Below are 56594 nucleotides of genomic sequence, written 5' to 3' on the forward strand. Positions count from 1 at the left end.
CTCCATCCAGGTGGTGCTGAACGTGGCGAGGTTGAGGCGGGCGTTGCCGTCCATCATCAGCTCGTCGCGGATGATCGCCAGGGCGGCGTCGGGGTGCATGGGGCCGTCCGGGAGACGGTAGCGCGGCACCCCGCCCTCGGAGATCAGCCCGCTGTAGAGCGGGTTCACGCTCAGGGCGGCGGCGGAACGATCGGCGCCAGCCCTCTTGTGCAGGTTCGACATGGTCGGTCTCCCGTCCTGGGTACGGTTCGAGCCGCGGCCTGTCGTGCAGAGATCACCACCGGCAATTTCCCACCATTCGCGCCGATGGGAGGCAAGGCAATCAGGACGGCGCGACTTCGTGAGGTCCGGCCGACGGGACGAGCTGCGGCCTGGGGGCCGGTCTCGCGCGGGCGGAGGTCACAGTCGGCCGGACTGATCACAGAGGCAGGCAGCCACCCGAGGTACTGCCAGGAATGGCGGCGGGGCAGAACAACATCACCCGCTGACCGTGGGGACGACGTCGTTCGGGGTCGCATCGCCCCTCGGGAAAGTACCGGCGAGCTCTCTTGTAGGGTCCCTTCATGACCATCATCGACCTGGCCGATCTGCGGTCGGCCACCGCGAACGCGGCGGCGCTGTGGAAGGCACTGGGCGACGTGCGCGGCTGCGACGTGGTGCAGCGGCCGGGGTTCGTCGGTGTCGGGGGTGACGAGCGGGCGGGGCTGCGGATCATCCTCCAGTCGCCCTCGCCGGGCGCGGACGACGTCGCCGAGCTGACCGAGCTGGCCAAGGGCTGGACGCGCGGCCCCGTGCTCGTCGAGGACTCCTACGGCGTCGTCGACATGAGCGCGATCGGGCTGGAGCCCCGCCGGCTGCCCGTCATGATCCGCAGACCGGGCGAGGCCCTGCCGCCCGCGGCTCTCGAGGTCGTCAGGGTCGAGCGGGAAGAGCAGCTCGAGACCGCCGAGCGGATCGTGGTCGAGGGCTTCCCGCTGTCCCGCTTCCAGCCGCACCGGCCACGGCAGGCCTTCCCCACGGCGCTGCTGGGCTACGACGGCGTCGAGCTGTTCGTCGTGGAGAAGGACGGCGAGCCCGCCGGCGCGTGCCTGACGGTCGCCGACGGCACGGTGGGCGGGCTCTACTGGGTGACCACCCTGCCCGAGTTCCGTTCGACGGGAATCGGGAGGGCGCTCATGCACGCGGTGCTCGGCGGCCTGCTGAAGGACCTGCCGGTCACCCTGACGTCGGCGAAGGCCGGCAAGCCGCTCTACGACTCGCTCGGCTTCACCACCATCACGCAGTCCACGTGGTGGTCGTCGCCGTGATCCCTGGCGGGGCCGCCTAGCGGGCGGCCCAGTCCGCCAGGATCGCCGCCTCCTTGCCGGGGGCGATGCCGTGGACGTTCTTCCTGCCGAACACCCGCTCGCCGACGGGGATATCTCTCAGCCACTCCCAGGTGTCCCTGACGGTCTCGGCCACGGTACGGCAGCGCAGCCCGGCCGCCTCGGCCTTCGCCGTGGAGATCGTCCAGAAGTTGGCCATCTCGGGTGCCGCCGGCGCCCACAGGGGCAGCTCCATCCAGACCCCGACCTCGTGGTCGAGCAGGAACCGGTCGTCCACCCACACGAACTCCGCGTCCGAGCCCGTGGCCTGCCTGCACAGCTCCAGCCACTCGCCGAAGGTGGTGTTGCCCGCCGGCCCCGTGACCATGAAGCGGTCGCTGACGCCCTTCTCCGCCTGGTCGAGGGTGAAGATCGCGATGTCGCGCGCGTCGATCAGCTGCATCGCCACCGAGGGGTCGCCGGGAGCCAGGACCTTGCCGCCGCGCTCGATCCTGGTCAGCCACCACGGCAGCCTGGCCACGTTCTCGTAGGGGCCGAGGATGAGCCCTGGCTGGATGATCAGTGTGTTGCCCTCGAACCCCTGCTCGACCGCGCGCTCGCAGCCCGCCTTGAGCACGCCGTACTCGCCGTCCTCGGGTCCCGCGTCGGGAGCGCAGTCCCACAGGCCGGACTCGTCCGTCGCCCGCTCGGCGGGGAAGCCGCGCACCGCCGAGACCGTCGAGATGAAGGCGTAGGTGTCCGCGAGCCCCGACAGCCGCCGCGCGGACCGGCCCGCCACGCGCGGCACGTAGGCAGAGGTGTCCACGACGATGTCCCAGCGCCGCCCCTCCACCAGGCGGTCCAGGTCCGCCTCCGACTCCCTGTCGCCGTGCACGGCCTCCACGCCGGGCACGTCAGGGTAGCTCTGCCCCCTGTTGAACGTCGTGACCTCGTGCCCGCGGGCGAGTGCCTCCGACACGATCGCGCGGCCGAGGAACGCTGACCCTCCGATGACCAGAACTCTCATGAAGGCATTCTTCGGGTATGACACGCGATCCACGCCATCACTTCACCGAGAGCGTAGGCGCCGTCACGGCCCCTCCTCCGCCCGGACCAGGGCGCCCGTGGGAACCGCCGCGGCGGCCAAGGGGTTGGGCAGGATGTGCACCCGCGCGGAGGGGATGTCGAAGTAGAGCCCCACCAGCTCCAGCGACCCCGCCGCCACCTGCTCGGCGACCTTCCTGTGCGTGCGCAGGTTCTCCAGCTGCTGCATCACGTTCACTCTGCACAGCCGGTCGAGCGGGCCCGTGTCGCTGCCGTCGCTGTCCGACTGGATGAACCTGGCCAGGCTGTGGTTGCCGTGCCGCAACCACCGGCGCAGCCCCGGCAGGCTGCCCGCCTTCTCCCCGCCTGACAGCAGCCCAGCCATGGCCCCGCACCCCGAATGCCCGCACACCGTGATCGTCCGTACGCCCAGCACCTGCGTGGCGTACTCGATCGCCGCCGACACCGAGTCGTCATGCGGACGCGAGCCGTACCGGGGGACGAGGTTGCCGATGTTGCGCACCACGAACAGGTCGCCAGGACCGCTGGCGGTGATGAGCGTGGGCACGATGCGGGAGTCCGCGCACGTGATGAACAGGTGCGTCGGCTGCTGCTTGTGCGCCAGCTCGGTGAAGATGGGCCGCATCCGGGGAGCCGCACGCCGGTGGAACTCGCGTGCGCCCACGGTCAGCTCGCACTCGGCGGGACCGCCCTGTTCGGGCACCGCGGAACCCCTGCGCCTGCGGCGGTGCGCCCACGGTAGCCACCAGCGCTCGTGCGCCTTGGGCGGCGTCTTGGCGGGGAACATCCGGTTGCCGCCGGCGGCCAGGCTGTACCACTCGTCGTGCAGTTCGTCGATGTCGACACTGCCGCCCGAGCGCTCGTGCTTGAGCCGCCACGAGTGCAGCGCCTCGAAGGCGGCGTTGTCCATGAAGTCGATGTTGAGGTCGAGGTCGACGGGCACGCCAGGCGGGATCGCCCGCAGCTCGTCGGTGAGCCTGGGCACGCCGAGGAAGGTGAGCGACCCCGAGATCGTCACGTGCCGCCTGTCGCCCGGCTCCTGCCGTACGTGCACGGAGACCCACGTCAGGCGCCGCAGCGCCAGCAGGACGGCCAGCGCGAGCCCGAACAGCACCCCCTCCGCCAGGCCGAGCACGACCACGCCCGCCAGCGTGATCATGTAGACGGGCACCTCGCCGTGGCCGTGGACCTTCCGCACGTGACCCAGGTTGATCATCTGCAGGCCGATGAAGGCCAGCAGCGCGGCCAGCGCCTCCAGCGGGATCAGCCGGATCGCCCAGCCGAAGGACAGGACGAAGACCAGCACCCACACGCCGTGCAGGACGGCCGACCAGCGGCTGCGGGCGCCGGCCTGGACGTTCGTGGTGCTGCGCACGATCACGCCGGCGATGGGCAGCCCGCCGAGCAGGCCCGACACGATGTTGCCCAGGCCCTGCCCGCGCAGTTCCCTGTCCAGGTCGGTGCGGGGCCCGTCGTGCTGGCCGTCGATGGCCACCGAGCACAGCAGCGACTCCACGCCCGCCAGCAGCGCCACCAGCATGACCGCGGCGAGGATGCCGTGCCAGTCGCCCGCGGGCAGCACGGGCGGCGTCCACCGCAGCAGATCGTCCGGCAGGTCCACCCTGGTGACGTCCCAGCCGAACACCGCGGCCGCGGTCGAGGCCAGCAGCAGCGCGGCCAGCGGCCCTGGGACCAGGCGGATCCCTCGCGGCAGCCACTTCCACACCAGCAGCACGCCGATCGTGATCAGCCCGACGGCGGCCGCGTGATTGTGCAGGTTCACGACCTGCGCGGGCAGTTCGAGCAGGTTGTCGATGGCCGCGCTCTGCGGGCTGCCGCCCAGCACCACGTGCAGCTGCGACAGCGCGATCACCACGCCCACACCCGCGAGCATGCCGTGGATGACGGCAGGGGAGACGGCCAGCGCCACGCGGGCGGCCCTGAAGGCGCCGAGCATGAGCTGCACCACACCGGCCAGCAGCGTGATCACGCAGGTGGCCCGCCACCCGTAGGTGTGCACGAGGTCCGCCACCACCAGTGACAGGCCCGCGGCAGGCCCGCTCACCTGTACGGCGGAGCCGCCGAACAGCCCCGCCACCACGCCGCCGACGATCGCGGCGATCAGCCCCGCGGCCAGTGGCGCGCCTGAGGCGACGGCGATTCCGAGTGACAGAGGGACCGCGACGAGGAAGACCACCAGCGACGCGGGCACATCATGTCGAAGGGCAGTCAGTACGTTACTCTGAGTGTCCACTGCCAGACTGTATCGGCTGACAGCCTGGCAAATGGGCCGTTATGAGAGGCCTTTACGATCAACGGTAATAGTCGGGGTATTCCTGCTCAGGGGAGCGGTGGTGGCTGCCCCGGCGCCCCTGACTGGCGGGCTCGCTCGCCTCGGGCTGGCCGTACATCTCGCCGTAGGAGGGCCAGCTGGCGTTCGCGGCGGGCGTCTCGGGCCAGGCGGCGGGGGTGGCGGGCGCCCCGTAGGGGGCGGCCTGCGGCCGCTCCTGCTCGTAGGCGGACGACGGGTACTGCCCACCGCCGCCCAGCACGTCGTCGTACGGCGTGACCGTCCTGCCCGGCGCGGTGGGCGTGGTCGACGCGGGCGTCGGCCCGGTCGTGAGCGCGTCGTCGTCGGGCGCGGCCCAGCCCGAGCGCACCTCGTAGGAACCGGGATAGGCGGCCGCGGGAGCGGCGGGCTGCGTGTAGGTCTCGAACGCGGGCCAGGACGAGGCCGGAGCCGGTCCGTCGAGCACGTCAGGGGCGGGGGCGGCCGACCACGAGCCGGAGGTGGTCGACGCGGCGGGCGGCGGCGACTGCCATGTCGTCTCGGTGTCGGCGGAGCCGTAGGCGGGGAACGGGTCGCTCGTCGGGGCGCCGTGGATCGGCGAGGGCTGTACCGCGGGGAAGGAGCCGCTGCCGGTGACGGCGGGGAACGATCCGCTGCCGAACGCGGAGAAGGAGCCGCTGTTCGGCTGGGGCTCCGGCTGTAGCGGCGGCACCGGCTTGGCACCCGCGCCCAGGATGCTCATCACGTCGGGCGTCGGGGCGGCGAACGTCACGGTGCGCTGGTCGGCCAGGTCGGAGGCGGAGGGCGCGGGACGGGGCTCGGGCATCGGCGCGGGCTCGACCAGCGGGCGCTTGTCGGCCGCGGCGGCTCGGGCCGCGGCCCTGCTCGACCGGCTGGGCCTGCCCGACCTGGCGGCCGGGGCCTGAGCGGCGGCGGGCGCGGCAGGGACGGCTTCGGCGGCCGCGGGCCTGGGCGGCAGCGGGAGCTGGACCGTGCGCTCGGTGGAGGGGTCGGCCGCGGGACGCTCGGGCTCGACCGGCCTGCTGGCCGCCATGCGGGCCTTGACCGTGCCGCCGGCGCCGAAGCCGCCCTCGGTGGCCTCGTTGCGGATGTTGGCCCAGAACTCCTCGTCGTCGTCATCGGCCGCGCCGTTGCCCCACTCGTCGACACCGCGCTTGCCGCGCTGTCCCGTGCGGACGGGCTTGGGCTGCTTCTGCTGGTCGATGGGGCTGAAGTCGGGGCTGAAGTTGACCATGCGAGGTTCGTGCGCGGCGAACTCGTCCGTCGAGCGGATCTGGGTCATCTCCTCCTTCTCCGCCATCGCTTTGAGACGCTCCGGCGGGAGCGAGCTCTCGCGCTTGTTCATCGAACGCATGCCCAGTGCCACGACTACGAGCACGAGGAGCACGACGGCGACGAGAACCAGTACGACCGCAGTCATTGCACCACCCTCAAGGCCATGGCCTGCCAGCGGCGCCGGTGAGATCGCGCGGCCATCGACGCGATCTGCCCCCTTTGATCACCAACGCACAGCGAACGGATCTGATTGTGTCGGACCACTATGAGCGTTGTCACACCCAAAGTGAAGAATCGGTAACCATTACTACCCGCAGCGTTTGGACCATCACTCGATGTGCACCGCCGTCAGGCGTCCACGCGCGATGGTCTGGTCGGCGATCATCTTCAGGATGTCGGGGAGGGAGGCGCTCCTCGTGTCCTCAAGCCGCCCGCTCAACGCGTAGACGCTGAACCGATAGCTTCCGGTCTTCTCGCAGGGCGGCTCGTAGCCGACCTTCGTGCTGGTCACCGCCGCCTGGCCGGCCTCCTTCGGCGGGTCGGACGAGGCGTCCTCGCCGAGTTCGGTCGTGCGCGGGTCGATGTTGTAGACCACCCAGTGCACGGCCGGGTTCGCGGAGCCGGTGTCGTCGACCACGACCGCGATCGACTTGGCACGCGAGAGCACGTCGCTCGACCAGCGCAGCGGCGGGCTCTTCTTGGTGCCGTGACAGGAATATTCCGACGGCAGGGGAGTGTTGTCGCGCAGCCTCGAGCTGCTGACGTTGATCTCCCTGATCTCCCTGGCGGGGCCGTTCAGGATGCCGCAGCCGGACACGCCGAGCGTCAGCGCGGCCACCATCCCGATGACGGTGGCGCGCCCCACGCGCGTGTACGTGTTCGGCTGCCCCATGCCGGAAGATGCTACGCGCCTGTCGGTGGTGCGCCGACCGGTTCGGGAGGTTCGGTCGAGAGGAAAGCCGTTGAAATCCGTAAAATCAGGGCATCGAAGGGTGACCTTGGACACAGCTGTGACCGTCGGCATCCTTTCCGCGCCGCCATGACCGGCCACTCCGTCCCTCCCGGACGATCTGATCAATCGGTACGGCGCAGAAGGCGGGAAATCCGGCGCTCCCTTCTAAGCTGGGCAGTGTGAGTGAGCCGCCCGACCCCGCTGCGGGTCCCCTGCGCGATCCAGAGCATCGCGTCTCGCCCAAGGCGGTACGCCTGTGGCTGCTCGAGGCGCTGTCCGCCTTGGTGATCTTCACGGGCGGCTCGCTGGGACTCGCCGCGTGGATCCCGAGCTGGTCGTGGCTGCCCGCGTGGCTGTCGGGCAACTCGTGGCTGGTGCCCGTGGTGGTGCTCGTGCCCGGCACGCCGCTGCTGCTTCTCGAGCCCTTCGTGCGCTATGCCGTACACCGCTGGGAGCTTTCAGGAGACGTCGTCTACGCCAGGTCGGGCTTCCTGACGCGGGAGTGGGTGTTCGTGCCCGTCAGCCGCATCCAGACCGTCGACAAGGCCCAAGGGTGGTTCGAGCGGATGCTCGGACTGGCCACGCTGGAGATCCGCACCGCCTCGCACGCGGGGTCGTCCACCATCAAGGGGCTCGACCTCGTGATCGCCGCGGGGCTCGCCGAACGGCTGGCGCACAGGGCCGAGGAACTCAGGGACGACGCCACATGAGCGAGGAGCCGCCAGGACTGAAGCTCAGTCCCAAGGTCCTGCTCATCGACCCCGTGCGCATGCTGCCCTCGCTGCTGGTGCCGCTGGCGGGCGTGCTGTTCGTGGGCGGCTTCTCCGCGCGCTCGTTCGGCTGGGCGGCCGTGGGCGTGGTCGGCGCCGTCGTCTTCGCCGTCGTGCGCTGGGCGACGTTCAGCTACTGCGTCGCCTACGACCGGCTGGAGATCAGGCGGTCGCTCGTCAGCAGGTCGGTGCGGACCATCCCGCTGGAGCGCATCAGAGGCGTCGACATCAGCACGCCGCCCATGCACCGGCTGCTCGGGCTCGCCGTACTCAAGATCGACACGGGTGCGAGCGGAGGAGGGGAGCAGGAGGGCGAGCTCGACGGGGTGACCGTGCAGGAGGCCGAGAGGCTCAAGGGCGTCCTGCTGCGCAGAGCCAGGGCCGCCAGGGCGGAGGCCGCCGAGGGCGCCCCTGACGCGCCGCCGACCGCTCCTCCCGCCCCGCCCGAGGAACGGGTGATCGTCAAGGTGCCGCGCGCGTGGCTCCTGTACGGCCCGCTGTCCGGCTCCTACCTGCTGACGCCCTTCGCCCTCGCGGGCGGTGCCATCGGCTTGGCCTTCCAGTGGGGCGATGACCTGGGCTTCCGTGATCTGGCATGGGACGCGGGCCAGTGGCTGTGGCAGCATCCCCTGCTCATCGTGGGCGCGATCCTGCTCCTGGTCCTGGCCATGCCGTTCGTCGCCGCGGTCATGTACGCCGTCTTCAACTGGGACTTCACGCTCAAGGAGCGCGAGGGCTACCTGGTGGCTGAGCGCGGCCTGATCACCAGGCGCAGCGTCTCCCTCGAGGCACGCCGCGTCAGGGGCTACGAGATCGTCGACGCCATCGCCGAGCGGAAGGCCGGCATCGTCAGGATGTGGGCCATCGTCACCGGCCTCGGCGACTCCGAGACCAGGGGGCAGCTGCTCCCCGACGTTCCCCGTCCCGTGGCGCTGGACGTCGCCGCGCAGGCCGTGGGCGCGTTCACCGCGCCGTTGCGCCCCCACCCGCCCGTCGCCCGCGAACGCAGGCTGTTCAGGGCGATCGCTCCATGGGTCGCCGTGGCGGTCGTCGCGGCCGTCCTCGCCTTCGTCACGTCCATGGGGCTGTGGTGGACGGTGGTCGTCGTGGCGCTGGTCCTCGCCGGGCTCGGTGTCCCCCTCGGCAACGACCGCTACCGCTCGCTCGGGCACGGCTACGACGGCGCCCTGCTGTCGGTGCGGTCGGGCTCGCTACGGCGCGCCCAGGCGGTCTTCGAGCGGAGGGCCGTCGTCGGGTGGCGGTTGCGGCAGACCTGGTTCCAGCGGCGCGCGGGCGTGCTGACGCTCATTGCGGGGGTGGGTGCGGGCAAGGGCGGTTACGAGGCGGTCGACGTCTCTCCCGAGCAGGCGGTCGGCCTGCCCGCCGAGGTCACCCCCGAGTGGATGGCCCCGTTCCTCCGCACCTCCGGCTGACCGTCTGGGGCGCCCCGGACGTCCGCGGAAGGCGAGGCCGGGCCCCGCATCACGACGGGCCGAGGCCTGCGCGAACCGCGAGCGGACAGGTCCTCCGGAAGCGCGAACGAGGGGCGGTCCCGTGAGACCGCCCCTCGTGATGTCGGTTCGCGTCAGTCCTGGCGGCGGGCGCCGAACATGATCTCGTCCCAGGTCGGCACCGAGGCCCTGCGACCCCTGGCACCCTTCTTCGGCTGACGCGCGGCGGGCGCGGGCGGCGGCGACGGCACGGGACCCGGCGCCGCGTCCCCCGGCTTCTTGGGTACGGGCGGCTTGGGCACCGGCGCCTTCTCCTGCGCGGGCTTGGCCTCCTTGGACTCCGCGTCGGCGCTCGGACGCGCGGCCGGCACTGCGGCCTTCTCCTCGCGCTCCTCGGGTACGGCCTGCCCGGTTCCCTTCGCCTCCCGAACGGCCTCGGCGACCCGCTCAGGCTCGGCGACCCGCTCAGGCTGGGCGGGGCGCTCTGGCTGGGCGGCCTTCGGAGGCTCCACGGTCTGCGTGGGCCCCGCGGCCTTCGGAGTCCCGCCGGCCTGGTCCGCCTGATCCGCCTGGTCCGCCCGGGCGGCCTCCTCGGCCTTCGGCTCGGCGACATCCGCGGCCTGCGGCCCTCCGGCGTGCGGCGTCACGGCGACCTTGGCCTCCTCACCCTGCGGGGTGGCGGCGACCTGCGGACGCTGCGGCTCCTGGGCCTGCGCCGTGTCGGAGGCCTTCGGCTCCCCGGCCTGCGCGGTCGAGGAGGCCTGCGGGCTCTGCGAGTCCTGGGCCTGCGCCGTATCGGAGGTCTTCGGCTCCCCGGCCTGCGGGGAGGCGCCGACCTGCGAGTCACGGATCTGCGGGCTGTCGGAGGTCTTCGGCTCTTCGGCCTGCGGGGCTCCGGTGACCTGGGGCTCCGCGACCTGCGGGGTGGCGATGGCCTGTGGCTCCCCGGTCTGCGGGGTTCCGGTGGTCTTCTGCTCCTCGGCCCGCGGGACTGCGACGGCCTTCGGCTCCTGACCGGGTCCGGCGACGGTGCCCGGCGTCTTGACCGGCTCCGCGGACCCCGCGGACGGCGTCGGGAGGGCCGTGGCGACCTTCTCGGCGTCGGCTGTCACCCCTGCGGGAGCTGTGGCCTGCGGCTCGCTCGCGGGCGTGGTGGAGGCGGCCGCTTCCGCCGTCTCCGGCGCGGCGGCGACTGCTGCCCCGGCCACCTCGGACCCGCCGACCGGCGCGGAGACCTTGGCCGACTCCTCGGCGGACTCCTTGGCGGCTTGTTCGGCTGCTGAGGGCGTTCCGGGCGCGACCACCGTGGGTTCCGCGGAGGAGGCCAAGGTCGGAGCGGAGTCCCCGGCGGCCTCCGGCGACGCGCTCACCTTGGCGGCTTCGACAGGAGTGCCGACAGGAGTGCCGGCGGTGGCGGAAGAAGTCGCTTCGGCAGGAGCGGTCGCGTCGGCATGAGCCGTCGGCCGGGCAGCAGCTGCCGCTTCGGCAGGATCGGTCGCTTCGAGGGGAGCGGGCTTCTCCACGAGGACCGAGGCCTGGGCGGGCTGCACCGGCTCCTCGACCCTGCCGGGGGCCGTCGACGTCTCGACGGGCGTGACGGCGTCAGCGGGTGCCGCAACGGCAGGCTCGACGACGGCAGGCCCGGTGCCGGCAGATCCAGCGTCGCCAGATCCAGCGTCGCCAGATCCGGTGACGGCAGATCCGGCGGCGGGTGGAGAGGCGACGGATGGAGAGGCGGCCGACGGAGGCGCGGTCGCCGCAGGAGCGGCGGGTTGAGGTGCGGCGGGTTGAGGTACGGCGGGCGGCGTGAAGGCCGCCGGTGCCGCGGGCTCGTGGGCCACCACCGGCTCGGCGTCCCTGGCCGCGGGCGGCGGCGCGGGGAAGCGCGGCGCGACAGGCTCCGCGTGCGGCTCGGGCAGCCGCGGCGCGACAGGCGCGGGCACCTGCTCGTCGGCCGTCGGCCACTCGGCGCCGGGTCGCTCGATACCAGGTCGCTCGGTACCGGGTCGCTCGGTACCGGGTCGCTCGGCCGCGGGCGCGTGGTCGAACGTCGTGGGTCCCGCGGTCGTGGGCGCGTGGTTGAACGCCTGGCGCTCCGGCGCCGCGGGACGCTCCGCCGGCTGCTCTGGTTCGCGGACCGCAGGAGCGTAGATCGACTCCGGCTCGCGCGTGGCCCGCGCCGGAGGCTCCGCCGTCCGCGGAAGATTCGGCGCCCACGCGGCGGGCGGCTCGGGGACGGCGGGACGCGCGGACGGCTGGGTGTAGGGCGCCGGATCCTGGCGGGACACCGAAGGGAACGGCACGGGCGGCTGCATCAGCGGCTCGGCGGCCAGCGGCGGCACCGGCTGCAGCTTGGCCACCCGCGGCGTGAACGGCGTGACGGTGGTGTCCTCGACCGGCGGGTTCGGGTCGAAGTCGGCCGAGGACAGCCGCATCGACTCCTCGTCGTGCGGGGTCACGTGGCGGCGGCGCGGATCGAACAGCCACTCGGCGTGGCGCGTGTGACCGTTCCACACGTAGCCGAGCTTGACCCGCCACAGCCCGTCGTCGCGCTTGGCGGAGTCCCAGTCGATCTCATCGGACGGCACGCCGCGCCTGGTGAGCCGCTCGGCGACCAGGTCGCCGAGCGTGGGGCCTGGGGCCGACTCTCCAGGCATGCGCACGGACACGCGCTGCGCCTGCTGGGCGACGTACTCCCTTTCCTGGAGCACGGGGCCCTCGAACCAGCGGACCCGCTCGACGGGGATTCCCGCGGTCGCGGCGATCTCCTCCGCGGTCTCCCCGGCGCGTATGCGGGCCTGGATCTCCTTGGGGCGCAACGGACTCTCCACTTCGATCTCGTACTGGCCGAGACGGGAGAAGTTTCCGCGGACGGCAGCACGGAGCCGGTCGTCCACGGGAAGCGTGAAACGGGTCCCTCTCCCGGCCGTAGCCAGCACGAGATAGGTGCCGTCCTCGCTTACCGCGACGAGTCGGAGCTCCTGCATGCGAGTCCCTTCGTCAGCGTCGTGCTCAATCTTCCCCCGGACCCTTGAGTCTCTCGCGTGTGCCGGTTGCCTGCCAGCACCGTACCCGGCATGTCCGAACATCGCCTTCATGGGAAGGGGCCTGGCCGATGTGACGCCGGTCACATTTGACGATTTCATTCGAAATTACAGCTCGTCACCGTGCAGCAGGAGGCTAAGCGTCCTCGACGGATTCTGGCGAATCACGTCACGCGCCGCCGTGGACTTCGGCCAAGTGGCCTCATCCGATGGGCCGGCGGGCGGGTGGGACTCCAGGTGGCCTGCCATCGTGCCCGCCGTACGCGGAGAGGTCGTGACGGCCACGTCCGACTTCCCGAGCCTGCGCACGGCGGTCGTCAGGGCGGGGGAGTCGCCCGCGGCGACGGGCAGGTTCGCCACGGCGGGGCGGCGCGCGTGCCTGTGCACCCAGTCGAGCCCGGCGAGCACGTCGGACAGGTCGCCCGAGCCGTCGCAGCGGAGCACCTTGACCGAGCCGACGCGGGCGCCCGGCGCCACGCCGTCCTTCCCGCCCGCCGCGAGAGAGGCGGCGCGGGTGCCGTGGTCGCCGCAGAAGCGCCCGCGGACTCCCGTGGCGTCGAAGGCGTGCCACGCCCTGTCGCCGAACTCGTCGCGGGCCACGTCGACGCCGGTGCCGAGCACGTAGACGGTGACCCCCTCGCCGGTGGCGGAGGAGCGGGACGGTGCGGCACCGCCGGAGAGGTCGAGACCGCGAACCCTGCCGTCGGGCTCCAGCGCACGTACCCTCGGGTCGGCGCGCAGCTCGGCGGCCTCCGTGGAGGTGAGCAGCGTCGCGAAGCCGGGAAGCGCGGCGGTGTAGTAGCGGCGCACCCGCCATCGCGCGTCGCCGACCAGTGCGCGGGCCTCGGCCCTGCCGGTGGCGGTGACGATGTAGGGGTGGGGCGGCTCGGCGGAGGCGGGCGCGGGGGCGTCGGCGGGGGCCACGACAGAGGCGACCACGGGAGCCGCTGTGGTGACGGCCGTCGCCAGGGCCGCGGCGGCGTACACGGAGGGTAGTCCGAATCGGCGGGGCACGAGTGTCCAATCTGCTGTCACGCAGGTCACAGGAACAACAGGACACGCGACCGCGTCTAGTTACGAAGAAGCTCTTTACCGAACGAGTGACAAGAGGGGACTGATCCGGGGGATGAGCGGCGAGCAGCGGAAGTTCGAGCTGAGCGTGCCGCAGATCGCAGGAGGGGCACTGGCCGCGGTGACGGCGGCCGTGGCGGCGTCGTACCTCGGAGTGGCGGGGACCTTTGTGGGAGCGGCGGTGGCGAGCATCGCCAGCACCGTCGGCGGCGCCGTCTACACGCACTACCTGAAGCGCGCCAACGACCAGATCAAGCAGCACACCGTCGTCGCGTGGCGCGACAGATCCGAGCCGCCCGTCCGCGTCGAGGGGGAGGGCGAGCTGGCGACGGCCGTCCACGCCACCGTCAGGGAGGAGGGCGACTCCTCGCCCACGCTGGTGATGGCGCCGGTGGCGCAGGCGGCGCCGAGGTGGCGGATGCCGTGGCCGACGCTGCTGGCGGCCGCCGCGCTGGTGTTCGCGATCAGCACCGGCGTCATCCTCACCTACCAGGCCTTCGCCCACGAGACCGTGCACGAGACGGTCACCGGCAAGACCGGCGCGGTCGAGCGGGAGAAGAGAGAGCCGCAGCGCAAGCAGGAGGAGAGCGCTCCGGTCGCCCCGCCGGTCTCGGACCGGCCCGGCTCTCCTGAATCGGCCGACGCGCCGACGCCCACCCCGACCCCCACCCCCACGCCCACGCCCAGCGAGACGCCGACCCCCACCCCCACCCCCACGGCGGCCACGCCGACGCCTACCGACGCCGCCTCCCCTGATCCCACGCCCACGGAGACGCAGAGCGACAGGGGCACCGACCCCGACCAGGGCCCGCCCGCCGAAGACCGGCTCGAGCAGGCGCCAGAGCAGGCGCCCGAGCAGCCCTAGCGGCGTGCCGGCGCTCGTAGGATGCCGGTCGTGACGTCCCACGCGGTCGAGGAGTTCGAGGCGCACAGGCCGCGGCTGCCCGTTCTCACCGGCGGCGCCCGGCTCGGCCCGCTGGACAGCGCCGAGCAGCGGGAGCTCTACCAGCGGGCCCGCCTGCGCGTCGCCGAGGGGCGGCCGCGCTTCTCCGCCGGCCGCGCTTCTCCACCGGCCGCGCCGAGGGCAAGGCCACCGCGGCCCGCAGTGTCGTCGCGGGCCTGCCAGGGTCGCCCGCTACCTCGGCTCGTGGATAGGCAGGGGCGTGGTCGAGGCGGCCGTCACGATCGGCGAGGTCAACGGCCGGGCCCGCCCTCTGGGGTACGGCAGGCGGCCGCCTGCTCGGCGTGATGGTTTTGGAGATCACCAACGGCCTGGTCGTCACGGTGCGGGGGTGGTCAATCCCGACAAACTCGGCTACATGGCGAGCCGGCTCAGCATGGCGTGAGACCGGTCATGGGCCCAGCACGGTGTCCAGGTAGGCGTTGGCGAACACCCGGCCGGGGTCGAGCCGGTCGCGCAGCGCGAGGAAGTCGGAGAAGCGCGGATAGACCCCGGCCAGGTAGGCGGCGTCGCGGGTGTGGAGCTTGCCCCAGTGCGGGCGCCCTTCGAGGCGCGTCATGATCTCCTCGACCCCCTCGAAGTAGGCGGGGTTGGGGGTCGGCCGGTAGATGTGGCAGGCCAGATAGGCCGACGGCCTGCCGTACGCGGTGGACAGCCAGGCGTCGCTGGGTGGCGTGACCCGCACCTCGATCGGGAAGGTGATCTTCCAGTCGTTCCGCTCGATCAGGTCCCTGGTCTCGCGCAGCGCCTGCCCGAGCCGTTCCCGGGGGACGGCGTACTCCATCTCCAGGAAGCGCACGTCGCGGACGGAAGTGAAGATCTTGTAACTGGTGTCCACCGACTCGGAGTCGCCGAGGAAGGCGGCCGAGAGCGCGTTGAGTCTGGGGATCGCGGAGGGGAAGCGCCCGCCGATCCCGCACAGCGCGCCGAAGAGTGTGTTCTCCAGGAACACGTTGTCCATCCAGTGCTTGATGGCGCTCGGCGGCCGGGCCGGGCCCGGATGCCGGTTGTTGGTCTTCACCAGGCAGGCGTCGGTGTGCGGCAGCCAGAAGAAGTCGAGATGCTCGTTGGCCGAGGTCATCGAGTCGAGCTCGTCCAGGATGCCGCTCAGCGGCATCGCCCTGCGGCTGTTGTGCAGCAGGAAGGAGGGGTCGACGCGGAAGGTGACCGCCGTCAGCACGCCGAGCGCGCCGAGGCCGACCCTGGCCGCGTCGAACAGGTCGTCACCGGGGGAGGCGGTCGCGACGGAGCCGTCGGCGAGCACCATCTCCAGCTTGACCACCTGGTCGGCCAGGCCGCCTGTGTCGCGTCCCGTGCCGTGGGTGCCGGTCTGGATGGCGCCGGCGACCGTCTGCGCCGTGATGTCGCCCATGTTGGCCAGGGCGAGGCCGCGCTTGCCGAGTTCCTCGTTCAGCACGCTGAGCGGCGTGCCTGCGAGCACGTTCACCCAGGTGGCGCCGTTGTCCTTGGTGACCGAGCGGATGCCGGTCAGCCCCTGGGGCCTGAGCATGATGCCGTCGGTGACGGCCACGCCGGTGAAGGAGTGGCCGGTGCCGACCATGCGGACGCGGCGGCCGCTCGCGGCGGCGTCCTTCACGGCCCGCGCCACGTCCTGCACGGACGAAGGGGTGCGCACCTCGGCGGGAGTGCCTGTCTGGTTTCCGGCCCAGTTCGTGAAGACCATGCGCACCCCTCCGGAGCAACATTCGGTTTTAAACGCGAACGATACTCACTTTTCCCAGCCTTCGGGAACGGGGAAGATGTCGCCTGGCTGCAGGTTCTGGCTCTTGATCACCTCGGAGACGGTCACGAGATGGTAGCCCTTGCCCTGCAGCGTCTTGATGAGCGCGGGCATCGAGTCGACCGTCTGCTTCACCCAGTCGTGCATCAGGATGATGCCGTCCTGCTTGGCGACCGCGAGCGTCTGCTTCTTGATGGACGTCTCGTTCCTGGACTCCCAGTCGCGGGACCCGCCGGTCCACAGGATCATCGGCATCCCGAACTCGGCCGCGATGTCGGAGACCTGCAGGTCCGCCATGCCGTACGGCGGGCGCAGCAGCTTGGGCTCCACGCCCGCCGTCTGCTTGATGATGTCCTGCGTCTTCTTGATCTCGTTCCGGATGGCCCCCGGCTCGAGCTGCGTGAAGTTGGGGTGCTTGTAGCTGTGGTTGCCGAGCTCGTGCCCCTCGGCCGCCATGCGCTTGGCGAAGGCGGGGCGGCTCTTCACGTACTGGCCCTCGAGGAAGAACGTCGCCTTGGCGTCGTACTTCTTCAGCGTGTCGAGCAGCTTGCCCGCGTACTGGCCGGGGCCGTCGTCGAAGGTCAGCGCGAGGCACTTGACCTGCGTGCAGTCGACCTCCTTGCGAGCGGGAGCGGCGTTCGCGGCTGATGGGGTCAGGGTGACCGCAACAGCCGCGATGGCAAGAAGTGAAACAAAATGTCGGGACATAACAGACTTTCCAGTGTTGAGGGTGTTGTCTGAGGGATCTCCCGACCGTAGCGGATCAACCTTTGGCCGGTGAAGGAGCCTCGGGAAGTCTCAGCAAACCCGAACCTCCGATGCCCACGAGGGCCGCGAGCAGCGCGCACGCCAGCGAGAAGCCGTAGGCGTTGGACGCGCCGAACGCCTCGGTGAGCCGCCCGCCCGCCCACGCGCCGATCGCCACGCCGAACCCGATCGAGGTGGAGATCCACGCCATGCCCTCGGTGAGCAGGGACGGCGGCACCAGCCGCTCGGTGAGCGAGAAGCCCGTGATGAGCGTCGGAGAGATCGCCAGTCCCGCGATGAACAGCGCCCCCGCCATGAAGGGCGCGCTGCCGATGAAGGCGATCGGCAGCAGGCCGACGGCGAAGATCGCGATGGCCCTGACGAACCTGGCCCGCAGCGAGACCTTCCATGCCCGCGAGCCGAACCACAGACCCGACACCATCGAACCGCCCGCGAAGGCCGCCAGCAGGAACCCGGCGGCGCCCTTGACGCCGTGCTCCTCGGCGAAGGCCACGGTGATCAGGTCGACCGAGCCGAAGACCGCGCCGAGCGCGAGGTAGACGCACGACAGCAGGGCGATGCCGGGAATGGTGATCGGGCTGCCGCCGACGTGCCGTACGGGGGAGACCGGGGGTTCGGTGCCGCGCTGCATCGCGAAGGCGAGCGTGCCGATCAACATGAGCACCAGCGCCACGATCAGCCCGGCGAACGGGTTGACCATGGTGGCCAGGACCGTCACCATCGCCGGCCCGGTAACGAAGATCACCTCGTCGGCCACGGACTCGAACGCGAAGGCGGTGTGCAGCTTCGCCGAGCCGCCGAGCTGGTGCGACCAGCGGGCGCGGACCATCGAGCCGAGGGACACCGAGGTGGCGCCGACGACGAATCCGGAGACGTAGAGCGTCCAGTCGGGCAGGCGGAATCCGGCGCACAGCATGAGCGCCGCCATGGACGCGCCGTTGACCAGGGCGAGCGGTGTGATGACCCGGCCCTGGCCGAACCTGTCGACCAGGCGGCCCGACAGCGGGGCGGCGATGGCGAAGGAGATGTTCGTGACGGCGGCGACGGCTCCCGCCGTGGCGTACGAACCGGTGATCAAGGAGATCAGCCGGACGATCCCGATGCCCAGCATCGACATCGGCATCCTGCCGATGAATCCGGCGAAAACGAAACCCTTGACTCCGGGCGTGTTGAAAAGCCCCCGGTACGGCCCGACCACTACGTCCCCCTACTCTCCAAGCGCCCAACCTTTGCGCACCGTCTATCAGGACAGCAAGTGATTTTTCGCCTGATCGTCTAACGTGGCCTGGGTGTCTGCTCTTCCCTCCGTCCGGGGACTCATGGTCGTTCTCGCCGTCGTGGTCTCCGTGGGCGCCGCCGGCGCCTTCGCGTTCACGCTGAGCGAGGACCAGGAGAAGGAGAAGGATCCGGCGCCCTCCGCCGTCCGCAAGAACGAGACGCAACACCTCGACACGCTGGTCCCCGTGAAGGAGTTCGGCCAGGGCGGCCCTGGGATCACGGTCACGCCGCCGCGGATGCTGGCCATCGCCCGCGGCACGGTCCCGAAGCAGACACGCCTGGCGCTCGGCGGCCTCAAGCACGTGCAGAAGGTGATCGTGGTGGACGCGGGCTCGGTGAAGGTCGCGGGGACGGGCGTCAACCTGCTGGCCGTCGAGCCCTCCGAGTACCGGTCATGGACGCCGCAGGCCGTCGCCGACCAGCCGGAGGTGTGGAGCGCGCTGGCCAGGGGCGAACTGGTCGCCGACACCTCGGCCGCGCGCAGGTTCGGCCTCGTCCTCGGCGCGTCCTACCAGATCGACGGCGGCCCCAGGCTGCGCGTGGCCGCCTCCGCCACGCTCGGCCTGCCGGGAGTGGACGGCATCGTCAGCACCGAGGTCGGCCGCAGGCTCGGCCTCATGGAGGGCGTCGCCGTGCTCCTCCACGGCAAGGCGGGCAAGATCGGCGAGGCCGGCGTGCGCAGGCTGCTCGGCGAGCACGCCCAGGTCGTCTCCGTCGGCCGTGTCCGTCCCCCCGCCCGGCCCCGGTCCCAGCCCGACAAGCAGGTCGTACGGCAGGGCAGCTACCTGGACCTCTACAAGTCGGCCGCCACCCGCTGCCCCGGCCTGTCATGGACCGTGCTGGCCGCCATCGGCCAGGTCGAGAGCTCCCACGGGCGCAACAACGGCCCCTCGAGCGCGGGCGCGCTCGGCCCGATGCAGTTCATGCCCGCCACCTGGAAGGCCTATGGAGTGGACGGCGACGGCGACGGCCGCAAGGACATCTGGAGCCCCTACGACGCGGTGCCGGGCGCCGCGAACTACCTGTGCGCCAACGGCGCGGGCCAGGGCGGGCAGAAGTTGCGCAAGGCCGTGTGGTTCTACAACCACTCGTGGGACTACGTGAACAAGGTCCTCGGCCTGTCCGAGGCGTACGCGCGCGCCTACGCCTGACCTGCAGGTTACGCGGCCCGCGCGTGCGTCCACGCCCACCACGCCCGCCTGACCTGCCGGTTCACGTGGCCCGCGGGTGCGCCGACGCCCGCCCGCGACGTCCCCTGCCTGGCCGCGAGGCGTGAAGAGCGCGTCTACGCGGGCCGGCGGACGGGAGCGGGGCAGCAGCTCAGAGCGCACGCCGCCGGCTCGGGCTCGGCCATGAGCTCGCGCACCATCCGCACGAAGCGCGGATGCGTCCCGGCCGTCGCCGCCCGCTCCAGCGGCAGCCCCAGCTCGGCCGCCAGCCGCCTGGCCTCCACGTCGAGGTCGAAGACGACCTCCATGTGGTCGGAGACGAAGCCGATCGGCACCAGCACCACCGCGGGCGCGTCTGTCTTGCGCAGGTGGTCGAGCACGTCGGGCTCCAGCCACGGCACCTGCGGAGGGCCGCTGCGTGACTGCCACACCAGCTCCCACGGCTCGGTACGGCCGAGCGCCTGGCTGACCAGCTCCGCCGACCGGCGAAGCTGCGCCTCGTAGAGCCCGCCGGACGGGCCCGCCGTCTGGGCCATCGAGACGGGGATGCTGTGCGCGGTGAACACCAGCCTGGCGTCGTCGCGGCCCAGCCGGTCGAGCGCCTGCCTGGCGTGGTCGGCCATCGCCGCGACGAAGCCGGGGTGCTCGCCGAAGTGCCGCATCTTGACCAGCGCGGGGCCGCCCTCGACGGAGATGCGGGCGATGTCCTCGTAGTACTGGCGACAGCTGGAGTAGCCGGCGAACGCCGAGGTGGCGAAGACCGCCGCCTTGGTGATGCCGTCGGCCTTCATCCGCAGGACCGTGTCCTCGCCGAACGGCCGCCAGTTGCGGTTGCCCCAGTAGATCGGCACGTCCAGCTCCGGCCGCAGCGCCTCGATCAGGTCGCGGTTCTGCTGGTTGATCGGGCTGACCCCGCCGAAGGACTGGTAGTGCTCGGCCACCTCGAGCAGCCGCTCGCGCGGCACCCCTCTGCCCCGCACGACGTTCTCGAGAAACGGCATCACGTCGTCGGGTCCCTCGGGACCGCCGAAGGACAGCAGCAGCAAAGCGTCGTAGTTCCCCACGCTGGTAAGCCTATGGGGGCCACGATGTAGGTTCGTGACGTGAGCTCATTCAAGGATATTCGTGACTATGTGGCCATCCCCCGAGTCCTCTCGCTGAAGCTCTCGCCGGACGGATCCCGGCTCGTCAGCGCCGTGCAGTCCCTCAACCCCGACGGGAAGTCGTTCGGCACCGCACTCTGGGCGATCCCCGTGGACGGCGAGCCGTACCGGCTCACCAGGAGCGCCAAGGGAGAGGCGGGCACGGAGTTCACCGCGGCGGGTGACGTGCTGTTCACCTCGCGCCGCCCCGACCCGACCGTCAAGGACTCCGACGAGGAGGTGCCGGCGCTCTGGCTGCTGCCGCGCGCGGGCGGCGAGGCCCGGCAGATCGCCACCCGGCCGGGCGGCATCGGCGCGGCGCGGACCGCGGGCGACGTCGTCGTGTTCGCCTCCGAGGTGCTGCCCGGTGACGAGGCCGCCGACGAGGAGCGGCGCAAAGCCAGGAAGGACGCGGGCATCAGCGCGATCCTGCACGAGGGCTACCCGGTCCGCTACTGGGACCACGACCTCGGCCCCGGCCGTACCCGCCTGTTCGCGGCCAGGCTGGGCGCCGACCGGCTGGAGGAGGTCAGGGACCTGACTCCCGACTCCGGCGCCCATCTGGACGACCACCTGGACTTCGCGCTCACCTCCGACGGCGCCACAGTGCTCACCACGTGGACGGTGCCCCTCGACGCGGGGCAGCAGCGCACCGAGATCGTCGCGATCGACGTGGCCACGGGGGAGCGGCGCACGCTCTTCGCCGCCGACGACCACGACTTCGAGGGGCCGCTGCGGATCTCGCCCGACGGCGCCCGCGTGGCCTGCTCGCGCTCCCGCCACACCGCGCTCGATGTCTCGGCCCGCTCGGAGCTGTGGATCGGCGACCTGGCCACCGGTGAGGGCAGGACCTACGCCGACGACCTGTTCCCCGCGGACCTCGAATGGGCTCCCGACTCAGGCGCCGTCTATCTGGTGGCCGACCACCAGGGCCGCCGCCCCGTCTTCCGGGTGTCGCTCGACGGCTCCTTCGACAGGCTCACCACCGACGACGCCGCCTACCTCGCGCTCAGCGCCTCCGGCGACGGCCGTTTCCTCTACGCGCTGCGCAGCGGCTACCACGGCCCCGCCACGCCGGCCAGGATCGACGCCGCCACCGGCGAGGTGGTCGAGTTGCCCTCGCCCGCCCCCGCACTCGACCTGTCCGGCACCCTCACCGAGCTGTCGGCCGTGGCCGACGACGGGCAGGAGATCCGCGGCTGGCTGGTGCTGCCCAAGGACGCCTCCGCCGAGAACCCCGCCCCGTTCCTGCTGTGGATCCACGGTGGCCCTGTCTCCTCGTGGAACGACTGGTCGTGGCGCTGGAACCCGTGGATCATGGCCGAGCACGGCTATGCCGTCCTGCTGCCCGACCCCGCCCTTTCCACCGGGTACGGCCAGCACATGATCGACCGGGGCTGGGGCGAGTGGGGTCCGCGCACGCTCGCCGACCTCGACTCCATCGTCGACGAGGCGCTCAAGCTGCCCGAGATCGACGAGACGCGCCTGGGCGCGATGGGCGGCTCGTTCGGCGGCTACATGGCCAACTGGGTCGCCGGGCACTCCGACCGCTACAAGGCGATCGTCACCCACGCCTCGCTGTGGAACCTCGACCAGTTCGCCGGCACCACCGACGCCTCCATGTACTGGCAGCGCGAGTTCGGCGCGCCGGGCACCGAGCGGTACGCCAAGCTCTCCCCGCACGGCGCCCTCGACCAGATCCGCACGCCGATGCTGGTCGTCCACGGCGACAGGGACTACCGCGTGCCGATCGGCGAGGCCCTGCGCCTGTGGTGGGACCTGCAGCGCAGCAACGTCGAGTCGAAGTTCCTCTACTTCCCCGACGAGAACCACTGGATCCTCAAGCCGGGCAACGCCGTCGCCTGGTACGAGACCGTGCTCGCCTTCCTCGCCCAGCACGTGCTCGGCCAGGAGTGGAAGCGCCCGGACTCGGTGGCGTAGATGACGGACTTCGCGGCACTGGCCACGGACATCGCCCGCGAGGCGGGCGACATGCTGCTGGCCAAGCGGCCGAGCAACCCCGAGGTCGTGCAGACCAAGTCGAGCCCGACCGACGTCGTCACCGCGCTCGACCGCGCCTCGGAGGAGCTCATCAGGGCCAGGATCAGGGAGGCCAGGCCGGACGACATGATCCTCGGGGAGGAGGGCGGCGACACGCCGGGCTCCAGCGGGGTCAGGTGGGTCGTCGACCCGATCGACGGCACCGTCAACTTCCTGTACGGCCTGCCCGAGTGGGCGGTCTCCATCGCCGTCGAGGTGGACGGCAGGATCGTCGCGGGTGTCGTCAACGTGGTGCCGCGCGGCGAGCTGTTCAGCGCCTCGCTCGGCGGCGGGGCCGTCCTGCACAAGGACGGTCTCGCGGTCTCGCGGCTGCGCTGCAACAGCGGCGTGCCGCTCGGACAGGCCCTGGTGGCGACCGGTTTCGGCTACGACGCCTCCCGCCGCAGGGTGCAGGGGCAGGTCGCGGCGGCCGTCCTGCCCTCGGTGCGGGACATCAGGCGCGGCGGTTCCTGCGCGATCGACCTGTGCTCGGTGGCGGCGGGCAGGGTGGACGCCTACTACGAGCGAGGGATCAACTACTGGGACTACGCCGCGGCAGGGCTGATCGCCGCCGAGTCCGGCGCCAGGATCGGCGGGCTGAACGGCAGGCCGCCGAACGGCGAGCTCACGCTGTGCGCCGCTCCAGGGCTGTTCGAGGAACTGCACGACCTGCTCGTGCCGCTCGACCCCGAACGCGACGCCTGACACTGCCCGCCCGTGGACGTGACGACGGCCGGAGCCCCGCGGGGCTCCGGCCGTCGTCACATGCGGTGCGGTTCAGCGCGGCAACGGGACACCGTGGTCGTCGGCCAGGCGTCGCAGATCCTCGATCTCCGCGGTGAGGGTGTCGGCGAGGTAGTCGTCGCCGACGGACCTCGCCTCGTCGAGACCCTTGTAGGCCTGGCAGAGGCGGCGTTCGATCGTGGTCGTGAACTCGCCCATCTCACCTTCTCTCTCACATGCATCTCGGGGGCGGCGCGTGCGGTCATGGGGGTTCAACGGCACGCGGCGATGGGTGTCCCGCGTGTCTACCCACCCTCACCGCGGTCCGAAACCTCCGATCGCATGTGCCCTGCGTCACGATGGCCCCGCACATGCCTTACCGTGCGTTTATCGGAGATGTGGTGAAAATGAGAGCCACATCCAGGAGCGGGGAAGAGGTGCCGGCAGCCGTGCGGGTGCTTGTGGTTGAGGACGAGCGGGTGCTCGCCGACGCGATCGCGACGGGGCTCCGTCGCGAGGCCATGGCCGTGGACGTGGCCTACGACGGCGGCGCGGCGCTGGAGAAGACCTCCTACATCGACTATGACGTGATCGTGCTGGACAGGGACCTGCCGGTGGTCCACGGCGACGAGGTGGCGCGCAGGCTGGTCGCCGAGCGCAGCGCGTCCAGGATCCTGATGCTGACCGCGGCGGGCGACGTCGACGACAAGGTGGAGGGTCTCGGCCTCGGCGCCGACGACTACCTGGCCAAGCCGTTCGTGTTCGTCGAGCTGGTGGCCAGGGTGCGCGCGCTCGGCCGCAGGTCGGCGCCCGCCCTGCCCCCGGTGCTCGAGCGGGCCGGGGTACGGCTGGACCCCGGCAAGCGGCTCGTCGAGCGCGACGGCAAGGAGATCCAGCTGACGAAGAAGGAGTTCGCGGTCCTCGAGGAGTTGCTGCGCGCCGAGGGCGCCGTGGTGAGCCAGGAGGACCTGCTGGACAAGGCATGGGACGAGAACATCGACCCGTTCACCAACGTCGTGCGCGTCACCATGATGACGCTGCGCAAGAAGCTCGGTGAGCCGCAGGTGATCGAGACCGTCCCGGGAGTGGGATACAAGTTGTGAGCGACGAGCAGGACCGTCCGGCGGTTCCCACCCATCCGATGATCAGTCCGCACTCGGAGCGGGCCAGCATGACGCGGACGAGGGTGGAGCAGCTGGGCCAGGGGGACGAGCAGGCCCCGCGGCAGGGCGGCGGCGAGTGGGACGGACCGCCGCCCCTCCAGCCCGAGGGCGAGGAGACGATGGCCGAGCGCATCAGGGTGATGCGCGACAGGGTGAGCATCCGGTGGCGGCTCACGCTGACCTACAGCGCGTTGTTCTTCGTGGCGGGGGCGTTCCTGCTCTCGGTGATGTATCTCATCGTCAGCTCGGTGCTCCACCAGGGCTTCCAGTTCACCCTGAAGCTGCCGCAGTGGGCGCCGTCCGGGCTGGCCGAGTCGCTGAACGACCAGTCCGAGCTCCTGATGAACAACAACATCAACGCCATCCTGGAGAACCTGATCAGGCAGTCCGTCATGGTGCTGATCGGGGTGGGCATCCTGGCGCTGATCCTCGGCTACTTCGTGGCCGACAGGGCGCTGCGGCCCGTCGCGCAGATGACGGCGACGGCCAAGAAGTTGTCCGAGAGCAACCTCGCCCACCAGCGCATCGACCTCAAGGGCCCCCAGGACGAGCTGAAGGAGCTCGCCGACACCTTCGACGCGATGCTGACCAGGCTCAACGTCGCCTTCGACACCCAGCGGAGGTTCGTCGCCAACGCCTCGCACGAGCTGCGCACGCCCCTCACCATCAACAGGACGGTTCTGGAGATCGCGCTGTCTGACCCCGAGGCGTCCCAGGACCTGAAGGCGCTCGGCCGTACCCTCCTCGAGGTCAACGCCCGCAACGAGAAGCTGATCGAGGGCCTGCTCCTGCTCGCCCGTAGCGAACGCGAGCTGCGCGTGCGCAAGCCGGTGGACGTCAAGGAGGTCGCCATGACGGCCGTGGAGCAGCTCGTGCCCTTCGCGGCCGAGCAGGGCGTCACCGTCACCACCGAGCTGTCGCCTGCGCCCACGCTGGGCGATCCCGTGCTGCTAGAACGCTCCATCAGCAACCTGCTGGAGAACGCCGTCAAATACAACATCCCGGAAAGCGAGCCAGGAAACGGAAAAGTCTGGATCCGCACGGGAATGGTGGACGGGGCACTGGTTGTTCAGGTGGCCAACACGGGACAGCATGTCCCGGCGTACGAGGTGAACAGCCTGTTCGAGCCCTTCAGAAGGCTCCACGCGGACCGTGTGGACTCGGCGAAGGGATCGGGACTCGGCCTGTCCATCGTCCGCGCGGTCGTGCAGGCGCACGGCGGAAACGTGGCCGCGGTGCCGCGCGACGGCGGAGGACTTGTCGTGACCATTCGACTCCCCGGGCGCTAGTCCGGCGTGTTGATCTGACGGGGGAGTCTCGTTCGCGCCGTACATGTGGTTGGATGTGCCGTCGAACACGGTGGTGCATGCCGCCAATGCTGTGTGTTTCGCCATATTTGGCTAACCACAGGCCGTTGGCGGCAGGCCCCTTCGTGTCGGGAGGTTCAGCAGCCGTTCCTCCGGGGTACCGATGCACAAATCTCCCTGAAGGATCGGGCACAAGATGGGCCTCTCGGACGTTAGACACGCGCGACGAGCGCGACACCATAGATGAGGGGGATGGAGCAAGCACAATGGCTACCGACTACGACAGCCCGCGCAAGACCGATGACGACCTGGGGGAGGACAGCCTCCAGGAACTCCAGGCGCGGCGGACCGACAAGTCCTCCGGCAGCATCGACATCGACGAGACGGACCTCGCCGAGTCGCTCGAGCTGCCCGGTGCGGACCTGTCGAATGAGGAGCTGTCCCTGCGGGTGATCCCTCGCCAGGCCGACGAGTTCACCTGCTCGCGGTGCTTCCTTGTGCACCACCGCAGCCAGCTGGCCTCCGAGAGGAACGGGCAGCAGGTCTGCAGGGAGTGCGCCGCCTGACCGAGAGGGCACCGCATCGTGTCATCCAAGAAAGAGGAGCGGGACGACCCTGTGAACGACGCAGAGGTCGCAGAGTCGTCCGCTGCCTCCGCCGTGGACAAGGACCCGAAACCCGAGGTCGAGGATCCCGATCGCGAGGTCGGCGAGCTCGTCGGCCGTCTGGTGCGGCCTGGTGAGCTGGAGAGCGCCGAGCGGCGCAGGCTGCTCGGCCGCCTCACCAGGTCGCTGAGCGAAGGCGCCAGGAGGGCGAACGCCTCGGGCGTCGGCAGAGGCCGGTGGCTGGCCGACGTGTTCCTGAACATCGCGCCCCGCATCCCCATCAGGGATCTGGCGACCCTTTCCGAACATCACCACGGCCTCACCGGCGAGCAGCTGGCCGACGATCTCGTCCGCACCGCGCAGAAGGCGACGATGACGGTCGGCGCGATCGGCGGCGCCCTGGCCGCGGCCGAGTTCGCCGCCCCGCCGCTGCTGCTGTCGGCGCCGGCCCAGCTGGTCGCCGAGACCATCGTGGTTGCGGCCATCGAAGTGAAGCTGCTGGCCGAGCTCCATCAGGTCTACGGCATCGAGGTGCCAGGCACGGGCACCCAGCGTGCCGTCGCGTTCACCGCGGCCTGGTCGAGGCAGCGGGGCATCGACCCGCTGGCACCGGCCTCCGTCACGCTCGCGCTGGGTGCGGCGACGAAGACGGCGCTGCGCAACAGACTGATGAGGACCCTCGGACGGCACCTGACGACGCTCGGTCCCTTCCTCACCGGAGCCGTGGCCGGCGGCATGCTCAACCGGGCGGCCACCAAGAAACTCGGTGAGGCGATCCGCGCTGATCTGCGGGTCAAACGCCCCACGCTGCCGCCGACCCCCGGTTCGGCCGAGCTCGAAACCTGACACCTCGTCTGAGATGCCGGCGCCCAGGGCGGCGGGCCCTCCCCCGCCTCGCCCCCTGGGCCGCCCGCGTCAGCGGGTGCGCAGCCCGTCGAAGGCGATCGTGAGGATGGCGTCGGCGAGCTCGTCGGCCGAGCCCCCGCGTGACGGCTGGTACCACTCGGTGATCGAGTTGACCGTCCCGAACAGCAGCCGCGTCACCAGTGCGGGATCCACGTCGGGCCTGATGTGCCCCTCCGCCGCGGCCTCCTTCACCAGGTGGCTGACGAATCTGTCGAACTCCCGCCGCCGCTCCAGCGCGTCCTGCTCGGTGGCGCTGTTGCCGCGCACCCTCAGCAACAGTGTGACGTACGGCAGGCGCTCCACGAGGATCGACACGCTGCGCCGCACCACCCATTCCAGCCGCGTGATCGCCGGGCCCGACACCGCCATCGGGTCGGCGATCATCGTGAACAGGCCGTCCAGCGCCCTGTCGAGGGCCCGCGCGAGCAGTTGCTCCTTGCCCGGCACGTGGTAGTAGATCGCCGACTTGGTCACCCCGAGGGCGCGGGCGAGGTCCTCCATGCTGGTGCCGTCGTAGCCGCGCTCGTTGAACACCGTCACGGCCATGTGCAGGACGGACTCGGGGTCGTGCCCGCGCCCGCGCTGACGGGTCGGAGGGGTGGTCATGTGGCTAATTATCCCGAAAGTCCACTACGCGTTGGAGCTTGCCCGCCGATCTGGCCAGCGTCCCCTGCTCCACGAGCTCGACCGCGATCGTGACCCCGACGGTGTCCTTCACCGTCCTGGCCAGCGCCTCGGCCGAGGCACCCGGTGAGGCCTCCACCCGGACCGTCATCACGTCGAGGCGGCCCGGTCTGCTCAGCTCGATCATGAAGTGCGGCGAAAGGCCGGGGGTGCGCAGCACGATCTCCTCGATCTGCGTGGGGAAGACGTTGACGCCGCGCAGAATGATCATGTCGTCGGTGCGTCCCCTCACCTTCTCCATCCGCCGGAAGGCCGGCATCGCCGTACCGGGGAGCAGGCGGGTCAGGTCGTGGGTGCGGTAGCGGATGACGGGCATCGCCTCCTTGGTGAGGGAGGTGAAGACCAGCTCGCCCCTGCCGTCGGCGTCCGCGTCGACGATCTCGGGGTAGAAGTGGTCCTCCCAGACGTGCAGCCCGTCCTTGGTCTCCACGCACTCCTGCGCCACGCCGGGGCCGATGACCTCCGACAGGCCGTAGATGTCCACGGCGTCCAGGCCGAAGGCGCTCTCGATCTCCGCGCGCATCTCCTCCGTCCACGGCTCCGCGCCGAAGACGCCGATCCGCAGAGAGGTCGCGCGCGGGTCCAGGCCCTGCGCCTCGAACTCCTCCAGCAGCGCCAGCATGTACGAGGGGGTCACCATGATGACGTCGGGACGGAAGTCGGTGATGAGCTGTACCTGACGGGGCGTCATGCCGCCGGAGACCGGCACCACCGTGCAGCCGAGCCGCTCGGCGCCGTAGTGCGCGCCCAGCCCGCCGGTGAACAGTCCGTATCCGTAGGCGACGTGCACGATGTCGCCGGGCCTGCCGCCCGCCGCCCTCAGCGACCTGGCCATGACCTCGGCCCAGGTGTCGATGTCGCGCCTGGTGTAGCCCACCACGGTCGGCTTGCCCGTCGTGCCGCTGGAGGCGTGCACGCGCACCACCTGCTCGCGCGGCACCGCGAACATGCCGAACGGGTAGCACGAGCGCAGGTCGTCCTTGGTGGTGAAGGGGAACCTCGCCAGGTCGGCCAGCTCCTTGCAGTCGGCCGGGTGCACCCCTGCCGCGTCGAACTTCTCCCTGTACAGCGCGACGTTGCGATAGGCGTGGTCGAGGGTCCACCGGAGCCGCTCCAGCTGCAGCGCGGCGAGCTCGTCCGACGAGATCATCTGCTCTCCTCCTCCAAGGCGCGGCTGCGCCCGCGGAACTCCGCGACCACCCTTCCGTCGCCGCCTCGCACCGTGACGTCGTAGATCCCGTTCCGTCCGAAACGCGTCCGCTCCAGCGCCGTGGCGGTCAGCGTCTCACCGGCCCGCGCGGGGGAGACGAAGGAGATCTCCGCGCCCGCCGCCACCGTGACGGGCCCATGGGAGTTGCAGGCGCACGCGAAGGCCGTGTCGGCCAGCAGGAAGACGTAGCCGCCATGGCAGATGGCGTGCCCGTTGACCATCCGCTCGGTCACGGCCATCGTGCAGACCGCCTGTCCGGGAGCCAGTTCCGCCAGCTCGATCCCCAGTGCGGCCGAGGCCACGTCGGCCGCCATCATGCGACGCGCGGACTCCACGGATGTCTCCCTTGTCAGCTGACCGAATGTTCGGTAAACACATCATCGTCCGCAGGTCCTGTCAAGGGAGGCGCTGACCATGTTCGACCAGCACGGGGACACGCTCACAAGGGCCATGAAGGCCATCGCCGAGCGGGGTTACTGGAGCGCCTACCCCGAGTCGCCGAGCCCCCGGGTGTACGGCGAGGGCGCGGCCGAACGGGGCAAGGAGGCCTTCGAGTCCTACCTCGGCAAGCCGTTCCCGATCGAGCAGCAGGGCACCGGGCTGTGGATCGGCGCCGAGCGCTCGCCGTACGGGATGGAGCTCGGCGTGACCTACCCCGAGCCCTCGCCCGAGCAGCTCGTCGACCTGGCGGGGGCGGCGATGCCGCCGTGGCGCGACGCGGGACCGCAGGAGAGGGCGCAGGTCTGCGCCGAGATCCTGCACCGCATCAACCAGCGCAGCTTCGAGATCGCCAACGCCGTCCAGCACACCACGGGCCAGGCGTTCGTCATGGCCTTCCAGGCGGGCGGACCCCACGCGCAGGACCGCGGCCTCGAGGCCGTCGCCTACGGCCTGGCCGCCATGACCGCCGCGCGGTCCCACGCGCGCTGGGAGAAGCCCGCCAAGGGCGACCCGCTGGTGATGGAGAAGACGTTCACGGTCGTGCCGCGCGGTGTCGCCCTCGTCATCGGCTGCAACACCTTCCCCACGTGGAACGCCTACCCCGGCCTGTTCGCCTCGCTGGTCACCGGCAACCCCGTCATCGTCAAGCCGCACCCTGGCGCGATCCTGCCGCTGGCGATCACCGTGGCCATCGCCCGCGAGGTGCTGGAGGAGGCGGGCTTCGACCCCGACCTGGTCACGCTCGCCGCCGAGGAGGGGCAGGGCCTGGCCAGTCAGCTCGCCACCCACCCCGACGTGCGGATCGTCGACTTCACCGGCTCCACCGAGTACGGCGACTGGCTGGAGCGCAACGCCACCCAGGCGCTCGTGCACACCGAGAAGGCAGGGGTCAACACGGTCGTCGTCGACTCCACCGACTCCTACAAGGGCATGCTGGGCAACATCGCCTTCTCCCTGTCGCTCTACAGCGGCCAGATGTGCACGGCGCCGCAGAACATCCTCATCCCCTCCGACGGCATCCAGACCGACGCGGGGCCCAAGAGCCTCGCCGAGGTCGCCGCCGACCTGGCGGCCGCCGTGTCGCGGCTGCTCGGCGACGACGCCAGAGCGGTCGAGCTCACCGGCGCGATCGTCAACGCGGGCGTGCTGGGCAGGGTCGAGGCCGCGCGCTCGCTGGGCGAGGTCGTGCTGGAGTCCAGGGCGGTGACCCACCCGGCCTTCCCAGGAGCCACGGTGCGCACACCGGTGATCGTCAAGCTCTCCCAGGCCGACGAGGAGACCTACGGGCGCGAGCACTTCGGCCCCGTCGCGTTCGTCATCGCCACGGGCTCGACGGAGGAGTCGCTGGCGGTGCTGCGGAGGACGATCTCCTCTCGCGGCGCGCTGACCGCCTCGGTCTACTCCACCTCCCCGCAGGTGCTGGAGGCGGCCGAGAGGGCGGCGCTCGACGCGGGGGTCAACCTGTCGTGCAACCTGACGGGCGGCGTGTTCGTCAACCAGTCCGCGGCCTTCAGCGACTACCACGGCACGGGTGCCAACCCGGCCGCGACCGCCTCGCTCACCGATCCAGGGTTCGTGGCGGGCAGGTTCTTCGTCGTCCAGTCGCGCCGCCACGCCTGACATGGCGGTGCGGGTCGCGGTGATCGGCGGCGGGCGCATGGGCGCCGGCATCGCCCAGGTCTTCCTCGCCGCAGGGGCGCGGGTGACCGTACAGGAGGCGGACGACGCCGCGGCCGCCGCCGCGCAGGAGCGGATCGCCAGGGGGCTGCGGACGGCCGAGTCCAGGCAGCAGGACGTGCGCGCCGACGAGGCGCTGCGGCGGCTGACGCTCGGGCCCGTGCCCGAGGCGGCCGACCTGGTGATCGAGGCGGTGCCCGAGGACCCGAAGCTCAAGGTCGAGGTGCTGGCGGCGGCCGAGGCGCGGATCCGGCCCAGGGCGCTGCTGGCCACCAACACCAGCTCGCTGTCCATCAGCGAACTGTCGGCAGGGCTGGACGTCCCGCACCGGCTGATCGGCCTGCACTTCTTCAACCCGGTGCCCGTGCAGCGCCTCGTCGAGATCGTCGTCACCCCGCAGACCCCGCCGGGCGTGCTCGCCGCGGCCAGGCGGCACGTCGAGGCGCTGGGCAAGACGGGCGTGGTGGTCAACGACTCGCCCGGGTTCGCCACCAGCCGCCTCGGCGTGCTCCTCGGCCTCGAGGCCATCCGCATGGTCGAGGAGGGCGTCGCCGGCGCCGAGGACATCGACACCGCCATGACCCTCGGCTACAGCCACCCCATGGGCCCGCTCAGGCTCGGCGATCTCGTCGGACTCGACGTGCGGCTGGCCGTCGCCGAGTACCTGCACGCCAGGCTCGGCCCCCGCTTCGAGCCGCCCGCCCTGCTGCGCGAGATGGTGGCGAGGGGAGAGCTGGGCCGCAAGACGGGGAGGGGATTCTACACCTGGGACAGTTGACCGGTTTGTGTTTTTTTGTGTAAATCCGGGGTAGATGTCCACGGAATTGTCGACAGCCCAGGAGGACATGCGTGGCCGGCCGTAGCTCGTTCCTGATCGTCGCCAACCGGCTTCCGGTGGACAGAACGATCGAACCCGACGGCACGGCCGCGTGGCGGAGGAGCCCCGGGGGGCTCGTCACCGCGATCGCACCGGTCATGCAGCGCCGCCAGGGCGCCTGGCTCGGCTGGCCCGGCGCGCCGGACGAGAAGCTGGAGCCGTTCGAGCAGGACGGCATGAGCCTCATCCCGATCCCGCTGTCGGCCGAGGAGGTCGAGCTCTACTACGAGGGCTTCTCCAACGCCACCCTCTGGCCCCTGTACCACGACGTGGTCGCCCCGCCCGTCTTCGAGCGCCGCATGTGGGAGACCTACCGCAGGGTCAACGAACGCTTCGCCGAGGCCGCCGCCGAGGCCGCCGAAGAGGGCGCGGTCGTCTGGGTGCAGGACTACCAGCTCCAGCTCGTCCCCGCCATGCTCCGCCGGCGCCGCCCCGACCTGCGCATCGGCTTCTTCCTGCACATCCCCTTCCCGCCCGTCGAGCTGTACTGGCGGCTGCCGTGGCGCACCGAACTCCTCGAAGGACTGCTCGGCGCCGACCTGGTCGGCTTCCAGCTGCCGGGCGGCGCCTCCAACTTCATCCGGCTCTGCCGCCGCCTGCTCGGGCTGTCCTACAAGGGCAACGAGGTCTACTACGGCGACCGCGTCGTCACCGCGCAGGCCTTCCCCATCTCGGTCGACTTCTCCGAGCTCGACGTCCTGGTCCGAGAACCGCACATCGTGCAGCGCGCCAAGGAGATCCGCGCCGAGCTCGGCGACCCCGAGCACGTCCTGCTCGGCGTCGACAGGCTCGACTACACCAAGGGGATCGGCCAGCGCCTCGAGGCCTTCGGCGAGCTGCTGACGGAGGCGACGCTGGGCCCTGGCGAGGCGGTCTTCGTGCAGATCGCGACGCCGAGCAGGGAGCGGGTCGACGAGTACCGCAGGCTGCGCGACGACATCGAGCTGCAGGTGGGAAGGATCAACGGCGAGCACTCCGCGCTGGGCGCCCAGCCGATCCAGTACTTCCACCAGTCGCACAGCCGTGACGAGCTGGCCGCGCTCTACCTGGCGGCCGACGTGATGGTCGTGACCCCGCTGCGCGACGGGATGAACCTGGTCGCCAAGGAGTACGTCTCCTGCCACCACGACCTGCGGGGGGCGCTCGTGCTGAGCGAGTTCGCCGGGGCCGCCGACGAGCTCAGGCAGGCCTACCTCGTCAACCCGTACGACGTCGAGGGACTCAAACGGACGATGATGACCGCCATGCGGGCCACGCCGCACGAGGTGGCCCGGCGGATGCGTGCTCTGCGCCGCCGGGTGTCGACCTACGACGTGGACCGCTGGGCGAGCGAGTTCCTCACTGCGTTGGAGTCTTGAGCGCCTTCCACGCGAGGTAGCGCTTCTTCGCGGTCTTGTTGACCACGATCTGGGCCACCTGCATGCCCACGCCCATCACCACCGCGTAGCCGATCGCCTCGGCCATGCCGACCTCGTCGGACTCGGTGTCGATGGGCGCCTCCTTGCCGGTGGCCTTCACCCACACGTAACCGAGCACCTTCTTGGCCGCCCAGGCGGTGGCCAGACCCACCAGGCCGCCGATCACCCGCCAGGCGATGTCGGGCTTCTCCTCTGTCTTCATGTGGCAACCCTATTCGTCTTCGACGCGTACCATTTGGAGGCATGACTCAGCGATCACGCCATCCGCTCATGCCCGAGAAACCTACTCTCGACGGCCTGGAGCAGGTATGGGTAGAGCGCTGGGAGTCCGAGGGCGTCTACCGCTTCGACAGGTCCAGGACGCGGGAGCAGATCTACTCGATCGACACCCCGCCGCCGACCGTCTCCGGCTCGCTGCACGTCGGCCACGTCTTCTCCTACACCCACACCGACACCATCGCCCGCTACCAGCGGATGCGCGGGCGCGAGGTCTTCTACCCGATGGGCTGGGACGATAACGGCCTGCCGACCGAGCGCAGGGTGCAGAACCACTTCGGCGTGCGGGGCGACGCCTCCGTGCCGTACGACCCGTCGTTCCAGCCGCCCGACAAGCCGGGCAAGCAGCAGGTCAGCATCTCCAGGCGCAACTTCATCGAGCTGTGCGAGCGGCTCACGATCGAGGACGAGAAGGCCTTCGAGGAGCTGTGGCGGCGGCTCGGCCTGTCGGTCGACTGGAGCCTGACCTACGCCACCATCGACGGCGCCTCGCGTGCCGCCTCCCAGCGCGCCTTCCTGCGCAATCTGGCGCGCGGTGAGGCCTACCAGGCCGAGGCGCCGACGCTGTGGGACGTCACCTTCCGCACCGCCGTCGCCCAGGCCGAGCTGGAGGACAGGGAGTGGCCGGGGGCCTTCCACCGGATCTCCTTCTACGGTGACCAGGGCCCCGTCTGGATCGAGACGACCAGGCCCGAGCTGATCCCCGCCTGCGTCGCGCTCGTGGCCCACCCCGACGACGAGCGGTACAAACCGCTGTTCGGCACCGTCGTCCTGTCGCCGCTGTTCGGCGCCGAGGTGCCGATCCTGGCCCACCACCTGGCCGAGCCTGACAAGGGCTCGGGCATCGCGATGATCTGCACGTTCGGCGACATCACCGACGTCACCTGGTGGCGCGAGCTCGACCTGGCGACCAGGCCCGTCATCGGATGGGACGGCAGGCTGCTGCCCGAGCCGCCCGAGGGCGTCGACGCCGAGCCGTACAAGGAGCTGGCGGGCAAGACCGTCCACAGCGCCCGCGAGCGGATCGTGGAGATGCTGAGCGAGTCCGGCGACCTCGACGGCGAGCCGCGCCCGGTCAGGCGCCCGGTGAAGTTCTACGAGAAGGGCGACAAGCCTCTCGAGATCGTGACCACCCGCCAGTGGTACATCCGCAACGGCGGGCGCGACGCCGAGCTGCGCGAGCGCCTGCTGGCCAGGGGCGCCGAGCTGGTCTGGCACCCGCCGCACATGCGGGTCCGCTACGACAACTGGGTCAAGGGCCTGGCGGGCGACTGGCTGATCTCCCGCCAGCGCTTCTTCGGCGTGCCGTTCCCCGTCTGGTACGACGTCGACACCGGCGCGCTGATCCTCCCCACGGAGGACATGCTGCCCGTCGACCCCTCCTCCGACGTGCCGCCCGGCTACACCGAGGAGCAGCGCGGCGTGCCCGGCGGCTTCGTGGGCGACACCGACGTCATGGACACCTGGGCCACCTCGTCGCTGTCACCCGAGATCGTCGGCGGCTGGGAACGCGATCCCGACCTGCTCGCACGGGTGTTCCCGATGGACCTGCGGCCGCAGGCGCACGAGATCATCCGCACCTGGCTGTTCTCCGCGGTGGTCCGCGCCCACCAGGAGTTCGACTCGCTGCCGTTCAAGAACGTCGCGATCTCCGGGTGGATCCTCGATCCCGACCGCAAGAAGATGTCGAAGTCCAAGGGCAACGCCACCACGCCCATGTCCATGCTGGAGGAGTACGGCTCCGACGCCGTGCGCTACTGGGCGGCCGGCGGCCGGCCCGGCACCGACACCGCCTTCGACACCGGCCAGATGAAGATCGGCCGCCGTCTGGCCATCAAGATCCTCAACGCGTCGAAGTTCGTGCTCGGCTTCCCCGAGGGCGAGCGGGTCACCGAGCCGCTCGACCTGTCGATGCTGGCCGCGCTGTCGCAGACGGTGCGGGAGGCCACCGACGCCTTCGAGGGCTACGACTACGCGCGGGCTCTCGAGGTGGCCGAGCGCTTCTTCTGGTCCTTCTGCGACGACTACCTCGAGCTGGTCAAGGCCCGCGCCTACGACAGCGACGCGGCCGCCTCCTCCGCCCACGCCGCGCTCAGGCAGGCGCTCGAGGTGCAGTTGCGGCTGTTCGCGCCGTTCCTGCCGTTCGTCACCGAAGAGGTGTGGTCGTGGTGGCGCGACGGGTCGGTCCACCGCGCCGCCTGGCCCGAGGCCGAGGCGGGCGAGGGCGACCCCGCGCTGCTGGCGCTGGTGTCGGAGGTGCTGCGGCAGGTCCGCAAGGCCAAGTCCGAGGCGAAGGTGTCGATGCGCGCCGAGATCGCCAGGCTCACCGTCCACGCCCCGCAGCCCGGCCTGGTCCGGCAGGGCGCCGACGACCTGTGCGGCTCGGGCAACGTCGACGAGTTCGTGCTGGAGGCGGGCGAGGAACTGGCGGTGGCCGTCGAGCTGGCCTGACCTTCTGGGGGTGTTTCTGGGGGTACGGCCCGCCGCCGTGCCCCCAGATGTTTCGTCCACGGCGATAACCGCGCGCGTTCGGGTCAGGGACATGCCAGTCTTGAACATGTGTTCTCCGACCGCCCAACCCAGCTGGTACCACCCCTCGTGGCCAAGATGGCCGCATGGAGCGCGTGCCTGATCGTCGTCGGCGTGGTCGTCTACGTCTTCGCCTCGATCGTCGCCAGGCTCAGCTTCGTGGCGCTGCCGGTGGCGATCGCGCTGTTGCTGACCGCGCTGCTCTACCCGCTCAGCAGCAGGCTGACCAACGCGGGCCTGCGGCCCATCTACGCCACCTGGATCACCCTGCTGATCGCGCTCGCCGTCCTGGCCGGCGCGGGCTGGCTCATCGGGGCCAGGGCCAGCGACGAGTTCCCGACCGTGGTCGACCAGGTGCAGAAGTCGATCAACGAGTTGCGTGACTGGCTGGTGACGGGGCCCATCCACCTCGACACCAAGCAGCTCGACGACTGGGTCAAGACCATCACCAACCAGCTGCAGACCTCGCAGGCCGCCATCACCAACACGGTGCTGACCGCCGGGCAGGTCGCCATCGAGGTGCTCGCCTCGATGGTGCTCATGCTCTTCGTGACGTTCTTCCTGCTCAAGGACGGCGACAGGATCTGGGCCTGGTTCCTCAAGGGTTTCGGCGGAATGTCCTCCCGCGTCGACAGGGCGGGCAGGGTGGCCTGGGCGACGGTCTCCCACTACGTTCAGGGCACGGTCGCCGTCGCGGCCGTCCACGGCCTGGTCATGGGCATCGTGCTGGCGGGGCTCGGCGTGCCGCTCTGGGCACCGCTGGCCATCCTCATCTTCCTCGCCAGCTTCATCCCCATCGTCGGCATCTTCATCGCCGGCACGGTCGCCACCCTGGTCACGCTCGGCACGACCAGCCCACTCAAGGCGCTCATCTTCCTCGCTGTGCTCATCGTCGAGCAGCAGCTGGAGAACCACGTGCTGCAGCCGCTCATCGTCGGCAGGGCGCTCAACTTCCACCCTCTCGCGATCATCATCGTGCTGGCCGTCGGCGGCATCCTCGGCGGCATCGCGGGGGCGGCCGTGGCCGTACCTGTCGCCGCGGTCATCTACCGGGCGCTGCCCGAGCTTCGCCACGTACCCCCGGCCCTGCCGCCGGCGGACACGCCACCACCGCCCGAGGTTCCCGCGAAGAGCAAATCCGAGCAGCCCAAGGGGTAGTCTCATCCCTCATGACGCGTACGTTGGGGTGTAGCGAGGAGACCGCATGACCGTAGAGGTGCTCATCCATCGCCTCGACCCCGACCTGCCGGTGCCGAGCTACGCGCATCCCGGCGACGCGGGGGCCGATCTGGTGGCCGCGGCGGACGTCGAGCTGCTGCCGGGCGAGCGCGCGCTGGTCGGCACCGGCGTGGCGATCGCGCTGCCCGACGGGTTCGCCGCCTTCGTGCACCCGCGCTCGGGGCTGGCCGCCAAGCACGGCGTCACGCTCGTCAACGCCCCCGGCACCGTCGACGCGGGTTACCGGGGCGAGATCAAGGTGACGCTGCTCAACACCGACACCAAGGAGGCGGTCCGGCTGCGACGCGGCGACCGCATCGCCCAGCTGGTCGTCCAGCGGGTCGAGCGGGCCACCTTCTACGAGGTGGACCGGCTGCCCGGCTCCATGCGCGGGGCCGACGGCTTCGGTTCCACAGGTAGATGAGGGAGTGATCGACAGTGTTCCGACGTCGCAGGCATGAGCAGCCCGAGCAGCAGGCCGCAGAGGCGGCCGTCGAGCGGCAGGCGCGCGAGTCGGGCCCGTGGGACGCCGACGAGCCGCACCCCGAGGGCGACCGCGTCGACCTCGGCGGCATGCGCGTCAGCGTCAGCGAAGGACTCGACGTGCAGATCGCCGTCGCGGGCGACCAGCCCATCGGCGTGGTCGTCCTCCACGGCGACAGCGCCCTGCAGCTGCACGCCTTCGCCGCACCCAAGCGGGGCGGCCTGTGGGACGAGGTCAGGACCAAGCTGATCGCCAGCGTGAAGGAGGCGGGCGGCACGGTCGAGGTGACCGAGGGCTCGTTCGGCCCCGAGCTGGTGGGCACCATTCCCGGCGAGGCCGGCACCCAGGCGGTCCGCTACGTGGGCGTCGACGGCCCGCGCTGGTTCCTGCGCGCGGTCTTCAGCGGCAAGGCCGCCGTCGACTCCGCCGCGGCCGAGCCGCTCGAAGCCGTCATCCGCGATGTGGTCGTGGTGCGCGGCGAGGAGCCGATGGCCCCGGAGGAGCCCATCCTGCTGCGGATCCCGGGAGAGCGGCACACCGGACCCGCTCCTTCTTCGGCGGCTCAGAACCCCTTCAAAAGAGGGCCGGAAATGACCGAGACCCGCTGACCGCGTCATCGCATAAGCTGAGTCATCATGACTAGTACGGCAGAGCCCCCCAAACGCGGGGGATTGCGCGGGTTCTTCAGCAGACTGGCCTCCTCGCAGGCCGAGCTGGAGGCCGAGGAACTGCGTGAGGACGCCGACCAGGCGGGCGCCACGCCGATCGTGTCCTGCGGTGGCAGGCGACGTTTCTGTGTGGCGGGTACGCTACGTACGGTGACGCTGCGACCGCGGGGCGGCGCCCCCGCGTTGGAGGCCGAGCTCTACGACGGCTCAGACGTGATCGACCTGGTGTGGCTCGGCCGACGCAAGATCGCGGGCATCGAGCCGGGCCGCATCGTCAAAGCCGAGGGCCTGGTCAGCATGCAAGACGGGCGCAAGGTGATGTTCAACCCGCGCTACGAACTGCGCCCAGGCGCCTGACAGGGAGCGATCGATCACGTGACAGAGCAGGCTACGGCCCACGACACCGTTGAGTCCGCCATCAGGGCGCAGCTGTCCAAGGCGCTCGGCGGCTTCCGCGGCATCGTCGAGGCCGCGGTGCCGACCATCGCCTTCACGGTGTCGTGGCTGGCGACCGAGCAGCTCAACCTGTCGCTCATCATCAGCGCCTCCCTGGCGGCCGTGCTGCTGCTGGTCCGCCTCGCGCAGCGCTCCACCCCGCAGTTCGTGATCAACAGCTTGATCGGCATCGGCATCGGCTGGTTCTTCGCCTCCCGTACCGGCGACGCGCGCGATGTGTACCTGCCCGGCATCCTCTACAACGCCGGATACGCCGCCGCCATGCTGATCTCCATCGCCGCCAGGTGGCCGGTCGTCGGTTTCCTCATCGGGTCGGTCACGGGCGATCCCACCGCGTGGCACAAGGACCCGGGGATCGTGAAACTGTGCACCAAGCTCACGTGGCTGCTCATGCTGCCGTGTGTCGTGCGGGTGGCGGTGCAGCTGCCGATCTACCTGTTCGGCGGGGGCGACGAGGCGATCGCCGCGCTCGGCATCGCCAAGGTGCTGATGGGCTGGCCGCTACAGGTCGCGGGGCTGGCAGCGATGGCCTGGCTCCTCAGCCGCGGCCGCACCCCGATCCAGGCGGCCACCGCCTGACCTTTCCTCCTCGGCGCGGGAGCCGCGCGTTCGTTTCCGTCAGGCAAGCAACGGCAGAAGGCCACCGGGGTCACCGGTGGCCTTCTGCCTTTCATGCTGCCTTTCCACGCCACTTCAGCGCCGCCGCTGACCCGCCGTCACGCCGGGATCGTCGGGCGGGCTCTCCGGTGGACCCCCTCCGCGCCGGGCTGCTCGCGGCCGTTCGTCGCCTGGCCAGGTCATGACGTGGGAAGAGGCCGTTCGGGAACGCGACATCTCGTGCGAGTGTTGACATGAAGGATGTGAGGTGACCTGTGAGGGTAGGGGGCGAACGTGGGTGAGCCCTCCGAGCAGAGGCTGGTCGGCGGCAGGTACCTGCTGTCGGACGAACTGGGACGTGGCGGGATGGGCGCCGTGTGGCGGGCCCACGATCAGGTGCTCGACAGGCCCGTCGCGCTCAAGCAGGTGCTGGTGCCCGGCTGGATGGGCGAGAAGGACAGGGAGCGCGCCTTCGAACGGGTGTTGCGCGAGGCGAGGGCGGCGGCCCGGCTGCGCAACCCGTACGTGATCACCATCCACGACGTGGTCATGGACGAGGGGCACCCGTGGATCGTCATGGAGTTGCTGCCGGCCTCCTCCCTTGCGCAGGTGCTGGAGCGGACGGGCCCGCTGCCCGAGCAGGTCGCGGCCGACATCGGGGTCAAGGTGCTGGAGGCCCTCAGGACCGCCCACGCCGCGGGCATCACGCACAGGGACGTGAAACCGGCCAACGTCCTCCTCCTCGACGACGGGGGAGTGGTGCTGACCGACTTCGGCATCGCGCACGTCGCCGACTCGCCGACCCTCACCGCGACCGGGATGCTGATGGGCTCGCCCGCCTACATGGCGCCCGAACGGCTGGAAGGGGCGCCGGCGAGCGAGGCCAGCGACCTGTGGGCGCTGGGGGCGACGCTGTACACGGCGGTCGAGGGCGTCCCGCCGTACCCGATGGACAGCCCCGTCGCGGTGCTGGCGGCCATCCTCATGCGGGAGCCGCGGCCGATGCGGCTGGCCGTGCGGCTGGAGGGGGTCGTGCAGGGGCTCCTGCGCAAGGATCCCCAGGAGCGGCTGTCGCACGAGTCTGCGGCCGCGGTGCTGAGCAGGGTGGCGACGCGGTCTCAGGAGGAGACGCGCAGGAGGGCTGGGTCGCGGGCGCTGGCGGCGCTGGTCCGCGATCACCGGGCCGACGCCTCCTCAGGACCCGATCCGGATGCCCCCACCGCGCCGGCCCCCGCCGCCGCACCCGGGGAACCCGCCACACCCGGGGAACCCGACGCGCCGGCCGGGCCCGCCGTGCCGGCCGGGTCTGACCGGTCCGCCTGGCCCGCCGCACCCCCAGACCCCGGTCTGTCCGCCGCGTCCGGTCAGGATGTCGGTACGCCGGAGGGGCCTGGTGCGTTCCGCGGGCCCGGCCTGGGCGTCGGTACGCCGGAGGGGCCGGGTGCGTCCCGTGGGCCCGGCCAGGGTGTCGGGACCTCCGAGGGGGCTGGTGCGTCCCGTGGGTCCGGTCAGGGTGTCGGTACGCCGGAGGGGCCGGGTGCGTCCCGTGGGCCCGGTCAGGGTGTCGGGACTCCCGAGGGGCCTGGTGCGTCCGCCGGGTCGGGTCGAGGCGTCGGGCCCGCGGTACCCGTAGGATCCTCTTCCGGTCTGCTTGCCTCCGCTCCGCCTGGGGCGTTCGAAACGCGCTCGTCCGGTGGGGCAGGGGAAGCGGCTGGCGCTCCCGCGGAGCCAGGGCCGCGTGGTGCAGTGGGGAGCGGCCCGCCGGACCGGCCCGTACCGGCGGGCGGGCGGGTGGCGCGGCTGCTCAGGCTCTTGGCCGTCGCGGCGGCCGGCGCGGGCGTGGTCGCCTACGTGCTGCCCAGGGCGGCCACGCGGGTGGGCGTCGCGCTTCCCTCCATCGGGACGGGCACCGACCTGCTGATCCTGTTCGCCGCCTTCGCGCTGCTGGCCGTCGTCGTGCCCCGGCCGCTGCTGCCCGAGGGCGGCACGGCGGCGACCGTCACCAGGGCGCTGCCGTTCGTCGCGTTCGCCGGCTACCTGGGCGGATACCAGACGGGCAGCGGCTCCCAGATGACCACGGCCATGGCCTACGGGCTCCTGTGCGCGTGGACGGCCGTCACCGCCGTGCGCACGTGGCGGCGGTCGCGAACCGCGGCCGCCGTCGCGGGGGCCGCGACCGCCGGGTTCGCGGCGCTGGCCGTGGTGCACCTCTGGCTCGACCTCGCCGGTGCGAGCGGCCTCACGGCACTGATCCTGCCGGTGCTGAGCGCCGCGACGGCCGCGGCCTGGACACTGGCCACCGTATGGGGGTGGTGGGCGGCCCGCCGTACCGGCTAGTGGGGGGACAGGAGCTGGGCCAGCTCCTCCTCCACCTCCTGGCTGGCGACGAACATCAGCTCGTCGCCCGCTTCCAGCGGGTCGTCGGCCGACGGCACCAGCACCCGCCCCTCGCGCAGGATCGCCACCAGCGCGGAGTCGACGGGCCACGGCACCGAACCCGCCCGCTGCCCGACGACGGGCGCGTCCTCGGGCAGCGTGAGCTCGACCAGGTTGGCCTGGCCTTGGCGGAAGGTCATCAGGCGGACCAGGTCGCCGACGCTGACCGCCTCCTCGACCAGCGCCGACAGCAGGCGCGGAGTGGAGACCGCGACGTCGACACCCCACGACTCGTTGAACAGCCACTCGTTGTTGGGGTGGTTGATGCGGGCGACCACGCGCGGCACGCCGTACTCGGTCTTGGCCAGCAGGGAGACCACCAGGTTGACCTTGTCGTCGCCGCTGGAGGCGACCACGACGTGGCAGTTGTTGAGCCCGGCCTCGTCCAGGGAGGAGATCTCGCAGGCGTCGGCCAGCAGCCACTCGGCCCGCGGCACCGCGTCGATCTTGATGGCCTTCGGGTCGCTGTCGATCAGCAGGACCTCGTGGCCGTTCTCCAGGAGTTCGGCGGCGATGGAACGGCCGACCGCGCCGGCGCCGGCGATGGCGATGCGCATCAGTGACCCTCTTCCGGTGCGGCGGCCAGCACCTTGTTGATCCTGTCCATGTCGTTCTCGGCGGCGATGACGTGGAGCACGTCACCCTCCTGCACCACGGTGTCCGGCTTCGTGACCAGTGCCTCGCCCATACGGTTGACGAAGGCGACCCTGGCGCCGACGACCTCCTCCAGCGCGGTGACCTTGGTGCCGATCCACGCGGGATTGGTGGCGACCTCGGCCAGCACGACCGTGCCTGTGGGGTCGCGCCACAGCGGTTCCGCGCCCTCGGGCAGGATGCGGCGCAGGATCTGGTCGGCCGTCCACCGTACGGTGGCCACCGTGGGGATGCCGAGCCGCTGATAGACCTCGGCCCGCCGGGAGTCGTAGATGCGCGCCACGACGTTGTCGACGCCGAAGGTCTCGCGCGCGACCCGGGCGGAGATGATGTTGGAGTTGTCGCCGCTGCTGACGGCCACGTAAGCGGCCGCGGACTCGATGCCCGCCTCCTGCAGCACGTCGCGATCGAAGCCGACCCCGGTGACCCTCCGGCCCCTGAACCCGGCCCTCAGCCGCCTGAACGCCTGCGGGTCGCGATCGATGATCGCGACCGAATGGCCGTTGTCCTCCAGGATGTGGGCGATGGTCGACCCGACTCGTCCGCATCCCATTATCACGATATGCATGTGCTCCCCACGGGTTGCCTTCACCTCAGTATGGCGCGGACAGGGAGCGGCGTGTCGGTGGGGCGGGCAAGGAGGACTAGCATCTTCAGACGTGGCGAAGGTGACAGATCTTGTCAAGCGTCTCCTGGTGGGACGCGCGCTCCGCAGTGGGCAGCTTCATGAACAGTTGCTCCCCAAACGGATTGCGCTGCCCGTCTTCGCCAGCGACGCGCTCTCCTCCGTGGCATACGCGCCGCAGGAGATCCTCGTCATCCTCTCCCTCGCCGGCGTCTCGTTCTACCACTACAGCCCATGGGTCGCCATGGCCGTCGTCGTGGTCATGATGACCGTGGTCGCCTCCTACCGCCAGAACGTCCACGCCTATCCCAGCGGCGGCGGCGACTACGAGGTGGCCACCGTCAACCTCGGCAGGAACGCGGGACTGACGGTCGCCAGCGCGCTCATGGTCGACTACGTGCTGACCGTGGCCGTCTCGGTGGCCAACGGCGTCGACTACGTGGGCGCCACCGTCCCGTTCGTGGCCGAGCACAAGCCGACCGTCGCCATCGCCATCGTCGTGCTGCTCACGATCGTGAACCTGCGCGGCATCCGCGAGTCCGGCGTCGCCTTCGCCATCCCGACCTACGCCTTCATGGTCGCGGTGCTCGGCCTGGTCACCTGGGGCGGCGTCCGGCTGCTGATCCTCGGCGACGAGCTCAGGGCGCCCACCGCGGGATTCCAGGTCGTAGCCGAGCAGACCAACCTGACCAGCTTCGCGGCGGCCTTCCTCGTGCTGCGCGCCTTCTCCTCCGGCTGCGCCGCGCTGACGGGTGTCGAGGCGATCAGCAACGGCGTGCCCGCCTTCCGGAAGCCCAAGAGCAAGAACGCGGCCACCACGCTGCTCATGATGGGCCTGGTCGCCGTCACGATGTTCTCCGGCATCATCGCCATCGGCCTGGCCTCGGGCGTCACCGTCGCCGAACCCCAGCACGTCGCCGTGGACCTGCTGCGCCCCGACGGCACCCCTGTCGGGCCCGGCTACTACCAGCAGCCGATCATCTCCCAGGTCGCCGACGCGGTCTTCGGCAGCGGCTCGCTGATGTTCGTCATCATCTCCGCGGTCACCGCGCTCATCCTGTTCCTGGCCGCCAACACCGCCTTCAACGGCTTCCCCGTACTCGGCTCGATCCTGGCCCAGGACCGCTACCTGCCACGCCAGCTCCACACCCGCGGCGACCGCCTGGCCTTCTCCAACGGCATCGTCATCCTGGCACTCGGCGCCTGCCTGCTGCTGTGGGGATTCCAGGCCGACGTCAGCCGCCTGCTGAACCTCTACATCGTCGGCGTCTTCGTCTCCTTCACCCTCAGCCAGACCGGCATGGTCATCCACTGGACCCGCCACCTGAAGACCGAGACCGACCAGCGCGTCCGCTTCCAGATGCAGCGCTCCAGGGTCATCAACTTCTTCGGCGCCGTCATGACCGCCCTCGTGCTGGTGGTCGTCCTGCTGACCAAGTTCGCGGTCGGCGCGTGGATCGTCTGCATCGCGATGCCGATCCTGTTCCTGATGATGAAGGGCATCCGGCACCACTACGACAACGTCGCAGCCGAGCTCGCCGTCACCGAGGACCTCGACGAGACCATGCTGCCCGCCCGCAACCACGCGATCGTGCTCGTGTCCAAGATTCACAAGCCGACGCTGCGGGCCCTGGCCTACGCCCGCGCCACCAGGCCCTCCACCATCGAGGCGGTCACCGTCGGCGTCGAAGGCGAGGAGGCCGCCACCCTCCAGGAGGAGTGGGAGCGCAGGGGCATCCCCGTGCCGCTCAAGATGCTGGACTCGCCGTACAGGGAGATCACCCAGCCCATCCTCGACTACGTCAAGACGCTGCGCCGCCGCTCACCGCGCGACGTGGTGACCGTGTTCATCCCCGAATACGTCGTCGGCCACTGGTGGGAGCACCTGCTCCACAACCAGAGCGCGCTGCGGCTCAAGGCGCGGCTGCTGTTCAAGCCCGGCGTGATGGTGACCAGCGTGCCCTGGCAGCTCCACTCCTCCGACCGGCTCAGGGCCCGCCGCGAGCCGTTCGCCCCCGGCGCGGTCCGGCGGCCGTGGCACGAGGTCGAGGTCGAGGGCGACGACGACACGGCGAAGGCATGAGTAGTCTGTGCAGGTGGAACTCGAAGTAGGGCCTGTGGCCCACGGTGGCTGGTGTGTGGCGCGGCACGAAGGACGCGTCGTCTTCGTACGGCACGCGCTCCCAGGCGAGCGCGTCATCGCCGAGGTCACCGAGGAGACGACCCGCTTCCTGCGCGCCGACGCCGTCCAGATCCTCGAACCGTCGCCCGACAGGGTGACGCCGCCCTGCCCCTACGCGGGCCCCGGCAGGTGCGGCGGCTGCGACTGGCAGCACGCCAGCATGGGGGCGCAGCGAGCGCTCAAGGCGGACGTCGTCGCCGAGCAGCTGCGCAGGCTGGCGGGCATCACCCGGGACGTGGTGGTCGAAGAGGTGCCCGGCGCCAAGGACGGGCTCGGCTGGCGCACCCGCGTCCAGTTCGCCGCCAACCGCGAAGGCGTCCTGGGCTTCCGCCGACACCGCTCGCACGACATCGAACCCGTCGACGCCTGCCTCATCGCCCACCCCGAGGTCGAGGCCGTCGGCGTGGAAGCCCGCACCTGGCAGGGCTCGTCGGGCGTCGAGGTCATCGCCTCCTCCGCCGGTGACCACGCCGTCGTCATCGCCCCCAAACCACGCCGCTCGGTCGCCGTCCCCTCCCTCGACGCGCCCGTGTCCATCCTGGTCAACCAGGGCAAGGGCCGTACCGAGCCCCGCCACGGCTCCGGCATGCTGCACGAGCGGGTCGGCGACCGCGAGTTCCAGGTGACCGGCAGCGGCTTCTGGCAGGTTCATCCCGGTGCCGCCGAAACCCTCCTCGACGCCGTCCTCAGCTACGCCGCCCCCGAGCCGGGCGAATGGGCGCTCGACCTCTACTGCGGTGTCGGCCTGTTCGCGGCGGGGCTGGCCGAGGCGGTCGGGCCGTCCGGCGCGGTGTTCGGCGTGGAGAGCGAGGCGGCGGCCGTCCGTGACGCCCGACTCAACCTGCGCGACCTGCCGTGGGCCCAGGTGGAGCGCGGACGCGTGGAGGACGCGCTGGACCGATTCGAGATCGAACGCGCCGACCTGGTCGTCGTCGACCCGCCGCGCTCGGGGCTCGGTCGCGAGGTGGTGGAGCGGATCGCGTCGCTGGAGGCGTCGCGGGTGGTGTACGTATCGTGCGACCCTGCCACGCTGGCGCGTGACCTGCAGTGGTTCGGGGAACGGGGGTACGGCCTGGCGGACCTGCGCGCCTTCGACGCCTTCCCCATGACCCATCACGTGGAGTGCGTCGCGCTGCTGGTCAGCTGATTCCGTATCGCTCTGACCAGCGACAACTCCTCTGCGCATGAGGTGCGCACGATCTTGGAGCGCCCCGCGACCCTTCCACGGTCGCGGGGGGTGATCAACCCGTCTGCCCTCGCGCCGAAGCCGGCGGAGCCGTGGCCGGGCGGCTAGTCGAAGGGGATGCCGTCGAAGGTGCCCGACAGGGACGGGCGGGTGGAGAATGCCGCCCAGGTCAACGTCACCTCGTGGGCGCGTCCGCCGGTCTCGGCCGTGAGGGTGGCGGTGGCGTGGCCGTCCGGGGTAAGGGTGATCGGTCCGCTGACCCGCAGGTCGCGTACGAACCGCACTTTGTCGAGTGTGATGCCCTGGCCGAAGGTGACCTGGCCGCCGCGCAGCCCCGGCTCGTTCGGCAGCCCGAAGTGGTAGAAGGCGTGCGGGTTGCGACGGGCGGTGGCGTCGGCGGCGGTGGCGAAGGTGGCCGCAAGGATCCGCCGCGGGCCGGGGCCGAGCTTGCGGGCCGGGTGCGGCGCCACGTCCCTGAGCTTTTGCGGGAATGCGCCGACGGCACGGTAGTTCTCGCCGGTGCATTTCTGGTCGACCACCCGCTTGCTGGTCAGGAAGGTACGCAGCATGCCGCGCACGCACTCACCCGCCGGCGATGGGAAAAGGACTGCGCGTGAATCCCGAACGGAATCCGGATGACGGTCGCGTTCGGGAAGACCCGAAGCGACCGCGCCACCTCTGCGGGGCGGTTGACGTCGAACTCCCCTGCCGTCACCAGGATGGGCACGCTGGGCAGTGCCTGATCGCCAGCAGCGGCGGCAGGGGCAGGCGCGTGGCCTTGTCCGTCTGGAAGACGGGTCCGTCGATCAGTTCGTCCTTGACGACGTGGAAATGCGGCCCCTTCTTGCTCGTGGACTCGGGCTCGACGGGCTCCAGCGACCACGCCGTCCGGCACCACTGCCGCCTCGTGGCGGCCCTGTGACGCCCACGCCTGTCATCGGCCGCCGGCGAGGCGTCGGTGCTCACCCAGCCGCTCCCGTCCTTCTCGCATCCCCAGCCGGACAGCAGGCTGTCGTGGCCCGCCAAGGAGCAGGAATCAGCCGGCGAGATCGGCGCGGGCCTCGGCGACCTGACGGGTGATGCCGTGGGCGCCGCTGGACTGTGCGATGGAGTCCGCCTCGTCGAGGAGCTGGATCACGTCGTCGTGGCGGCCTTCGCCGGAGGCGATGTAGGCCAGCCCGACCAGGTTCGCGGCGACGCCGGGCAGGAAGCCGATCTCCCTGCGCAGGCGCACCGATTCCTCCAGCCGCTCTCGTGCCGCCGCGAGACGGCCCGCGACGTGTTCGGCGAAGCCCAGGTGGCGAAGCGCGTAGGACATGGTCAGCTTGTCGCCGGCCTGGGTCGCGAGCTCGTGGGAGCGTTCGAGGGAGGGAAGCGCGGTGGCGCCGTCGTGCCGTACCACCTGGTGGAAGATACCGACCCAGAACAGCGACTCGCCATGGCCGCGCACGTCGCCGAGCTTCTCGTACAGCTCGGCGGCCCGCTCGAACAGGGCGAGCTCGTCCGGATCCTCGGTCCCGCCGTCGAGGAAGCGGGCGTGGGCGATCCGGCCGCGGGCCAGGCAGAGGTCGGCCTCGACCGCGTTGAGCTCGTGGTCGGCCGCGGCTAGGGCGGCGGGGTCGCCGCCGAAGACGGCCCGCTCGTAGAGCAGCCCGGCCTGTTCGATCCGTTCGTCCGCGCTCATGCTGACCCCGTTCACAAGGTCCACCGGTTGGTCGCACCCTACGGGGTTCTGCACCGGACGCCCAAGCGGATGCGCGGCGCGCACCCCGGTTCGTCGTGCCGGCGGCGAGGTCGCATGTCGCCTCTTGTGGCCTAAGTGTGCCGCCGGGCGCCGTTCACCGAGGTCGGCGTCACCGCCCGCGCCTAGCGTGGGGATGAGTACGCCGCCAACTCGTGGCGACGCCCGAGTGAGGAACCAAGAGTCATGAGACACATCGCGCTGGGTGGACAACTCGACGTCTCGCGCATCGGCCTCGGTGCCATGACGATGTCCGCCTACTACACCGGTGCCAACAGCGACGAAGCCGAAGCTATCCGCACCATCCACCGGGCGCTCGACCTCGGTGTGACGTTCCTGGACACGGCCGAGATCTACGGGCCCTACCTCAACGAGGAACTCGTCGGCAAGGCGCTCAAGGACCGCCGCGACGAGGTCGTCCTGGCCACGAAGTTCGGCATGGTCTCGCACGAGGGCGGCGGGCCCGGCGTCCTGGACAGCAGCCCGGCGAACATCAGGATCGCGGTCGAGGGCTCGCTGAGGCGGCTCGGCACCGACCGCATCGATCTGTACTACCAGCACAGGGTCGACCCGGACACCCCCATCGAGGACACCGTCGGAACCCTCTCCGAGCTGGTCGCCGACGGCAAGATCGGCCATGTCGGCCTGTCGGAGGCGGGCGTGGAGACGATCCGGCGCGCTCACGCCGTGCATCCGATCACCGCGCTGCAGACGGAGTACTCGCTGTGGACGCGCGACCCCGAGGCGGCGCTGCTGCCGGTGCTGCGCGAGCTCGGCATCGGCTTCGTGCCGTACTCGCCGCTGGGCCGCGGGTTCCTGACCGGCTCGATCCGGTCGACGGACCAGTTCGCCGCCGACGACTTCCGGAGGAACAACCCGCGGTTCGCCGAGGGCAACTTCGAGCAGAACCTGCGCATCGTCGACGAGGTGGAGGCCGTCGCGCGGGAGGCCGGGGCCACGCCCGCGCAGGTGGCACTGGCCTGGCTGCTGTGCAAGGGCGACGACATCGCCCCCATCCCCGGCACGAAGAGGGTGTCGCGGGTGGAGGAGAACGCGGCGGCGGACGCCGTCCGGCTGACGCCTGAGCAGGTCGAGCGGCTCGACGCCATCACCCCGCCCGCGGGCGCACGCTACGCGGAGGAGCACATGCGGACGGTCGAGGGCTGAACCGGGACCGCCGACGCCGAAGGAGCGCAGGCGGACGGTCGAGGGCTGGACCGGGACCGCCGACGCCGAAGGAGCGCAGGCCGACGGTCGAGGGCTGGGCCGGGCCGACGGGCAGGCGAGGTGGGAGGCGTGCCGGATCGGCCGCGCCGTCGAGGGTATGCGCGGCGGGCATGGGAGCTGTGCGAGACGGTCGCTTGTCGGCCGTCGCCCCGCACGCCTACCGTTCCTGGCATGAGCAAGATCGCATTGGTGACGGGCGCGAACCAGGGGCTGGGCTTCGCCCTGGCCGAGGGACTGGCCCGGCGGCTCGGCCCCGGCGACGTCGTCTACCTCACAGGACGTGACGCGGCCAGGGTCGCTCGGGCGAGGGAACGGGTGTCGGGCGCGAAGGCCGACGTGCGGGCCCACCTGCTGGACGTCGGCGACGCGGACGCGGTGGAGGAGTTCGCGCGCGAGCTGCGCAACCGCCACGGGGGCGTGGACGTCGTCTTCTCCAACCACTACCTGCGCACGGTGCCGCAGGACGTCCCGGCCGAGGTGATCGACGCCTACGTGGACGTCAACAACCTCGGCACGACGCGGATGACGCGCGCCTTCCTGCCCGTCCTTCGGCAGGGCGGACGCTTCGTCGTCGTCTCCAGCAGCCTCGGCCGCCTGCGGGAACTTCCCGAGGGGCTGCGGGGGCGCTTCGACGGGGCGCGGACGCCAGAGGAGGTCGACGCGATCATGCTGGCGTGGCGCGACGCCGTACGGGAGGGGCGGGCGGCGGCGGAGGGCTGGCCCGGGTTCATCAACATCCCGTCGAAGGTGGGGCAGGTGGCGGCCGTGCGGGCCCTCGCGCGGCAGCGGCGGGCCGACGACCTGGCGCACGACCGGCTGCTGGTCGCTGTCTGTCCCGGCATGATCGACACTGCCTCGTCGCGGCCGTGGTTCGACATGACAGGCGCGCAGACACCGGAGCAGGCGGCTGTCGCGCTCCTCGACCTGGCGCTGGAGCCGGGTTTCGATCCACGTCTCTACGGCGAGCTGGTGCGGTTCGGCAGGGTGCTCTCCTGGTCGTGAGGCGAGCACGCATGCCATCCTCAGGAGCGCCGTCAGGCGCGCTCGCCCCTCAGCGCCCTGAGGACGGCGGCGGGCGGGGTGGCGCCACGTGTCGACAGCCATGCCAGGTGGTTGCGCGTGGAGTACCACGACAGCTTGCGCGCGTCGAGCAGGCTGAGATCGTCAGGGCCGGCCAGGACGGCGGTGAGCGCGGTCCGCCGCCACGTCGTGGCCGCGTCGATCCCCAGGGCCCCTGCCAGCTGTCCCTGCGCGGCGCGGACGGCGGCGGCCAGCCGCCGCATGCGGCCCTCGCCCCCGGCGCGCGGCTCGATCGCGGCCAGCAGGTTGACCGTGTCGGGCGCCGCTCCCGCGGCCCTGCTCTGGCGGAGCATCTCGACGTCGGAGGGCGCCAGGCCGGAGGGTCCCAGCGGGACGCTGAAGACGACCGTGAACTTCTTGTCCCGCCGCAGGTCGGCCAGCGCGACGGCCCTGCGGCGTACGGCGGACACGTCGCCGCCGTCGCGGATCTCGAACTCCGCGAAGGAGGCGCCGAAGGCGGCGATCACCTTGCGGTAGGCGGAGGTGAGCGCGCGCTGGTCGGCGCAGGCGGCGGCCAGTTCCCTGCCCACGGGCCCGCCGAAGGCGAGGCCCGCGTCGCCGCCGGCCGCGCGCAGCCCCGGCAGCCGGTTGGCGACGGAACTGCGGCCGAGGTCGATCGTGCCGCCCCACTTGGGCGCGCAGCCGCTCGGGCCGGCCATCACCCGGCCGAGGGAGAACCACCGCACGCCGGTACGGCGGGCCGCCGCGGGCAGGTCGAACCCGGGGTCGGCCACGGTGTCGACGAAGGCCACGTAGCCGGAGGGCTCCGTCACCGAGAGCGCCGAAGGCGCGGACGCGGGTGAAGGGGAGGCGGCCGCCCGGGCGGGCGGGCTCGCGGCGGCGAGGGAAGCCGACCATTCGGGCGTGGCCTGGGCGGGCAGGAACCAGACCGCCACACCCGTCACGCCCGCCAGGCCGAGCCCTGCCAGCACCACGAGGGTGCGCGGCGGGGTGCCTGGCTCTCTGTGACGCGCCATGCTCACCTACCGTGTCAGGGTGATGACCGATGGTGAACGCTAGCAGGGCGCGGCTGAGGGCGACCCGATAATGGCCATATGAGGCTAAGGATCTTCACCGAACCCCAGCAGGGCGCCACCTACGACGATCTGCTGGCGGTGGCGAAGGCCACCGAGCGGCTCGGGTTCGACGCGTTCTTCCGCTCCGACCACTACCAGCGCATCGGCCCGGGCGACCCGGGGCCCGGCTCGACCGACGCGTGGATCACCCTGGCGGCACTGGCGAGGGAGACCTCGACGATCAGGCTGGGCACCCTGGTCACGCCCGCGACCTTTCGCCTGCCGGGACCGCTGGCCATCAGCGTCGCCCAGGTGGACCAGATGAGCGGCGGCCGGGTGGAGCTGGGCTTCGGCACCGGCTGGTTCGACGGCGAGCACAACGCCTACGGCATCCCCTTCCCGCCGCTCGGCGAGCGGTTCGCCAGGTGGGAGGAGCAGCTGGAGATCATCACAGGGCTGTGGTCGGCCGACAAGGACTACTCCTTCGAGGGCGCCTACTACCGCGTGGTCGACTCGCCCGCGCTGCCCAAGCCCGCCCAGCGTCCCGGTCCTCCGATCATCATCGGCGGTATCGGCGCCAAGCGCACGCCGCGCGTGGCCGCCAGGTTCGCCGACGAGTACAACGTGCCCTTCCACTCGGTGGAGGAGACCGGCGCGGCGTTCGACAGGGTACGGCGGCTCGCCGAGCGTCCGATGGTCTACTCCGTCGCGCAGACCGTCTGCGTCGGCGCCGACGAGGCCGAGGTGGAGCGGAGGGCGGCCGCCATCGGCGGCACCGCCGCCCAGCTGCGCGAGGGTGGCCTTGCCGGTACGCCCTCGGAGGTGCTCGACAAGATCGGCCGATTCGCCGAGCTCGGTGCCGAGCGGATCTACCTGCAGGTCATGGACCTGTCCGATCTGGAGCATCTCGAGCTGATCGCGGCGCAGATCCTGCCGTCCGTCTGACGTCCGCCCCCGAGGCGCCCTGGCCCACGTCGGCAGGGTGCCTCGGGCTCGGCTTCCCGCCGGACGGCGGCGCGTGAGCGTCGCCATGCGCATGTCGGCTGAAATTATGAGATGGCGACAGAAATATGGCTGCGGCACACTTGACGGGTGCTGCTGACGATCTCGACCACCGCCACACCGGCCACCGACCTGGGCTTCCTGCTCCACAAGCATCCCGACAGGGTGCAGGGGTTCGCCCAGTCCTTCGGCACGGCCACGGTGTTCTACCCGGAGGCGGGCGAGGAGCGGTGCACGGCGGCGCTCCTGCTCGACGTCGACCCCGTCGCGCTGGTGCGCACCAGAGGCCGCACGTCGCCCGACTTCAGCCTGTCGCAGTACGTCAACGACCGGCCCTACGCCGCCTCCTCGCTGATGGCGGTCGCGATCGGCGACGTCTTCCGCACCGCGCGCGGCGGGCGCTGCAACGCCAGGCCCGAGCTGGCGGCGGGCACGCTGCCACTGGAGATCACGCTGCCCGCGCTGCCCTGCAGAGGCGGTCCCGACCTGGCTCGCAGGCTGTTCGAGCCGCTCGGGTGGGAGACGGAGGCGCAGGCCGTACCGCTGGACGAGGCCTTTCCCGAGTGGGGTGACTCGCGGTACGTGCGGCTGCGGCTGCGCGGGCGGCTGCGGCTGGCCGACGCGCTCAACCACCTGTACGTGCTGCTGCCCGTGCTCGACGACGGCAAGCACTACTGGATCGCCCCCGACGAGGTCGACAAGCTGATCCGCGCGGGGGAGGGCTGGCTGGCCCAGCACCCCGAGCGGATGCTGATCACCCGCCGTTACCTGGGGCGGCGCCGGGCCCTGGAACGTACGGCCTTCGCCAGGCTCGCCGAGGTCGGCGACGAGACCGAGGAGGCGCTCGAGCCGCGCATCGAGGAGGACAAGGGCGGCCCGCTGGAGGAGAAGGCCGTCCCGCTGAACACCCGCCGCCGCGAAGAGGTCGTGAAGACGCTGGAGGAGCTGGGCGCCTCCTCGGTCATCGACCTTGGCTGCGGCTCGGGCCAGCTGGTCGGCGCGCTGCTGGCCGAGCCGAGGTTCGCCAGGATCGCCGGCGTGGACGTCTCGACGCTCGCGCTCGGCATCGCCGCCCGCAAGCTCAAGCTGGAGCGGATGCCGGACGCCAAACGGGCCAGGCTCACCCTGTTCCAGGGCGCGCTCACCTACACCGACCCGCGCTTCGCCGGGTACGACGCCGCCGTGCTCATGGAGGTCATCGAGCACGTCGACCCGCCCAGGCTGGCCGCGCTGGAGCGGGTGGTCTTCGGGCACGCCGCCCCGCAGCACGTGATCGTGACCACGCCCAACTCCGAGTACAACGTGAACTACGCGTTCCTGACCGGGATGCGCCATCCCGACCACCGCTTCGAGTGGACGCGCGCCGAGTTCGCCGCGTGGGCCGAGCGGGTGGCGCGGGAGTACCGCTACACCGTCACCTTCAAGCCGGTCGGCGACGAGGACCCCGGCAGGGGCTCGCCGACGCAGATGGGAGTCTTCACCCGTGAGCACTGAGATCCGCGTTCCCGAGCTGTCCCTCGTGGTGCTCGTCGGCGTCTCGGGCAGCGGGAAGTCGACGTTCGCCGCCAGGCACTTCAAGCCGACCCAGGTCATCTCCTCCGACTTCTGCCGCGGCCTGGTCTCCGACGACGAGAACGACCAGTCGGCCACGCACGCCGCCTTCGAGCTGCTCGACCACATCGTCTCGACCAGGCTCTCGCGCGGCCTGCTGACCGTCGTCGACGCCACCAGCGTGCAGTACGGCCCGCGGCAGAATCTCATCGCGCTGGCCAAGAAGCACGACGTGCTGTGTGACGCGATCGTCCTCGACGTGCCGGAGGAGGTGGCGATCGAGCGCAACGCCGCCCGCCCCGACCGCGACTTCGGCGCCGGCGTGGTGATCAGGCAGCGCAAGGACCTGCGCCGTTCCCTCGGCAAGATCAACAAGGACGGCTTCCGCAGGGTCCACGTGCTGCGCGGCGTGGAGGAGATCGACACCGCCACCGTCGCCTACGAGAGGGCGTGGACCGACAAGAAGGATCTCACGGGACCCTTCGACATCATCGGCGACGTCCACGGCTGCCGCGCCGAGCTGGAGTCGCTGCTCGGCGAGCTCGGCTGGGAGCTGACCCGCGTCGACGGCAAGGCGGTGACCGCCACGCATCCCGAGGGCCGCACCGCCGTGTTCGTCGGCGACCTCGTCGACCGCGGCCCCGACTCGCCCGGCGTGGTCCGCCTGGTCATGGGCATGGTCGCGGCCGGCACCGCCGTCTGCGTGCGGGGCAACCACGAGGAGAAGCTGGTCAAGGCGCTCAAGGGCCGCAAGGTGCGCGTCGCCCACGGCCTGGAGCAGTCGCTCGAGCAGTTCGCCGCCGAGAGCGAGGAGTTCACCCGCGAGGCGACCGCGTTCCTCGACGGGCTCATCAGCCACTACCAGCTCGACGAGGGCCGCCTGGTCGTCGCGCACGCCGGGCTGAAGGAGGCCTACCACGGCCGCGCCTCCGGCAGGGTCCGCTCCTTCGCGCTGTACGGCGACACCACGGGCGAGACCGACGAGTACGGCCTGCCCGTCCGCTACCCGTGGGCCCAGGAGTACCGGGGCCGCTCCATGGTCGTCTACGGCCACACCCCGACGACCAAGCCGGAGTGGATCAACAACACGATCTGCCTCGACACCGGTTGCGTGTTCGGCGGCAGGCTGACCGCGCTGCGCTACCCGTCGCGCGAGCTCGTCTCGGTGCCGGCCGAGAAGGTCTGGTACGAGCCGGTCAAGCCGCTCACCGCCCCCGGCTACCGCGACCCGGTCAGCCTCGACATCGGCGACGTGCAGGGCACCAGGTACGTCGAGACGCGCTTCGGCGCCAGGGTCAAGGTCATGGAGGAGAACGCCGCCGCGGCGCTGGAGGTGATGAGCCGCTTCGCCGTCGACCCGCGCTGGCTGGTCTACCTGCCGCCGACCATGGCACCGCCGGAGACCTCCCGGCTGGACGGCTACCTGGAGCACCCGCACGAGGCGTTCGAGGAGTTCGCCGCCCACGGCGTGCGCGAGGTCGTGTGCGAGGAGAAGCACATGGGGTCGAGGGCGGTCGCCGTTCTGGCCAGGACTCCTGAGGTCGCGGCCGAGCGGTTCGGCGTCACTGACGGCGGCGCGGGCGCCGTCTACACCCGCACGGGCCGGCCGTTCTTCGACGACCTGACGCCGCTGGTCGACCGGCTGCGGCAGGCGTGCGAGCCGCTGTGGGCCGAGCTCGGCTCCGACTGGGTGGCGCTCGACTGCGAGCTGCTGCCGTGGTCGGCGAAGGCGGGCGAGCTGATCCGGTCGCAGTACGCGTCCGTGGGCGCCGCGGCGCGCGCCGCGGTGCCCGAGGCGGTCGGCGTGCTGGAAGCGGCGGCCGGGCGCGGGCTGGATGTGGGCGAGTTGCTGTCCCGCACCCGGCGTCGCGAAGACAACGCTGCCCGTTTTCGCGACGCGTATGCGCGCTACTGCTGGCCGGTCGACGGACTCGACGGGGTACGGCTCGCGCCGTTCCAGATCCTGGCCGTCGAGGGACGCAATACCGCGCTCGAACCGCACGCGTGGCATCTGCAGCGGCTCGCCCTGCTCGACGACCCGATCATCACGCCCACCAGGCATCTGTTCGTCGACCTCGACTCGGCCGAGTCGAGGCGGAACGCGGTCGAGTGGTGGCAGGCGCTGACAGAGGAGGGCGGTGAGGGCATGGTCGTCAAGCCCGCCGCCCACCCCGAGGGCCGCGTCCAGCCCGGTGTGAAGGTGCGCGGGCGCGAGTACCTGCGCATCATCTACGGGCCCGACTACACAGAGTCGCTCGACACGCTGCGCCGCCGCTTCCTCGGCAAGAAGCGGTCGATGGCGCTGCGTGAGCA

General features: G+C 71.1%; 51 protein-coding genes (2 of these 51 cut by a window edge). 29 read left to right on the forward strand and 22 right to left on the reverse strand.

Going from position 1 to position 56594, the window contains the following annotated elements; translation table 11 throughout:
- Positions 1-222 carry the beginning of a glutamate decarboxylase gene (gene gad / locus AC3EO4_RS16225; protein ID WP_431896305.1) on the reverse strand. It extends 1173 nt beyond the left edge of the window, so only the first 222 of its 1395 coding nucleotides appear in the window; its start codon is at positions 220-222; its stop codon lies beyond the left edge, outside the window.
- Positions 223-563: 341 nt separating this feature from the next.
- On the opposite strand from gad, the gene AC3EO4_RS16230 reads away from it, so the two are divergent.
- Positions 564-1307, forward strand: a complete 744-nt coding sequence (locus tag AC3EO4_RS16230; protein ID WP_379573868.1) for a GNAT family N-acetyltransferase — start codon at positions 564-566, stop codon at positions 1305-1307.
- A gap of 16 nt (positions 1308-1323) precedes the next feature.
- Here the strand turns inward: AC3EO4_RS16230 and AC3EO4_RS16235 are convergent, their stop codons facing one another.
- From AC3EO4_RS16235 to AC3EO4_RS16250, 4 genes are all read right to left on the reverse strand, one after another.
- Entirely contained in the window at positions 1324-2331 is a 1008-nt protein-coding gene (locus AC3EO4_RS16235) for an NAD-dependent epimerase/dehydratase family protein (protein WP_379573869.1), read from the reverse strand.
- Between the two features lie 63 nt (positions 2332-2394).
- Entirely contained in the window at positions 2395-4623 is a 2229-nt protein-coding gene (locus AC3EO4_RS16240) for a SulP family inorganic anion transporter (protein ID WP_431896308.1), read from the reverse strand.
- Positions 4624-4681: 58 nt separating this feature from the next.
- Positions 4682-6100, reverse strand: a complete 1419-nt coding sequence (locus AC3EO4_RS16245) for a hypothetical protein (RefSeq protein WP_379573871.1) — start codon at positions 6098-6100, stop codon at positions 4682-4684.
- 183 nt (positions 6101-6283) lie between these two features.
- Positions 6284-6847 (reverse strand): YbhB/YbcL family Raf kinase inhibitor-like protein, encoded by a 564-nt coding sequence (locus tag AC3EO4_RS16250; protein ID WP_379573872.1) that lies wholly within the window; start codon positions 6845-6847, stop codon positions 6284-6286.
- Positions 6848-7086: 239 nt separating this feature from the next.
- Here AC3EO4_RS16250 and AC3EO4_RS16255 point away from each other — a divergent pair, with 239 nt between their 5' ends.
- Together AC3EO4_RS16255 and AC3EO4_RS16260 are read left to right on the forward strand one after the other, a co-directional pair.
- Positions 7087-7617, forward strand: a complete 531-nt coding sequence (locus AC3EO4_RS16255; RefSeq protein WP_431896311.1) for a PH domain-containing protein — start codon at positions 7087-7089, stop codon at positions 7615-7617.
- Positions 7614-9110 (forward strand): PH domain-containing protein, encoded by a 1497-nt coding sequence (locus AC3EO4_RS16260; protein WP_431896313.1) that lies wholly within the window; start codon positions 7614-7616, stop codon positions 9108-9110. Before AC3EO4_RS16255 ends, AC3EO4_RS16260 begins: the two co-directional genes overlap by 4 nt.
- Positions 9111-9262: 152 nt before the next feature.
- Here the strand turns inward: AC3EO4_RS16260 and sepH are convergent, their stop codons facing one another.
- Together sepH and AC3EO4_RS16270 are read right to left on the reverse strand one after the other, a co-directional pair.
- Entirely contained in the window at positions 9263-12115 is a 2853-nt protein-coding gene (sepH, locus tag AC3EO4_RS16265; RefSeq protein ID WP_431896315.1) for a septation protein SepH, read from the reverse strand.
- Between the two features lie 165 nt (positions 12116-12280).
- Complete coding sequence (locus AC3EO4_RS16270; protein WP_488186343.1) at positions 12281-13159, reverse strand: S8 family serine peptidase; 879 nt, start codon at positions 13157-13159, stop codon at positions 12281-12283.
- Positions 13160-13298: 139 nt separating this feature from the next.
- On the opposite strand from AC3EO4_RS16270, the gene AC3EO4_RS16275 reads away from it, so the two are divergent.
- Both AC3EO4_RS16275 and AC3EO4_RS16280 read left to right on the forward strand, forming a co-directional pair.
- Positions 13299-14108, forward strand: a complete 810-nt coding sequence (locus tag AC3EO4_RS16275; RefSeq protein WP_431896319.1) for a hypothetical protein — start codon at positions 13299-13301, stop codon at positions 14106-14108.
- 30 nt (positions 14109-14138) lie between these two features.
- Entirely contained in the window at positions 14139-14492 is a 354-nt protein-coding gene (locus AC3EO4_RS16280) for a hypothetical protein (RefSeq protein ID WP_431896320.1), read from the forward strand.
- A 103-nt stretch (positions 14493-14595) separates the two neighbouring features.
- Here the strand turns inward: AC3EO4_RS16280 and AC3EO4_RS16285 are convergent, their stop codons facing one another.
- The 3 genes from AC3EO4_RS16285 to AC3EO4_RS16295 are packed head-to-tail and all read right to left on the reverse strand — an operon-like array spanning position 14596 to position 17911.
- Complete coding sequence (locus AC3EO4_RS16285; protein ID WP_431896322.1) at positions 14596-15888, reverse strand: D-arabinono-1,4-lactone oxidase; 1293 nt, start codon at positions 15886-15888, stop codon at positions 14596-14598.
- Positions 15889-15933: 45 nt separating this feature from the next.
- Positions 15934-16653 carry a polysaccharide deacetylase family protein gene (locus tag AC3EO4_RS16290; RefSeq protein ID WP_379573880.1) on the reverse strand — a complete coding sequence of 240 codons (720 nt, stop codon included), beginning with the start codon at positions 16651-16653 and terminating at the stop codon, positions 15934-15936.
- Between the two features lie 55 nt (positions 16654-16708).
- Positions 16709-17911, reverse strand: coding sequence for an MFS transporter (locus AC3EO4_RS16295; protein WP_431896324.1), 1203 nt, complete (start codon positions 17909-17911; stop codon positions 16709-16711).
- A 91-nt stretch (positions 17912-18002) separates the two neighbouring features.
- Between AC3EO4_RS16295 and AC3EO4_RS16300 the strand changes: the two genes are divergently transcribed.
- Entirely contained in the window at positions 18003-19142 is a 1140-nt protein-coding gene (locus AC3EO4_RS16300) for a lytic transglycosylase domain-containing protein (protein ID WP_379573884.1), read from the forward strand.
- Between the two features lie 134 nt (positions 19143-19276).
- Here AC3EO4_RS16300 and AC3EO4_RS16305 read toward each other — a convergent pair whose 3' ends face one another.
- Complete coding sequence (locus AC3EO4_RS16305; protein WP_431896326.1) at positions 19277-20224, reverse strand: ferrochelatase; 948 nt, start codon at positions 20222-20224, stop codon at positions 19277-19279.
- 39 nt (positions 20225-20263) lie between these two features.
- On the opposite strand from AC3EO4_RS16305, the gene AC3EO4_RS16310 reads away from it, so the two are divergent.
- Both AC3EO4_RS16310 and AC3EO4_RS16315 read left to right on the forward strand, forming a co-directional pair.
- Positions 20264-22243 carry a S9 family peptidase gene (locus tag AC3EO4_RS16310; protein WP_431896327.1) on the forward strand — a complete coding sequence of 660 codons (1980 nt, stop codon included), beginning with the start codon at positions 20264-20266 and terminating at the stop codon, positions 22241-22243.
- Positions 22244-23047: an inositol monophosphatase family protein gene (locus AC3EO4_RS16315; RefSeq protein ID WP_379573888.1), complete on the forward strand. Its 804-nt coding sequence runs from the start codon at positions 22244-22246 to the stop codon at positions 23045-23047.
- A 72-nt stretch (positions 23048-23119) separates the two neighbouring features.
- On the opposite strand, the gene AC3EO4_RS16320 is transcribed toward AC3EO4_RS16315, so the two are convergent.
- Positions 23120-23284 carry a hypothetical protein gene (locus AC3EO4_RS16320; protein WP_358126007.1) on the reverse strand — a complete coding sequence of 55 codons (165 nt, stop codon included), beginning with the start codon at positions 23282-23284 and terminating at the stop codon, positions 23120-23122.
- Between the two features lie 230 nt (positions 23285-23514).
- Between AC3EO4_RS16320 and AC3EO4_RS16325 the strand changes: the two genes are divergently transcribed.
- The 4 genes from AC3EO4_RS16325 to AC3EO4_RS16340 all read left to right on the forward strand — a co-directional run bounded on the left by AC3EO4_RS16325 (position 23515) and on the right by AC3EO4_RS16340 (position 26986).
- On the forward strand, positions 23515-24168 hold the full coding sequence (locus AC3EO4_RS16325; RefSeq protein ID WP_379573889.1) for a response regulator transcription factor: 654 nt from the start codon (positions 23515-23517) through the stop codon (positions 24166-24168).
- Positions 24165-25517 carry a sensor histidine kinase gene (locus AC3EO4_RS16330; protein ID WP_431896329.1) on the forward strand — a complete coding sequence of 451 codons (1353 nt, stop codon included), beginning with the start codon at positions 24165-24167 and terminating at the stop codon, positions 25515-25517. Before AC3EO4_RS16325 ends, AC3EO4_RS16330 begins: the two co-directional genes overlap by 4 nt.
- A 284-nt stretch (positions 25518-25801) precedes the next feature.
- On the forward strand, positions 25802-26101 hold the full coding sequence (locus tag AC3EO4_RS16335; RefSeq protein WP_090929286.1) for a DUF4193 domain-containing protein: 300 nt from the start codon (positions 25802-25804) through the stop codon (positions 26099-26101).
- Between the two features lie 51 nt (positions 26102-26152).
- Positions 26153-26986 carry a hypothetical protein gene (locus AC3EO4_RS16340; RefSeq protein ID WP_431896332.1) on the forward strand — a complete coding sequence of 278 codons (834 nt, stop codon included), beginning with the start codon at positions 26153-26155 and terminating at the stop codon, positions 26984-26986.
- Between the two features lie 69 nt (positions 26987-27055).
- Here the strand turns inward: AC3EO4_RS16340 and AC3EO4_RS16345 are convergent, their stop codons facing one another.
- From AC3EO4_RS16345 to paaI, 3 genes are read right to left on the reverse strand one after another with little or no spacing between them, the layout of a single operon-like run.
- Positions 27056-27652, reverse strand: coding sequence for a TetR/AcrR family transcriptional regulator (locus AC3EO4_RS16345; RefSeq protein WP_379573892.1), 597 nt, complete (start codon positions 27650-27652; stop codon positions 27056-27058).
- Between the two features lie 4 nt (positions 27653-27656).
- Entirely contained in the window at positions 27657-28880 is a 1224-nt protein-coding gene (gene paaK, locus AC3EO4_RS16350; RefSeq protein ID WP_379573893.1) for a phenylacetate--CoA ligase PaaK, read from the reverse strand.
- Entirely contained in the window at positions 28877-29257 is a 381-nt protein-coding gene (gene paaI, locus AC3EO4_RS16355; protein WP_431896373.1) for a hydroxyphenylacetyl-CoA thioesterase PaaI, read from the reverse strand. The genes paaK and paaI overlap by 4 nt, the downstream gene beginning before the upstream one ends.
- A 97-nt stretch (positions 29258-29354) precedes the next feature.
- Here paaI and paaN point away from each other — a divergent pair, with 97 nt between their 5' ends.
- From paaN to AC3EO4_RS16370, 3 genes are all read left to right on the forward strand, one after another.
- Positions 29355-31001, forward strand: coding sequence for a phenylacetic acid degradation protein PaaN (gene paaN / locus AC3EO4_RS16360; protein WP_431896334.1), 1647 nt, complete (start codon positions 29355-29357; stop codon positions 30999-31001).
- Position 31002: 1 nt separating this feature from the next.
- Positions 31003-31836 (forward strand): 3-hydroxyacyl-CoA dehydrogenase family protein, encoded by an 834-nt coding sequence (locus AC3EO4_RS16365; protein ID WP_379573895.1) that lies wholly within the window; start codon positions 31003-31005, stop codon positions 31834-31836.
- Positions 31837-31907: 71 nt separating this feature from the next.
- Positions 31908-33293 (forward strand): alpha,alpha-trehalose-phosphate synthase (UDP-forming), encoded by a 1386-nt coding sequence (locus AC3EO4_RS16370; protein WP_431896337.1) that lies wholly within the window; start codon positions 31908-31910, stop codon positions 33291-33293.
- Here the strand turns inward: AC3EO4_RS16370 and AC3EO4_RS16375 are convergent.
- Entirely contained in the window at positions 33274-33555 is a 282-nt protein-coding gene (locus AC3EO4_RS16375) for a DUF4235 domain-containing protein (RefSeq protein ID WP_379573897.1), read from the reverse strand. The two genes, AC3EO4_RS16370 and AC3EO4_RS16375, sit on opposite strands and share 20 nt — an antisense overlap.
- Positions 33556-33623: 68 nt before the next feature.
- Here AC3EO4_RS16375 and valS point away from each other — a divergent pair, with 68 nt between their 5' ends.
- The 7 genes from valS to AC3EO4_RS16410 all read left to right on the forward strand — a co-directional run bounded on the left by valS (position 33624) and on the right by AC3EO4_RS16410 (position 41918).
- On the forward strand, positions 33624-36080 hold the full coding sequence (gene valS, locus AC3EO4_RS16380) for a valine--tRNA ligase (RefSeq protein ID WP_431896339.1): 2457 nt from the start codon (positions 33624-33626) through the stop codon (positions 36078-36080).
- A gap of 156 nt (positions 36081-36236) precedes the next feature.
- Positions 36237-37316, forward strand: coding sequence for an AI-2E family transporter (locus tag AC3EO4_RS16385; protein ID WP_379573899.1), 1080 nt, complete (start codon positions 36237-36239; stop codon positions 37314-37316).
- Positions 37317-37362: 46 nt separating this feature from the next.
- Complete coding sequence (dut, locus tag AC3EO4_RS16390) at positions 37363-37800, forward strand: dUTP diphosphatase (protein ID WP_379573900.1); 438 nt, start codon at positions 37363-37365, stop codon at positions 37798-37800.
- A 14-nt stretch (positions 37801-37814) separates the two neighbouring features.
- Positions 37815-38468 (forward strand): DUF3710 domain-containing protein, encoded by a 654-nt coding sequence (locus AC3EO4_RS16395; protein WP_379573901.1) that lies wholly within the window; start codon positions 37815-37817, stop codon positions 38466-38468.
- A gap of 27 nt (positions 38469-38495) precedes the next feature.
- Positions 38496-38885: an OB-fold nucleic acid binding domain-containing protein gene (locus AC3EO4_RS16400; RefSeq protein ID WP_379573902.1), complete on the forward strand. Its 390-nt coding sequence runs from the start codon at positions 38496-38498 to the stop codon at positions 38883-38885.
- Positions 38886-38903: 18 nt separating this feature from the next.
- Positions 38904-39563 (forward strand): DUF3159 domain-containing protein, encoded by a 660-nt coding sequence (locus AC3EO4_RS16405; protein ID WP_379573903.1) that lies wholly within the window; start codon positions 38904-38906, stop codon positions 39561-39563.
- A 312-nt stretch (positions 39564-39875) separates the two neighbouring features.
- Entirely contained in the window at positions 39876-41918 is a 2043-nt protein-coding gene (locus AC3EO4_RS16410; RefSeq protein WP_431896342.1) for a serine/threonine-protein kinase, read from the forward strand.
- On the opposite strand, the gene AC3EO4_RS16415 is transcribed toward AC3EO4_RS16410, so the two are convergent.
- The gene (locus tag AC3EO4_RS16415) at positions 41915-42574 is read right to left on the reverse strand and encodes a potassium channel family protein (protein WP_379573905.1); all 660 of its coding nucleotides are present in this window, start codon (positions 42572-42574) and stop codon (positions 41915-41917) included. The genes AC3EO4_RS16410 and AC3EO4_RS16415 overlap by 4 nt on opposite strands.
- The gene (locus tag AC3EO4_RS16420) at positions 42574-43239 is read right to left on the reverse strand and encodes a potassium channel family protein (RefSeq protein ID WP_379573906.1); all 666 of its coding nucleotides are present in this window, start codon (positions 43237-43239) and stop codon (positions 42574-42576) included. The genes AC3EO4_RS16415 and AC3EO4_RS16420 overlap by 1 nt, the downstream gene beginning before the upstream one ends.
- A gap of 91 nt (positions 43240-43330) precedes the next feature.
- Here AC3EO4_RS16420 and AC3EO4_RS16425 point away from each other — a divergent pair, with 91 nt between their 5' ends.
- On the forward strand, positions 43331-45379 hold the full coding sequence (locus AC3EO4_RS16425) for an APC family permease (RefSeq protein ID WP_379573907.1): 2049 nt from the start codon (positions 43331-43333) through the stop codon (positions 45377-45379).
- A 7-nt stretch (positions 45380-45386) separates the two neighbouring features.
- Positions 45387-46625 carry a class I SAM-dependent RNA methyltransferase gene (locus AC3EO4_RS16430; protein WP_431896345.1) on the forward strand — a complete coding sequence of 413 codons (1239 nt, stop codon included), beginning with the start codon at positions 45387-45389 and terminating at the stop codon, positions 46623-46625.
- Between the two features lie 143 nt (positions 46626-46768).
- Here the strand turns inward: AC3EO4_RS16430 and AC3EO4_RS16435 are convergent, their stop codons facing one another.
- The 3 genes from AC3EO4_RS16435 to AC3EO4_RS16445 form a co-directional block, all read right to left on the reverse strand.
- A complete protein-coding gene (locus AC3EO4_RS16435; RefSeq protein ID WP_431896346.1) occupies positions 46769-47242 on the reverse strand; it encodes a hypothetical protein in 474 nt (157 codons plus the stop codon).
- 133 nt (positions 47243-47375) lie between these two features.
- The gene (locus AC3EO4_RS16440) at positions 47376-47690 is read right to left on the reverse strand and encodes a hypothetical protein (protein ID WP_431896348.1); all 315 of its coding nucleotides are present in this window, start codon (positions 47688-47690) and stop codon (positions 47376-47378) included.
- 10 nt (positions 47691-47700) lie between these two features.
- Entirely contained in the window at positions 47701-48348 is a 648-nt protein-coding gene (locus tag AC3EO4_RS16445) for a tetratricopeptide repeat protein (protein ID WP_431896349.1), read from the reverse strand.
- A 243-nt stretch (positions 48349-48591) separates the two neighbouring features.
- On the opposite strand from AC3EO4_RS16445, the gene AC3EO4_RS16450 reads away from it, so the two are divergent.
- A complete protein-coding gene (locus AC3EO4_RS16450) occupies positions 48592-49572 on the forward strand; it encodes an aldo/keto reductase (protein ID WP_431896351.1) in 981 nt (326 codons plus the stop codon).
- A gap of 231 nt (positions 49573-49803) precedes the next feature.
- Positions 49804-50634, forward strand: a complete 831-nt coding sequence (locus AC3EO4_RS16455) for an SDR family NAD(P)-dependent oxidoreductase (RefSeq protein ID WP_379573913.1) — start codon at positions 49804-49806, stop codon at positions 50632-50634.
- 32 nt (positions 50635-50666) lie between these two features.
- On the opposite strand, the gene AC3EO4_RS16460 is transcribed toward AC3EO4_RS16455, so the two are convergent.
- The gene (locus AC3EO4_RS16460; RefSeq protein WP_431896353.1) at positions 50667-51689 is read right to left on the reverse strand and encodes a glycoside hydrolase family 18 protein; all 1023 of its coding nucleotides are present in this window, start codon (positions 51687-51689) and stop codon (positions 50667-50669) included.
- A gap of 78 nt (positions 51690-51767) precedes the next feature.
- Here AC3EO4_RS16460 and AC3EO4_RS16465 point away from each other — a divergent pair, with 78 nt between their 5' ends.
- The 3 genes from AC3EO4_RS16465 to AC3EO4_RS16475 form a co-directional block, all read left to right on the forward strand.
- A complete protein-coding gene (locus AC3EO4_RS16465) occupies positions 51768-52673 on the forward strand; it encodes an LLM class F420-dependent oxidoreductase (RefSeq protein WP_431896354.1) in 906 nt (301 codons plus the stop codon).
- Between the two features lie 147 nt (positions 52674-52820).
- Positions 52821-54224, forward strand: coding sequence for a 3' terminal RNA ribose 2'-O-methyltransferase Hen1 (locus AC3EO4_RS16470; protein ID WP_431896356.1), 1404 nt, complete (start codon positions 52821-52823; stop codon positions 54222-54224).
- Positions 54214-56594: the 5' portion of a polynucleotide kinase-phosphatase gene (locus tag AC3EO4_RS16475; protein WP_431896358.1), read on the forward strand. 118 nt of this gene lie beyond the right edge of the window; the window shows 2381 of its 2499 coding nt (coding positions 1-2381); it begins with the start codon at positions 54214-54216; the stop codon falls past the right edge of the window. The genes AC3EO4_RS16470 and AC3EO4_RS16475 overlap by 11 nt, the downstream gene beginning before the upstream one ends.

Source organism: Nonomuraea sp. bgisy101, assembly GCF_057708945.1.

What these genes read in the sequence shown, in the direction of transcription:
- AC3EO4_RS16420 (WP_379573906.1), bottom strand. Translation starts at nt 43,239, where the DNA reads ATGCATATCGTGATAATGGGATGCGGACGAGTCGGGTCGACCATCGCC.
- AC3EO4_RS16460 (WP_431896353.1), bottom strand. Translation starts at nt 51,689, where the DNA reads ATGGCGCGTCACAGAGAGCCAGGCACCCCGCCGCGCACCCTCGTGGTG.
- AC3EO4_RS16375 (WP_379573897.1), bottom strand. Translation starts at nt 33,555, where the DNA reads ATGAAGACAGAGGAGAAGCCCGACATCGCCTGGCGGGTGATCGGCGGC.
- AC3EO4_RS16455 (WP_379573913.1), top strand. Translation starts at nt 49,804, where the DNA reads ATGAGCAAGATCGCATTGGTGACGGGCGCGAACCAGGGGCTGGGCTTC.
- sepH (WP_431896315.1), bottom strand. Translation starts at nt 12,115, where the DNA reads ATGCAGGAGCTCCGACTCGTCGCGGTAAGCGAGGACGGCACCTATCTC.
- dut (WP_379573900.1), top strand. Translation starts at nt 37,363, where the DNA reads ATGACCGTAGAGGTGCTCATCCATCGCCTCGACCCCGACCTGCCGGTG.
- AC3EO4_RS16260 (WP_431896313.1), top strand. Translation starts at nt 7,614, where the DNA reads ATGAGCGAGGAGCCGCCAGGACTGAAGCTCAGTCCCAAGGTCCTGCTC.
- AC3EO4_RS16465 (WP_431896354.1), top strand. Translation starts at nt 51,768, where the DNA reads ATGAGGCTAAGGATCTTCACCGAACCCCAGCAGGGCGCCACCTACGAC.
- AC3EO4_RS16450 (WP_431896351.1), top strand. Translation starts at nt 48,592, where the DNA reads ATGAGACACATCGCGCTGGGTGGACAACTCGACGTCTCGCGCATCGGC.
- AC3EO4_RS16365 (WP_379573895.1), top strand. Translation starts at nt 31,003, where the DNA reads ATGGCGGTGCGGGTCGCGGTGATCGGCGGCGGGCGCATGGGCGCCGGC.
- AC3EO4_RS16345 (WP_379573892.1), bottom strand. Translation starts at nt 27,652, where the DNA reads ATGACCACCCCTCCGACCCGTCAGCGCGGGCGCGGGCACGACCCCGAG.
- AC3EO4_RS16230 (WP_379573868.1), top strand. Translation starts at nt 564, where the DNA reads ATGACCATCATCGACCTGGCCGATCTGCGGTCGGCCACCGCGAACGCG.
- paaI (WP_431896373.1), bottom strand. Translation starts at nt 29,257, where the DNA reads ATGATGGCGGCCGACGTGGCCTCGGCCGCACTGGGGATCGAGCTGGCG.
- valS (WP_431896339.1), top strand. Translation starts at nt 33,624, where the DNA reads ATGCCCGAGAAACCTACTCTCGACGGCCTGGAGCAGGTATGGGTAGAG.
- AC3EO4_RS16415 (WP_379573905.1), bottom strand. Translation starts at nt 42,574, where the DNA reads ATGCGCATCGCCATCGCCGGCGCCGGCGCGGTCGGCCGTTCCATCGCC.
- AC3EO4_RS16335 (WP_090929286.1), top strand. Translation starts at nt 25,802, where the DNA reads ATGGCTACCGACTACGACAGCCCGCGCAAGACCGATGACGACCTGGGG.
- AC3EO4_RS16250 (WP_379573872.1), bottom strand. Translation starts at nt 6,847, where the DNA reads ATGGGGCAGCCGAACACGTACACGCGCGTGGGGCGCGCCACCGTCATC.
- AC3EO4_RS16385 (WP_379573899.1), top strand. Translation starts at nt 36,237, where the DNA reads ATGGCCGCATGGAGCGCGTGCCTGATCGTCGTCGGCGTGGTCGTCTAC.
- AC3EO4_RS16315 (WP_379573888.1), top strand. Translation starts at nt 22,244, where the DNA reads ATGACGGACTTCGCGGCACTGGCCACGGACATCGCCCGCGAGGCGGGC.
- paaK (WP_379573893.1), bottom strand. Translation starts at nt 28,880, where the DNA reads ATGATCTCGTCGGACGAGCTCGCCGCGCTGCAGCTGGAGCGGCTCCGG.
- AC3EO4_RS16245 (WP_379573871.1), bottom strand. Translation starts at nt 6,100, where the DNA reads ATGACTGCGGTCGTACTGGTTCTCGTCGCCGTCGTGCTCCTCGTGCTC.
- AC3EO4_RS16285 (WP_431896322.1), bottom strand. Translation starts at nt 15,888, where the DNA reads ATGGTCTTCACGAACTGGGCCGGAAACCAGACAGGCACTCCCGCCGAG.
- AC3EO4_RS16320 (WP_358126007.1), bottom strand. Translation starts at nt 23,284, where the DNA reads ATGGGCGAGTTCACGACCACGATCGAACGCCGCCTCTGCCAGGCCTAC.
- AC3EO4_RS16400 (WP_379573902.1), top strand. Translation starts at nt 38,496, where the DNA reads ATGACTAGTACGGCAGAGCCCCCCAAACGCGGGGGATTGCGCGGGTTC.
- AC3EO4_RS16290 (WP_379573880.1), bottom strand. Translation starts at nt 16,653, where the DNA reads ATGTCCCGACATTTTGTTTCACTTCTTGCCATCGCGGCTGTTGCGGTC.
- AC3EO4_RS16235 (WP_379573869.1), bottom strand. Translation starts at nt 2,331, where the DNA reads ATGAGAGTTCTGGTCATCGGAGGGTCAGCGTTCCTCGGCCGCGCGATC.
- AC3EO4_RS16275 (WP_431896319.1), top strand. Translation starts at nt 13,299, where the DNA reads ATGAGCGGCGAGCAGCGGAAGTTCGAGCTGAGCGTGCCGCAGATCGCA.
- AC3EO4_RS16445 (WP_431896349.1), bottom strand. Translation starts at nt 48,348, where the DNA reads ATGAGCGCGGACGAACGGATCGAACAGGCCGGGCTGCTCTACGAGCGG.
- paaN (WP_431896334.1), top strand. Translation starts at nt 29,355, where the DNA reads ATGTTCGACCAGCACGGGGACACGCTCACAAGGGCCATGAAGGCCATC.